Annotated in this window: 54 protein-coding genes (1 of these 54 running past the window's edge); 8 read left to right on the top strand and 46 right to left on the bottom strand. The window is 72.4% G+C overall.

Features of this window, described 5'->3' with window-relative positions; genetic code table 11:
* The 7 genes from ACQP2P_RS07435 to ACQP2P_RS07405 form a co-directional block, all read right to left on the bottom strand.
* On the bottom strand, positions 1 to 60 hold the start of the coding sequence (locus ACQP2P_RS07435) for a DUF2784 domain-containing protein (protein WP_433614165.1). The gene continues 312 nt to the left of window position 1, outside the view; 60 of the gene's 372 nt are visible here — the first part of the coding sequence; the start codon lies at positions 58 to 60; its stop codon lies beyond the left edge, outside the window.
* Position 61: 1 nt separating this feature from the next.
* Complete coding sequence (locus ACQP2P_RS07430) at positions 62 to 1,750, bottom strand: ribonuclease J (RefSeq protein ID WP_433614164.1); 1,689 nt, start codon at positions 1,748 to 1,750, stop codon at positions 62 to 64.
* Positions 1,747 to 2,700 carry a 4-hydroxy-tetrahydrodipicolinate synthase gene (dapA, locus tag ACQP2P_RS07425; RefSeq protein ID WP_433614163.1) on the bottom strand — a complete coding sequence of 318 codons (954 nt, stop codon included), beginning with the start codon at positions 2,698 to 2,700 and terminating at the stop codon, positions 1,747 to 1,749. Before dapA ends, ACQP2P_RS07430 begins: the two co-directional genes overlap by 4 nt.
* Before the next feature lie 36 nt (positions 2,701 to 2,736).
* Positions 2,737 to 3,474: an FAD-dependent thymidylate synthase gene (gene thyX, locus ACQP2P_RS07420; protein ID WP_433084413.1), complete on the bottom strand. Its 738-nt coding sequence runs from the start codon at positions 3,472 to 3,474 to the stop codon at positions 2,737 to 2,739.
* A 553-nt stretch (positions 3,475 to 4,027) separates the two neighbouring features.
* Positions 4,028 to 4,600 carry a DUF2752 domain-containing protein gene (locus ACQP2P_RS07415; protein ID WP_433614162.1) on the bottom strand — a complete coding sequence of 191 codons (573 nt, stop codon included), beginning with the start codon at positions 4,598 to 4,600 and terminating at the stop codon, positions 4,028 to 4,030.
* A gap of 170 nt (positions 4,601 to 4,770) precedes the next feature.
* Complete coding sequence (locus ACQP2P_RS07410; protein ID WP_433614161.1) at positions 4,771 to 6,006, bottom strand: winged helix-turn-helix domain-containing protein; 1,236 nt, start codon at positions 6,004 to 6,006, stop codon at positions 4,771 to 4,773.
* Between the two features lie 794 nt (positions 6,007 to 6,800).
* Entirely contained in the window at positions 6,801 to 8,156 is a 1,356-nt protein-coding gene (locus tag ACQP2P_RS07405; RefSeq protein ID WP_433614160.1) for a glycosyltransferase 87 family protein, read from the bottom strand.
* 170 nt (positions 8,157 to 8,326) lie between these two features.
* On the opposite strand from ACQP2P_RS07405, the gene ACQP2P_RS07400 reads away from it, so the two are divergent.
* Positions 8,327 to 8,938, top strand: coding sequence for an N-acetyltransferase family protein (locus tag ACQP2P_RS07400; protein WP_433614159.1), 612 nt, complete (start codon positions 8,327 to 8,329; stop codon positions 8,936 to 8,938).
* 47 nt (positions 8,939 to 8,985) lie between these two features.
* Here ACQP2P_RS07400 and dapB read toward each other — a convergent pair whose 3' ends face one another.
* The 18 genes from dapB to rimP form a co-directional block, all read right to left on the bottom strand.
* The gene (gene dapB, locus ACQP2P_RS07395) at positions 8,986 to 9,720 is read right to left on the bottom strand and encodes a 4-hydroxy-tetrahydrodipicolinate reductase (protein ID WP_433619037.1); all 735 of its coding nucleotides are present in this window, start codon (positions 9,718 to 9,720) and stop codon (positions 8,986 to 8,988) included.
* A 26-nt stretch (positions 9,721 to 9,746) separates the two neighbouring features.
* Positions 9,747 to 11,066: a M16 family metallopeptidase gene (locus ACQP2P_RS07390; RefSeq protein ID WP_433614158.1), complete on the bottom strand. Its 1,320-nt coding sequence runs from the start codon at positions 11,064 to 11,066 to the stop codon at positions 9,747 to 9,749.
* Between the two features lie 3 nt (positions 11,067 to 11,069).
* Complete coding sequence (locus tag ACQP2P_RS07385) at positions 11,070 to 13,457, bottom strand: polyribonucleotide nucleotidyltransferase (RefSeq protein WP_433614157.1); 2,388 nt, start codon at positions 13,455 to 13,457, stop codon at positions 11,070 to 11,072.
* Positions 13,458 to 13,668: 211 nt separating this feature from the next.
* A complete protein-coding gene (rpsO, locus tag ACQP2P_RS07380) occupies positions 13,669 to 13,938 on the bottom strand; it encodes a 30S ribosomal protein S15 (RefSeq protein WP_433216477.1) in 270 nt (89 codons plus the stop codon).
* A gap of 107 nt (positions 13,939 to 14,045) precedes the next feature.
* Entirely contained in the window at positions 14,046 to 14,993 is a 948-nt protein-coding gene (locus ACQP2P_RS07375) for a bifunctional riboflavin kinase/FAD synthetase (RefSeq protein ID WP_433614156.1), read from the bottom strand.
* 567 nt (positions 14,994 to 15,560) lie between these two features.
* On the bottom strand, positions 15,561 to 16,451 hold the full coding sequence (gene truB, locus ACQP2P_RS07370; protein WP_433614155.1) for a tRNA pseudouridine(55) synthase TruB: 891 nt from the start codon (positions 16,449 to 16,451) through the stop codon (positions 15,561 to 15,563).
* Between the two features lie 17 nt (positions 16,452 to 16,468).
* Positions 16,469 to 17,374, bottom strand: coding sequence for a DUF3626 domain-containing protein (locus tag ACQP2P_RS07365; RefSeq protein ID WP_433614154.1), 906 nt, complete (start codon positions 17,372 to 17,374; stop codon positions 16,469 to 16,471).
* Between the two features lie 4 nt (positions 17,375 to 17,378).
* On the bottom strand, positions 17,379 to 18,665 hold the full coding sequence (locus tag ACQP2P_RS07360) for an MATE family efflux transporter (RefSeq protein WP_433619035.1): 1,287 nt from the start codon (positions 18,663 to 18,665) through the stop codon (positions 17,379 to 17,381).
* A gap of 587 nt (positions 18,666 to 19,252) precedes the next feature.
* On the bottom strand, positions 19,253 to 19,456 hold the full coding sequence (locus ACQP2P_RS07355; protein ID WP_433089895.1) for a DUF6186 family protein: 204 nt from the start codon (positions 19,454 to 19,456) through the stop codon (positions 19,253 to 19,255).
* An 11-nt stretch (positions 19,457 to 19,467) separates the two neighbouring features.
* Positions 19,468 to 19,869, bottom strand: coding sequence for a hypothetical protein (locus ACQP2P_RS07350; protein ID WP_433614153.1), 402 nt, complete (start codon positions 19,867 to 19,869; stop codon positions 19,468 to 19,470).
* Positions 19,870 to 19,909: 40 nt separating this feature from the next.
* The gene (locus tag ACQP2P_RS07345) at positions 19,910 to 20,980 is read right to left on the bottom strand and encodes a DHH family phosphoesterase (RefSeq protein WP_433614152.1); all 1,071 of its coding nucleotides are present in this window, start codon (positions 20,978 to 20,980) and stop codon (positions 19,910 to 19,912) included.
* Positions 20,977 to 21,456, bottom strand: a complete 480-nt coding sequence (rbfA, locus tag ACQP2P_RS07340; RefSeq protein ID WP_433614151.1) for a 30S ribosome-binding factor RbfA — start codon at positions 21,454 to 21,456, stop codon at positions 20,977 to 20,979. The genes ACQP2P_RS07345 and rbfA overlap by 4 nt, the downstream gene beginning before the upstream one ends.
* Positions 21,457 to 21,583: 127 nt before the next feature.
* Positions 21,584 to 21,880 (bottom strand): DUF503 domain-containing protein, encoded by a 297-nt coding sequence (locus ACQP2P_RS07335; protein WP_433084390.1) that lies wholly within the window; start codon positions 21,878 to 21,880, stop codon positions 21,584 to 21,586.
* Positions 21,881 to 22,587: 707 nt separating this feature from the next.
* A complete protein-coding gene (locus ACQP2P_RS07330) occupies positions 22,588 to 23,010 on the bottom strand; it encodes a hypothetical protein (RefSeq protein ID WP_433614150.1) in 423 nt (140 codons plus the stop codon).
* An 83-nt stretch (positions 23,011 to 23,093) separates the two neighbouring features.
* A complete protein-coding gene (infB, locus tag ACQP2P_RS07325) occupies positions 23,094 to 26,156 on the bottom strand; it encodes a translation initiation factor IF-2 (RefSeq protein ID WP_433614149.1) in 3,063 nt (1,020 codons plus the stop codon).
* A 157-nt stretch (positions 26,157 to 26,313) separates the two neighbouring features.
* Entirely contained in the window at positions 26,314 to 26,550 is a 237-nt protein-coding gene (locus tag ACQP2P_RS07320) for a YlxR family protein (protein ID WP_433614148.1), read from the bottom strand.
* A gap of 113 nt (positions 26,551 to 26,663) precedes the next feature.
* A complete protein-coding gene (gene nusA, locus ACQP2P_RS07315; RefSeq protein ID WP_433614147.1) occupies positions 26,664 to 27,698 on the bottom strand; it encodes a transcription termination factor NusA in 1,035 nt (344 codons plus the stop codon).
* Positions 27,695 to 28,240 (bottom strand): ribosome maturation factor RimP, encoded by a 546-nt coding sequence (gene rimP / locus ACQP2P_RS07310; RefSeq protein ID WP_433614146.1) that lies wholly within the window; start codon positions 28,238 to 28,240, stop codon positions 27,695 to 27,697. The genes nusA and rimP overlap by 4 nt, the downstream gene beginning before the upstream one ends.
* Before the next feature lie 208 nt (positions 28,241 to 28,448).
* Here rimP and ACQP2P_RS07305 point away from each other — a divergent pair, with 208 nt between their 5' ends.
* Together ACQP2P_RS07305 and ACQP2P_RS07300 are read left to right on the top strand one after the other, a co-directional pair.
* Positions 28,449 to 28,940, top strand: a complete 492-nt coding sequence (locus tag ACQP2P_RS07305; RefSeq protein ID WP_433614145.1) for a hypothetical protein — start codon at positions 28,449 to 28,451, stop codon at positions 28,938 to 28,940.
* Positions 28,937 to 29,368 carry a ferritin-like domain-containing protein gene (locus ACQP2P_RS07300; RefSeq protein ID WP_433614144.1) on the top strand — a complete coding sequence of 144 codons (432 nt, stop codon included), beginning with the start codon at positions 28,937 to 28,939 and terminating at the stop codon, positions 29,366 to 29,368. The genes ACQP2P_RS07305 and ACQP2P_RS07300 overlap by 4 nt, the downstream gene beginning before the upstream one ends.
* Before the next feature lie 324 nt (positions 29,369 to 29,692).
* On the opposite strand, the gene map is transcribed toward ACQP2P_RS07300, so the two are convergent.
* Complete coding sequence (gene map / locus ACQP2P_RS07295) at positions 29,693 to 30,550, bottom strand: type I methionyl aminopeptidase (protein ID WP_433614143.1); 858 nt, start codon at positions 30,548 to 30,550, stop codon at positions 29,693 to 29,695.
* A 53-nt stretch (positions 30,551 to 30,603) separates the two neighbouring features.
* On the opposite strand from map, the gene ACQP2P_RS07290 reads away from it, so the two are divergent.
* A complete protein-coding gene (locus ACQP2P_RS07290) occupies positions 30,604 to 30,789 on the top strand; it encodes a hypothetical protein (RefSeq protein WP_433614142.1) in 186 nt (61 codons plus the stop codon).
* Here the strand turns inward: ACQP2P_RS07290 and ACQP2P_RS07285 are convergent.
* The 11 genes from ACQP2P_RS07285 to ACQP2P_RS07235 all read right to left on the bottom strand — a co-directional run bounded on the left by ACQP2P_RS07285 (position 30,786) and on the right by ACQP2P_RS07235 (position 41,845).
* Positions 30,786 to 31,313 carry a Uma2 family endonuclease gene (locus ACQP2P_RS07285; protein WP_433614141.1) on the bottom strand — a complete coding sequence of 176 codons (528 nt, stop codon included), beginning with the start codon at positions 31,311 to 31,313 and terminating at the stop codon, positions 30,786 to 30,788. The two genes, ACQP2P_RS07290 and ACQP2P_RS07285, sit on opposite strands and share 4 nt — an antisense overlap.
* Positions 31,314 to 31,332: 19 nt before the next feature.
* Positions 31,333 to 32,052, bottom strand: a complete 720-nt coding sequence (locus ACQP2P_RS07280) for a gamma-glutamyl-gamma-aminobutyrate hydrolase family protein (RefSeq protein ID WP_433614140.1) — start codon at positions 32,050 to 32,052, stop codon at positions 31,333 to 31,335.
* Positions 32,053 to 32,056: 4 nt separating this feature from the next.
* Positions 32,057 to 32,959: an LLM class flavin-dependent oxidoreductase gene (locus tag ACQP2P_RS07275; RefSeq protein ID WP_433614139.1), complete on the bottom strand. Its 903-nt coding sequence runs from the start codon at positions 32,957 to 32,959 to the stop codon at positions 32,057 to 32,059.
* A gap of 70 nt (positions 32,960 to 33,029) precedes the next feature.
* A complete protein-coding gene (locus tag ACQP2P_RS07270; RefSeq protein ID WP_433614138.1) occupies positions 33,030 to 33,716 on the bottom strand; it encodes a gamma-glutamyl-gamma-aminobutyrate hydrolase family protein in 687 nt (228 codons plus the stop codon).
* A gap of 2 nt (positions 33,717 to 33,718) precedes the next feature.
* Entirely contained in the window at positions 33,719 to 34,486 is a 768-nt protein-coding gene (locus ACQP2P_RS07265; RefSeq protein ID WP_433614137.1) for a 3-oxoacyl-ACP reductase, read from the bottom strand.
* Positions 34,487 to 35,842: an aldehyde dehydrogenase family protein gene (locus ACQP2P_RS07260; RefSeq protein WP_433614136.1), complete on the bottom strand. Its 1,356-nt coding sequence runs from the start codon at positions 35,840 to 35,842 to the stop codon at positions 34,487 to 34,489.
* A 166-nt stretch (positions 35,843 to 36,008) separates the two neighbouring features.
* A complete protein-coding gene (locus ACQP2P_RS07255) occupies positions 36,009 to 37,358 on the bottom strand; it encodes a glutamine synthetase family protein (protein ID WP_433614135.1) in 1,350 nt (449 codons plus the stop codon).
* A gap of 36 nt (positions 37,359 to 37,394) precedes the next feature.
* Entirely contained in the window at positions 37,395 to 38,159 is a 765-nt protein-coding gene (locus ACQP2P_RS07250; RefSeq protein WP_433614134.1) for a FadR/GntR family transcriptional regulator, read from the bottom strand.
* 63 nt (positions 38,160 to 38,222) lie between these two features.
* Positions 38,223 to 39,785: an amino acid permease gene (locus tag ACQP2P_RS07245; RefSeq protein WP_433614133.1), complete on the bottom strand. Its 1,563-nt coding sequence runs from the start codon at positions 39,783 to 39,785 to the stop codon at positions 38,223 to 38,225.
* Between the two features lie 12 nt (positions 39,786 to 39,797).
* Positions 39,798 to 40,805, bottom strand: a complete 1,008-nt coding sequence (locus tag ACQP2P_RS07240) for a choline/ethanolamine kinase family protein (protein ID WP_433614132.1) — start codon at positions 40,803 to 40,805, stop codon at positions 39,798 to 39,800.
* Positions 40,806 to 41,506: 701 nt separating this feature from the next.
* Entirely contained in the window at positions 41,507 to 41,845 is a 339-nt protein-coding gene (locus ACQP2P_RS07235; protein WP_433614131.1) for a YybH family protein, read from the bottom strand.
* Positions 41,846 to 41,914: 69 nt separating this feature from the next.
* On the opposite strand from ACQP2P_RS07235, the gene ACQP2P_RS07230 reads away from it, so the two are divergent.
* Positions 41,915 to 42,784 (top strand): LysR family transcriptional regulator, encoded by an 870-nt coding sequence (locus ACQP2P_RS07230; protein WP_433614130.1) that lies wholly within the window; start codon positions 41,915 to 41,917, stop codon positions 42,782 to 42,784.
* Between the two features lie 710 nt (positions 42,785 to 43,494).
* Here ACQP2P_RS07230 and ACQP2P_RS07225 read toward each other — a convergent pair.
* The gene (locus ACQP2P_RS07225) at positions 43,495 to 44,193 is read right to left on the bottom strand and encodes an SDR family NAD(P)-dependent oxidoreductase (protein ID WP_433614129.1); all 699 of its coding nucleotides are present in this window, start codon (positions 44,191 to 44,193) and stop codon (positions 43,495 to 43,497) included.
* A 369-nt stretch (positions 44,194 to 44,562) separates the two neighbouring features.
* On the opposite strand from ACQP2P_RS07225, the gene ACQP2P_RS07220 reads away from it, so the two are divergent.
* Positions 44,563 to 45,378, top strand: coding sequence for a helix-turn-helix transcriptional regulator (locus tag ACQP2P_RS07220; protein WP_433614128.1), 816 nt, complete (start codon positions 44,563 to 44,565; stop codon positions 45,376 to 45,378).
* Positions 45,379 to 45,501: 123 nt separating this feature from the next.
* Here the strand turns inward: ACQP2P_RS07220 and ACQP2P_RS07215 are convergent, their stop codons facing one another.
* From ACQP2P_RS07215 to aspS, 6 genes are all read right to left on the bottom strand, one after another.
* Positions 45,502 to 46,074 carry a hypothetical protein gene (locus tag ACQP2P_RS07215; protein WP_433614127.1) on the bottom strand — a complete coding sequence of 191 codons (573 nt, stop codon included), beginning with the start codon at positions 46,072 to 46,074 and terminating at the stop codon, positions 45,502 to 45,504.
* Between the two features lie 40 nt (positions 46,075 to 46,114).
* The gene (locus ACQP2P_RS07210; RefSeq protein WP_433614126.1) at positions 46,115 to 46,954 is read right to left on the bottom strand and encodes a GNAT family N-acetyltransferase; all 840 of its coding nucleotides are present in this window, start codon (positions 46,952 to 46,954) and stop codon (positions 46,115 to 46,117) included.
* Between the two features lie 76 nt (positions 46,955 to 47,030).
* A complete protein-coding gene (gene ispG / locus ACQP2P_RS07205; RefSeq protein WP_433614125.1) occupies positions 47,031 to 48,197 on the bottom strand; it encodes a flavodoxin-dependent (E)-4-hydroxy-3-methylbut-2-enyl-diphosphate synthase in 1,167 nt (388 codons plus the stop codon).
* A 30-nt stretch (positions 48,198 to 48,227) separates the two neighbouring features.
* Complete coding sequence (locus ACQP2P_RS07200; RefSeq protein ID WP_433614124.1) at positions 48,228 to 49,529, bottom strand: M50 family metallopeptidase; 1,302 nt, start codon at positions 49,527 to 49,529, stop codon at positions 48,228 to 48,230.
* Positions 49,526 to 50,722, bottom strand: a complete 1,197-nt coding sequence (gene dxr / locus ACQP2P_RS07195) for a 1-deoxy-D-xylulose-5-phosphate reductoisomerase (protein ID WP_433619032.1) — start codon at positions 50,720 to 50,722, stop codon at positions 49,526 to 49,528. Before dxr ends, ACQP2P_RS07200 begins: the two co-directional genes overlap by 4 nt.
* Before the next feature lie 325 nt (positions 50,723 to 51,047).
* Positions 51,048 to 52,277, bottom strand: a complete 1,230-nt coding sequence (gene aspS, locus ACQP2P_RS07190; RefSeq protein WP_433614123.1) for an aspartate--tRNA(Asn) ligase — start codon at positions 52,275 to 52,277, stop codon at positions 51,048 to 51,050.
* A 295-nt stretch (positions 52,278 to 52,572) separates the two neighbouring features.
* On the opposite strand from aspS, the gene ACQP2P_RS07185 reads away from it, so the two are divergent.
* Positions 52,573 to 53,547 carry a YihY/virulence factor BrkB family protein gene (locus ACQP2P_RS07185; protein WP_433614122.1) on the top strand — a complete coding sequence of 325 codons (975 nt, stop codon included), beginning with the start codon at positions 52,573 to 52,575 and terminating at the stop codon, positions 53,545 to 53,547.
* Here ACQP2P_RS07185 and ACQP2P_RS07180 read toward each other — a convergent pair.
* Together ACQP2P_RS07180 and ACQP2P_RS07175 are read right to left on the bottom strand one after the other, a co-directional pair.
* Complete coding sequence (locus ACQP2P_RS07180) at positions 53,531 to 54,235, bottom strand: DUF2786 domain-containing protein (RefSeq protein WP_433614121.1); 705 nt, start codon at positions 54,233 to 54,235, stop codon at positions 53,531 to 53,533. The two genes, ACQP2P_RS07185 and ACQP2P_RS07180, sit on opposite strands and share 17 nt — an antisense overlap.
* A gap of 3 nt (positions 54,236 to 54,238) precedes the next feature.
* On the bottom strand, positions 54,239 to 55,789 hold the full coding sequence (locus tag ACQP2P_RS07175; protein ID WP_433619030.1) for a Rieske 2Fe-2S domain-containing protein: 1,551 nt from the start codon (positions 55,787 to 55,789) through the stop codon (positions 54,239 to 54,241).
* 154 nt (positions 55,790 to 55,943) lie between these two features.
* Between ACQP2P_RS07175 and ACQP2P_RS07170 the strand changes: the two genes are divergently transcribed.
* Positions 55,944 to 56,162 carry a DUF2631 domain-containing protein gene (locus ACQP2P_RS07170; protein ID WP_433614120.1) on the top strand — a complete coding sequence of 73 codons (219 nt, stop codon included), beginning with the start codon at positions 55,944 to 55,946 and terminating at the stop codon, positions 56,160 to 56,162.
* Positions 56,163 to 56,216 lie beyond the last annotated feature (54 nt).

Here is a 56,216-nt window from a genome sequence, read left to right as displayed (position 1 = left end):
CACGTAGGCGAGGAAGCAGAAGTGCAGCACCAGGACCGTCGTCGCCAGCGCCGCGTACATCTCAGACCTCGACCACCGTCGGCACGATCATCGGGCGGCGCCGGTACGCCTCGTTGACCCAGCGGCCGACCGTGCGCCGCACGATCTGCTGCAGCTGGTGCGGGTCGGTGATGCCGTCGGTGGCCGCCCTGTTGAGGGCCTCGGTGACCAGCGGCAGCACGGCGTTGAAGACCGCGGGGTCGTCGGAGAATCCCTTCGCCGAGACCGTCGGACCGGCCACCACCTTGCCGGTGACGGAGTCGATCACGACCGTGGCCGCGATGAACCCGCCGTCGCCGAGGATGCGCCGCTCGGTCAGCAGCGACTCCCCCACGTCGCCGATGGCCAGGCCGTCGACGTAGACGTACCGCGACCGGATGTGGCCCACGAGACGCGCCTCGCCGTCGACGAGATCGACCACGTCGCCGTCCTCGCAGAGCACCACGCGCTCGTCGGGCACGCCGGCCTCCCGGGCCAGCTGCGCGTGCGCCCGCAGGTGCCGCCACTCGCCGTGCACCGGCATGAAGTTGCGCGGTTTCACGACGTTGAGCAGGTACAGCAGCTCGCCCGCGGGCGCGTGCCCGGAGACGTGCACCTTGGCGACGTCCTTGTGCACCACGATCGCGCCGGCTCGCGAGAGCTGGTTGATCACGCGGTACACCGCGGTCTCGTTCCCGGGGACCAGCGACGACGCGAGCACCACGGTGTCGCCCTCGCCGATGACGATGTGCCGGTGGTCGCCGTTGGCCATGCGGCCCAGCGCGCTCATCGGCTCGCCCTGCGATCCGGTCGACATGAGCACCACCCGCTCGGGCGGCAGGCTCATCGCCTCGTCGATCGCCACGACCAGCCCGTGCGGGATGCGCAGCAGGCCCAGGTCGCGGGCGATGCCCATGTTGCGCACCATCGAGCGGCCGATGAGGGCCACCTTGCGCCCGTGCGCGTGCGCGGCGTCGAAGACCTGCTGCACCCGGTGCACGTGGGAGGCGAACGAGGCGACGATGATGCGCCCGGTCGCGCGGCCGAAGATCCGCTCCAGCACCGGGCCGATCTCGCGCTCCGGGTTCACGAAGCCCGGGATCTCGGCGTTGGTCGAGTCCGACAGCAGCAGGTCGACGCCGGCGGCGCCGAGCCGCGCGAACCCGGCCAGGTCGGTGATCCGCCCGTCGAGGGGCAGCTGGTCCATCTTGAAGTCGCCGGTGTGCAGCACCGTGCCGGCCCCGGTGGTCACGGCGACCGCGAGCGCGTCCGGGATCGAGTGGTTGACCGCGAAGAACTCGCACTCGAACGGCCCCAGGCGCTCGACCTGCCCCTCGCGCACGGTCAGCGAGTAGGGCTCGATGCGCCGCTCGGCCAGCTTGGCCTCGACCAGGGCGAGCGTGAACTTCGAGCCGACGAGCGGGATGTCGGGCTTGTGGGCCAGCAGGTACGGCACCGCGCCGATGTGGTCCTCGTGCCCGTGCGTGAGCACGATCGCCTGAACCTGGTCCAGGCGGTCGAGGATCGAGGAGAAGTCGGGCAGGATGAGATCGACGCCGGGCTGCTCCACGTCGGGAAACAGCACGCCGCAGTCGATGACAAGCAGCTTGCCGTCGAACTCCAGCAGCGTCATGTTGCGGCCGATCGCGCCAAGCCCGCCCAGCGGGGTCACCCGCAGCGTGCCGGGCCCCGGAGGGGGTGGCGGATCGAGCTCGACGTGCGCCACCGTCATAGGGCCACTCCGAGGTCGTTGTGGTGCGCCATCTGTTCGGCCGAGCCGATGATGCGGCCCGCCTCGGCGCAATCTTCCCGCAACCGGCCGAGTTCCGCCGCATTCGCGCCCACGAGAGGCGGGCGGACCGGTCCGGCGGGCAGGCCGAGCAGCGTCAGGGCCACCTTGGTCAGGATGACACCCTGGGTGCGGAAGAATCCGCAGAACGCCGGCAGCAGCTGCAGGTGCAGTTCCCGCGCCCGCGCGACGTCGCCCGCCTCGTACGCCATGATCATGGCCTTGGTCTGCGGGCCGAAGATGTGCGTGGGCACGCCCACCACGCCGACCGCCCCGACCGAGAGCAGCGGCAGGGTGAGCTTGTCCTCGCCGGAGTAGTACGCCAGGTCGGTCCGCTTGATCACCCAGGCGGTCTCGCCGAGGTCGCCCTTGGCGTCCTTCACGGCGACGATGCGCTCGTGCTCGGCGAGCCGGCACATCGTCTCGGTCTCGATCGCCACACCGGAGCGACCGGGGATGTCGTACAGCATGACCGGCAGATCCGCCGCGTCCGCGACGGTCCGGAAATGGTGCTCGAGGCCGGCCTGGGGCGGCTTGTTGTAGTACGGCGTCACCACGAGCAGCCCGTCGGCGCCGGCCTTCTCGGCGGCCCGGGCGAGCTCGACGGTGTGTGCGGTGTCGTTGGTGCCGACGCCGGCGATCACGTGCGCCCGGTCCCCGACGGCCTCCACGACCGCACGGAGCACCCGGTCCTTCTCCGCGTCGCTCGTGGTGGCCGACTCGCCGGTCGTGCCGTTGACCACCAGGCCGTCGTGCTCCTGCTCGTCGACCAGGTGGGCGGCGAGCCGAGCGGCGCCGTCGACGTCGAGCGAACCGTCAGGCCCGAACGGCGTGACCATCGCGCTGAGCAACCGGCCGAACGGCCGGCCGGGGACGGAACCGGTGCGTGTCATACGCACAACCTAGCGGAAGCCCAAGCGAAGCATTTCTCAAGATTCCCAGGTGTACTGCGGCGACGCCACCTCGGTCCCGTCAGCGAGCTCGCTGATCGTGAAATCCCCGAACACGCTGGGCGCGACCCGCTGCAGTTCCCGCAGGCAGGCGACCGCCACCTCGCGGATCTCCACGTCGGCGCCCTCGCTCGCGCGCATGGTCACGAAGTGCCGCCAGGCCCGGTAGTTCCCGGTCACCACGATCCGCGTCTCGGCCGCGTTGGGCAGCACCGCCCGCGCCGCCTGCCGCGCCTGCTTGCGCCGCGAGGTCTTGTTCTCGACGTCGGCGAACTTGGCCTCGAGCCCCTCGAGCAGCTCGTTGTAGGCCTTGAGCGCCGCCTCACCCGCCTCGACGAACGTCTTGTGCAACGCCGGGTCCTCGGCGATCACGGCCGGCTCGACCATGACCTGCTCGCGCCCGGGCACGTACCGCTGGGACAGCTGCGAGTAGGAGAAGTGCCGATGCCGTACGAGCTCGTGCGTGAACGACCGCGAGACGCCGGTCAGGTAGAACGTCACGGTGCCGTGCTCGAGCACGCTCAGATGCCCGACCTCGAGGATGTGCTTGAGGTATCCGGCGTTCGTGGCGGTCGCCGGGTTCGGCTTGCTCCACGACTGGTAGCACGCGCGGCCGGCGAACTCGGCGAGCGCCTCCCCACCTTCGGCGTCGGTTTCCCAGGGCACGTCGGAGGGCGGCTCGAAGTGCGTCCAGGCGATGGCTTTGACGGAGAGCATTCGCAGAGCGTACTTGCCCTGAGGGTCCCGGCTGTCAAGCCCTGCCGGGCGGAGTCGCCGATCACACCACCGCGCCACCTCACACCACCGCGGACACGGCACCGTGCCGGCGAGCGCGCCCGGGCGGAGGCGTTCGGGGCGTCGGCGGCGCCGGCGTGAGCGGACCGCGCGGGAGCGCGGCGCGGGGCGGCGCGGGCGCGGGGCGGCGCGGGCGCGGGGCGGCGCGGGCGCGGGGCGGCGCGGGCGCGGGCGCGGGGCGGCGCGGGAGCGCGGCGCGGCGCGGGCGCGGGCGCGGGGCGGCGCGGGAGCGCGGCGCGGGGCGGCGCGGGCGCGGGCGCGGGGCGGCGCGGGAGCGCGGCGCGGGGCGGCGCGGGCGCGGGCGCGGGGCGGCGCGGGAGCGCGGCGCGGGAGCGGGGCGGCGCGGGAGCGGGGCGGCGCGGGCGCGGGAGCGGGACGGCGCGGGGGCGAGAGCCCTGTGGGAGAGCGCGGCGCGGGCGGGGTTGCTGGACCGCGCCGCGCCCGGTGGCCGGGCTGAGCATGGCGCGCGGGGTGGCTACACGAAAAAGTAGGTGAACGGGGCCCACGGGAGGTTGCGCAGGATGCTGAAGATCAGCCAGGCGACCAGGAAGCCGATCAGCGCGCCGTTCGAGATGCGCAGCATGGGCAGCTTGAAGCGCAGGTTCAGCTTGTTCACGGTCCAGGCGACGTAGAGGTACGCCAGGAACGGGGCGGCGAAGACCAGCATGGCGTGGTGGTGGGCGGCCGCGGGGATGTCGCCGTGCAGCATGTACCACGCGGCGCGGGTGCCGCCGCAGCCCGGGCAGTCGAAGCCGGTCAGCAGCTTGACCAGGCACGTCGGCGGGTCGGAGGCGCCGGCGCTCGTGGGCTTCATGAGCAGCGTGTACGCCACGCCGCCCGAGATCAGCGCACCCACCCCGGCCGGGCCGGCCCAGGCGGGCAGGCGCTCGATCAGGCGCTGGAAGCGGCCCTTGGGAGGCTGGTAGGCATAGTGGTACACCGGCGGCAGCGACACGCTCGTGGGCGTGGTGGGCGCGCCCAGCTCGGGCACGTCGGGGAGCACTCCCTCGAGTGACCCGGGCGCGGGGGCCGACATCGGTGACGTCACAAAACCAAGCTACACCGGCCCGGCCAGGCATCGACCATCCGGAAGGCCCGCGAGATCAATCCGAAGGGCGACAACCCGGCGCGGAACGAGCCTGCAGATGCTCTCCCGCACCCACCCCACGCTCGCCGCCGCCGGGCTGCTGCCCGTAGCCGAGGCCGGAGAGCTGGGGCCTAGGGCAGCGACGTGGCCGAGGACAACGCCTTGGCCAGGGGCTCGGCGAAGTCGCCGCGCTGGGGCAGGTCCACCTCCGTCAGGCCCAGCCAGCCCGCCAACCGCCACAGCTCCGCCGCCAGCGCCTCGGCGACCTCGCCCGGAGGCGGCGCGCCTCGGCCCTTGAGGGGCTCGATCCACGCCGCCGGGACCTGCAGCACGCCGGCCTTGCGGTCCGCCTTGAGGTCGACGCGGGCCACCAGGCGGTCGCCGAGGAGGAAGGGGAGGACGTAGTACCCGTACAACCGCTGCAACGGAGGCACGTAGATCTCGATGCGGTAGTTGAACCCGAACAGGCGCTCGACCCGGGCGCGCTCCCACATCAGCGGGTCGAAGGGGCTCACCAGGGTCGCGGCGGTGATGCGGCGCGGGGCCCGGGCCTCGGCGTGCAGATAGGCGCGCGGCGTCCAGCCCTCGACCTCGACGGGGACGAGCTCCCCCGCCTCCACCAGGTCGGCGATCGCCTGGCGGGCACCGGCCAGCGGGAGCCGGAAGTAGTCGCGCAGCTCCGGCTCGGCGGCCACGCCCAGGCCGCGGGCGGCGACGCGGACCAGCTCCCGGTACGACTCCTCGTCACTCGGCGTGGGTGCGTTCACGATCTCGGGCGGCAGGATGCGCTCCGGCACGTCGTAGACGCGGGCGAAGGCGGAGTTGCGGCGGGCGACGCTCACCTCGCCGGTGTAGAAGAGCCACTCGATCGCGGTCTTGGTGTCGGACCAGTTCCAGCCCCAGTGGTCCTTGCGCCGCGGCTGCACCAGGTCTCCTTCGACCTCGGCGGCGCTCATCGGCCCCTTGGCGCGGATCTTCTCGAGCACCCAGCGGACGAGCTCGGGCTGCTCACGGGCGATGCGCTGCATCCGGCCCCATGCGGCACCGGAGCGCATGCGCCAGCGCAGCATCGGCTGGAGCCGGACGGGCACGAGGGAGGCCTCGTGCGCCCAGTACTCGAACAGCTCCCGCGGCCGGCGATAGGCCAGCCGGTCCAGGAGGGCCGGGTCGTAGGGCCCGAGGCGGCTGTAGGCGGGCAGGTAGTGCGCGCGCTGGACGATGTTGACCGAGTCGATCTGCAGCAGCCCCGTGCGCTCCAGCACGCGGCGCAGGTGGCGGCGCTCGGGGACGGCCCCGGGCACCCGGTCGGCGAAGCCCGAGGCGGCCAGGGCGATCCGGCGGGCCTGGGTCAGCGTCAGGTACTCCATCGCCAAGGAGGCTAGCGCGAGGGTATGACAAAATTTGGATTCCGGCATTTCGCCTGACGGGGGATAAATCCGATAAGTCGTGGCGCGGAGCGCCCGACTTATCGGCAAGTACCGCGGAGCGCAGCGCAAGCACCCCGGGCGGCGCGCAAAACAGCGCATCACACGCAGCGCAGCACGGCCCCGCCCGGCGCAGCACGGCCCCGCCCGGCGCAACACGGCCCCGCCCGGCGCAACACGGCCCCGCCCGGCGCAACACGGCCCGGCCCAGCGCGGGCCAGCGCGGCCGAGCCCGGCCCAACCCGATCAGCCCAACCCGGCGAAGCGTGGCGCATCCCGGCGCGGCCCAGCCCGGCGCGGCCCAGCCCGGCGCGGCCCGGCACGACGCGGCCCGCCCAACCCGACCCGGGGCGGCCCCTGCGCATCCCGGGGCCCAGCCCGACGCGGCCCAGCCCGACGCGGCCCGCCCAACCCGACCCGACCCGGCGCAGCGCGGTCCAGAGCGGCGCGGAGCGGCCCGCCGCGGCCCACCCCGACCCGGCGCAGCCCGGTCCAGCCCGGCCCAGCCCTACACCGGCCAGCCCTACGCGGGCCAGCGCGGTGCCGACCAACGCGACGCCGAACGGAGCAGAGAGCACCGCGGAGTGCAGCGCGGCGCGGAGAACACCCCAGCGGGGAGAGCACCAAATGCGCGGAGCAGCCGAGCGGAGCGTCCGACCCATCGCCGAACTAGAGCGGCCCGGCGCCCCCGCAGCAGCAGGGAGTCGCCGGGCCGAGCAGAGCAGAGCAGCAAGCAGCTAAGCGCCGACCAAGGGCCGCCGCGGCGCCTCCTGGGCGTGGAACGCCTCGGTCACCTTGCGGTCGATCTCCACGAGGTCGGGGTCGGGCACGTCCTCGACGCTCGGGCCGCCCGCCTCCCCCGGCTCGCCCGAAGGCCGCTGGCTCGCCCCGGTGTCCGCGGGCTCCCGGATCGGCAGGCCGAACAGGAGGCCGATCATCAGCAGGATGTACGCGTTGCTGCCGATCAGGCCGAGCCCGTCGAACTTCGCGTGGAAGGCCCACGGCGTGCGGCTGCACAGCAGCGCGAACGAGAACCCGAAGAGGATCGCGAGGTTGCGCCGGCGCCGGGGGTCGAGTGAGCGGTCGGTCGCGTAGTCGAAGAGCACCACGATCGCGGGGATGGTCCACACGAGGTGGTGGATCCAGGTGATCGGGCTGACCATGCACCCCACGAGCCCGGTCAGGGCCAGGCCGGCGACCTCGTCACGGTGCTTGACGGCGCGGCGGGCGCGCCAGTACCACACCGCGAGCGTGATCAGCACGAGCAGCAGCCACAGCGGCTTCATCGGCTCCGGGTTGAAGATCCGCCCGACGAGGCCGGTGAGCGCCTGGTTCGACACGAACGTCGGCGAGCCCACGCGGTCGGTGTTCCACACCGCGTCGGTCCAGAAGACCCGGGAGGCGTCGGGGGCGAACGTCGCCGCGAGCCAGGTCGCGGCCGTGGCGGTCGCGGCCGAGACGGCGGCGGCGCGCCAGCGGCGGGTGATCACCAGGTAGACGATGAACACGCCCGGGGTGAGCTTGATCGCGGTGGCCAGGCCGATGCCGATGCCGCCGAGCTTGTGCCCGTTGCGCACCAGCAGCATCACATCGGCGACCACGAGGAACAGCACGAGGATGTTGACCTGGCCGAAGTTCACGGTCTCGCGCACCGGCTCGAAGGCCGCGGCGAGCGCCATGGCGATGCCCATCGCGTACCAGTACGACCAGCCCTGTCGCTTGAACACCGGGCCGAGCAGCCAGGTGAAGATCGCGAGCATGGCCACGACGTTCATGGTCACGCTGATCACGATGGCGGTGTTCCAGCTGATCAGCGACATCGGCGTCATGAGCGCGGCGGCGAACGGCGGATACGTGAAGCCGTACGGCGTGCCGGGCGTCAGGTAGTCGTAGATGTCTCCGCCGCGGTTGACCCAGTAGTCCATCGCGCCGTAGTAGACCTTGAGGTCGAAGAACCCGTTGCGTGCCGCGGCCACCAGCAGGAAGCCCCACACGACGGCCCAGACGGCCACCACGATGAGCGCCTTCCGGACGCCGGGCCGCAGCCTGGGCCGGACGGCGCTCGCTTCGGCGTCCCGTCCCCGCTCCGCCACCTGATCTGCCCTCCTACTCGCCGCTGCCGACATCCAACCTAGGCCGAGACTGCCATCAAAGCCTCAGAGTTCCGTCACAGAAGAACCAACGGTCTCGCAGGCCGAACTGTGACGTGCGGGCGCTACCCCGCCGAGTCGTGCTTCACACAAAATCCGTAGGCTGCTGCTTCATGACGCTCGGGTTCGTCCGTCCGGCGCGGCTCGACGACGTCGTCGAGATCGCGCGTGTTCAACTCTCGACCTGGCGGGTCGCGTATCGGCGACTGCTGCCCAAACACGTCCTCGACCGTCTGGACGAGGACTGGATTGCCCGCCGGTGGCGAGACGCAATCGCGGAGCCACCGAGTCCGAAGCACCGGGTGCTCGTGGCGGTGGAGCAGGTCGATTCGCCCGGCTCCCAGCCAGAGTCAGCATACGTCGTGGGCTTTGCCGCGTCAGGTCCGGCAGACGACAGCGTGCTCGCTCCGGACGAAGATCACACCGTCCTTGACAAGGCATTTGCGTCCGCCGCGGCCATCACGGACGTGCTGGTCGAGCCCCGTTGGGGGCGCCGCGGCCACGGCAGCCGTTTGCTGGCGGCAAGTGTGGATTTGTGGCGCTCTGACGGATTCACGACAGCACTTGCGTGGACGTTCGCTGACGACGGTGTTACGCGTCGATTTCTCGAGGGTGCCGGCTGGGCGCCCGACGGGGTCGGGCGATCGCTGGACATCGATGATCTGCTGGTGCCGCAGGTGCGGTGGCACACGTCACTCGAGGAAGCGCCCGTTATCGACGCGTGACGGTGTTGCGGCCCAATGGTGGCCCACCGTTCCCAGCATGTGGACAATCAGGCGAGCAGCTCACCGAGCCCGACCGTGAGGCCCGGGCGGGTGATGACGGAGCGCACTGCCAGCAGTACACCGGGCATGAACGAGACCCGATCGTAGGAGTCGTGCCGCAGGGTCAGGGTCTCCCCCGCGGTGCCGAAGAGCACCTCCTGGTGGGCGACCAGGCCGGTGGCGCGCAGCGCGTGCACGCGGACGCCCTCGACGTCGCTGCCGCGGGCGCCGGCCATCTCCTCCTTGGTCGCGTCGGGGACCGGCCCCAGGCCGGCCTCGGCGCGCGCCTCGGCGATGATCTGCGCGGTGCGCAGGGCGGTGCCGCTGGGGGCGTCGATCTTCTTGGGGTGGTGCATCTCGACGATCTCGACCGACTCGAAGTGCCGGGCGGCCTTGGCGGCGAACTCCATCAGCAGTACCGCCCCGATGGCGAAGTTCGGCGCGATCACGATCCCGAGGCCGGGCCGGGCGGCGAGCTTGTCCCGCACCAGCTCGATGCGCTCGGTGGTGAACCCGGACGTGCCGACCACCAGGTTGACGCCGTGCTCGAGGCACCAGTCGATGTTGCCGAACACCGCGTCGGGCGTGGTGAAGTCCACGACCACCTGCGCGTCCGCCATCGCGTCGAGGCTGTCGCCGGCGTCGGCGGTGGCCACGAGCACCATGTCGTCGGCCCCGCTGACGGCCTTGCACACCTCGGTGCCCATGCGGCCGCGCGCACCAAGAACCCCGACCCGGATCATCTCAGTCACGCGACCAAACTAGCGGGTCAGCTCAGGGCGTCCGCGAAGGCCCCTGGCTCGAAGTCACCGATGACGGCCAGCGACATCGGGCGCGCCAGCAGCTCCTCGGTGACCTTGCGGACCTGCTCGGGGGTGACCTCGTCGACGCGGCGCAGCACCTCGTCGACGGAGAGCAGCTCGTCGTACAGCAGCTCGCCCTTGCCCAACCGGCTCATGCGCGAGCCGGTGTCCTCGAGTCCGAGCACCACGGCGCCCTTGAGCATGCCCTTGCCCCGCTCGACCTCGGCGTCGGTGAGGCCCTCGGCCGCGATCCGGGTGAGCTCCTCGCGGGTGATGGCGAGGACCTCCTCCACCTTGCCGGGCGCGCACCCGGCGTACACGCCGAAGAGACCGGCGTCGCTGTACTGCGACGTGAAGGAGTACACCGAGTAGGCGAGGCCGCGCTGCTCCCGGATCACCTGGAACAGCCGGCTCGACATGCCGCCGCCGAGCACGTTGTTGAGCGCGCCGAGCGCCCAGCGGTCCTCGTGCTGGCGCGGGTACCCCGAGCAGCCCAGCACCAGGTGCGCCTGCTCGGTGTCCTTGTTGCGCACGACGACCTGCCCGGAGCGCGTCGGCACCTTGGCGGTGCGCGAGCGCCGGGGCGCGGGCACGGCCGCGTCGCCCCAGCCGGCCCGGTCGAACGCCGCGCGGACGGCCCGGACCACCTTGGCGTGGTCGAGGTTGCCCGCGGCGGCGATGACCATCGTCTCGGGCCGGTACCGGCGGCGGTAGAAGCCGTCGATCTGCTTACGCGTCAGCGCCGAGATGCTCGGCACGGTGCCGGAGATCTGGCGGCCGAGCGGGTGCGTGCCGTACACGGCCTCGGTGAAGACGTCGTGCACCTCGTCGCCGGGCTCGTCGTCGTGCATGGCGATCTCCTCGAGGATCACCCCGCGCTCGACCTCGACGTCCGCCTCGGTCAGCACCGAGTCGGTCACGAGGTCACAGACGACGTCGATGGCCAGCGGCAGATCCGCGTCGAGCACCCGCGCGTAGTAGCACGTGTACTCCTTCGCGGTGAACGCGTTCGTCTCCCCGCCGACCGCCTCGATCTGCGCGGAGATGTCCAGCGCGGTGCGCCGCTTGGTGCCCTTGAACAGCAGGTGCTCGAGGAAGTGCGAGACGCCCGACAGCGTGGGCGTCTCGTCCCGCGAGCCGATGCCGACCCAGACCCCGAACGAGACGCTGCGCATCGCGGGGATCGACTCGGTCAGGATCCGCAGCCCGTTGGGCAGCACGGTACGGCGTACCGTGCCGCCCAGCGGGTCGTCGGACAACGTCTGGGTCGTTGCTCGACTCGCCATAGGTCAGTCGCGCCGGCTGCGCCGACGACGGAACTCGCCGCCCTCGCCACCCTCTTCGCCGGCCGGGGCACCGCCCTCGCCACCCTCGGCGGACTGACGAGGAGCGCGGTCGCCACGGTCGCGCCGCGGGCCACGGTCACCGCGGTCACCACGGTCGCCGCCGCTGCGGGCCGGACGCTCGCCACCCTCGGCCGGCGCCGGCGGCTGCTCGCCCTCGGCCAGCACCTTGTCGAGGTAGATCTTGCCGCGGTTGTCGATGTCCGCGATCTGCACCTCGACCTTGTCGCCGACGTTGAGGAAGTCCTCGACCTTGTCGACGCGCTTGCCGTTGCCCACCTTGGAGATGTGCAGCAGGCCGTCACGGCCCGGCAGCAGCGAGATGAAGGCGCCGAACGCGGCCGTCTTCACCACGGTGCCGAGGAACTTGTCGCCGACCTTCGGCATGGTCGGGTTGGCGATCGCGTTGATCCGCTCGACCGCGGCCTCGGCCGACGGGCCGTCGGTCGCGCCGACGTAGATCGTGCCGTCGTCCTCGATGCTGATCTCGGCGCCGGTCTCGTCCTGGATCGCGTTGATGGTCTGGCCCTTGGGGCCGATCACCATGCCGATCTTGTCGACCGGGATGCGCACCGTGGTGACCCGCGGCGCGTACTGGCTCATGCCCGCCGGCGACTCGATCGCCTCGGCCATCACGTCGAGGATGACGTGCCGCGCGTCGTGGGCCTGCTGCAGGGCACCGGCCAGCACGTCCGACGGGATGCCGTCGAGCTTGGTGTCCAGCTGCAGCGCGGTGACGAATTCACGGGTGCCGGCGACCTTGAAGTCCATGTCGCCGAACGCGTCCTCGGCGCCGAGGATGTCGGTCAGCGTGACGTACGACGTCTTGCCGTCGACCTCGTCGGAGATCAGGCCCATCGCGATGCCCGCGACCGGCGCCTTGAGCGGCACGCCGGCCGACAGCAGCGCCATGGTGGAGGCGCAGACCGAGCCCATGCTGGTCGAGCCGTTGGAGCCCAGCGCCTCGGAGACCTGCCGGATCGCGTACGGGAACTCCTCGCGCGTCGGCAGGACCGGGATCAGGGCCCGCTCGGCGAGCGCGCCGTGGCCGATCTCGCGACGCTTCGGGGCGCCCACGCGGCCGGTCTCACCGGTGCTGTACGGCGGGAAGTTGTAGTTGTGCATGTAGCGCTTGGACTTCTCCGGCGCCAGGGTGTCCAGCGTCTGCTCCATGCGCAGCATGTTCAGCGTGGTGACGCCCAGGATCTGGGTCTCGCCGCGCTCGAACAGCGCCGAGCCGTGCACGCGGGGCAGGACCTGCACCTCGGCGGTCAGCGGCCGGATGTCGCGCGGGCCGCGGCCGTCGATGCGGACCTGCTCACGCAGCACGCGGGCGCGGACCTCGTTCTTGGTCAGCGACCGCAGCGCGGCGCCGATCTCCTTCTCGCGCCCCTCGAGCTGGCCGGCGACGCGCTCGAAGGCGGCCTCCTTGACCCGGTCGAGGGCCTCCTCGCGCTCCGCCTTGCCGGCGATGCGCAGGGCCTCGGCGACCTCGTCCCTCACCGCGCCGGCGACGGCCTCGTAGGCGTCGGGCTGGTAGTCGAGGAAGGTCGGGAACTCCTGCACCGGCTTCGCGGCCACGTCGGCCAGCTCGGCCTGGGCCCGGCACAGCTCGCGGATCGCGGGCTTGGACGCCTCGAGACCACCGGCGACGACCTCCTCGGTCGGCGCGGGCGCGCCGCCGGCGACGAGGGCGACGGTGTGCTCGGTGGCCTCGGCCTCGACCATCATGATCGCGACGTCACCGTCGGGCAGGACCCGGCCGGCGACGACCATGTCGAACGTGGCGCGGGCGAGCTCCTCGACGGTCGGGAAGGCCACCCACTGCCCGTCGATGTGGGCCATGCGGGTCGCGCCGATCGGGCCGGAGAACGGCAGGCCCGACAGCTTGGTCGACAGCGAGGCGGCGTTGATGGCCACGACGTCGTACGGGTGGGCCGGGTCGAGCGCGAGCACCGTCTCGACGACCTGGACCTCGTTGCGCAGGCCCTTGACGAAGGACGGGCGCAGCGGGCGGTCGATGAGGCGGCAGGTGAGGATCGCGTCCTCGCTGGGCCGGCCCTCGCGGCGGAAGAACGAGCCGGGGATGCGCCCGGCCGCGTACATGCGCTCCTCGACGTCCACCGTGAGCGGGAAGAAGTCGAACTGGTCCTTGGGCTGCTTGCCGGCGGTCGTCGCGGACATCACGACGGTCTCGCCGAGCTGGGCCAGGGCCGAGCCGGCCGCCTGACGGGCGAGGCGCCCGGTGGAGAAGGTGATCTCCCGGGTGCCGAACGAGCCGTTGTCGATGACGGCCTTGCTGCTGTGGGTACCGAGAGTGCTTTGCTCGGTCATCTGTGGTGTAGCTCCCTTTGGGTCGTTGGTTCGCCCTCGGCGGAGCTGTCTGCGGCCGGTCTTCGATCGAAGCTCACGGGGTGAGTCGTTCACCCGGAAGCCACTACCGAGGACCGGTGCGCCGACCCGCTCGGCGGGGCGCTGCCATTTCAGTGTGTCACTACTCGACGGGGGAGCGGCGGATCTCCGCCACTCCCCCGTTTGCGAGTCGTTATCGCCGCAGGCCGAGCCGCTCGATGAGCGAGCGGTAGCGGGCGATGTCGCTGCGCTGCAGGTAGTTCAGCAGGCGGCGGCGCCGGCCGACCAGCAGGAGCAGGCCGCGGCGGCTGTGGTGGTCGTGCTTGTGCTGCTTGAGGTGCTCAGTGAGGTCCGCGATCCGCTTGGTCAGCATCGCCACCTGGACCTCGGGCGAACCGGTGTCGCCCTCGACCGTGGCGTACTTGCCCATGATCTCGGTCTTCTGCGCAGAGTCGAGCGCCATAATCTCCCTTTGCCGTGGATTCGTCGGCCGGCTCCCGCGGCGTCGTGCAGGCAGCCTGACCCCCGCCGGTCACCCGGCGTCAATCCAAGGCTAACAGACCGACCGGTTCACGCCTGCACCGGACCGTTGCGCAGCACCTCGCGGGTCTGCTCGACATCCTCCGCGATCTGCGCGATGAGCGGCTCGACGCCCTGGTAGACGCGCTGCTCGCGCAGACGGTCGGCGAAGTCGAGGCTCACCCGCTCCCCGTACAGGTCACCCTCGAAGTCCAGCACGAACGCCTCGACGCGCCGCTCCTTGCCGGAGAAGGTCGGGTTGGTGCCGATCGACACCGCCGCCGGCAGCCGGGCGCCGTCGCGGTCCCGGTTGAGCCAGGCCGCGTAGATGCCGTCCGCGGGCACCGCCGAGCGGGCCGGGACGAGCAGGTTCGCGGTGGGAAAACCCAGCTCGCGACCCCGCTGGTCACCCCGGACCACGACACCCTCGAGCCGGTGCGGCCGGCCGAGCGCGCGCGCCGCCGCCACGACGTCACCCGCGTCGACGCAGCTTCGGATGTACGTCGAGGAGAACACCGTCCCCTCGTCCGCGACGAGCGGCGCTCCCTCGACCGCGAACCCGAACGTGCGCCCGAGCCGCGTGAGCAGTTCGACGTCGCCGGCCTGCCGGTGGCCGAACCGGAAGTTCTCGCCGACCACGACCAGGGCCGTGTGCAGGTGCTCGACCAGCGCGTCGTGGACGAACTCCTCCGGCTCCAGCCGCGAGTACTCCGCCGTGAACGGGATCACGCACAGCACGTCGACGGCGAGCGCCTCGATGAGCTCCGCCTTGCGCGCGGGCTCGGTGAGCACGGCCGGGTGCGAGCCGGGGCGCACGACCTCGGCCGGGTGCGGGTCGAACGTGACGACGACCGAGCGCACGCCGAGCTCGCCGGCCCGCTTCACGGCGTGGCCGACGATCTGCTGGTGGCCGCGGTGGACGCCGTCGAAGACCCCGATCGTCGTGACCGCGCGACCCCATCCCCCGGGCGCCGCCTGCGTTCCCCGCCACCGTTGCATGCCGCTGAGCCTACTTGGCCGCCCCGCCGCCCTTCCCGGCGGCGCGGCAGCACCCGTCCCGGCGGCGCGGCAGCGTCCTTCCCGCGACGCCTTTCCCGGCGCGGCCGCGTCCTTCCCGCGACGCCTTTCCCGGCGGCGTGGCAGCATCCTCCCGGAGGCGCCTTTCCCGACGGCGCCCTTCCCCACAGCACCTTTCCCGGCGGTGCCCTTCCCCACCGCGCCTTTCCCGACGGCGCCCTTCCCCACCGCGCCTTTCCCGGCGGCGCGACGGCGTCCTACCCCCGCGGCGCGGCAGCGCCCTCCACCGCGTGCCGTCCCCGGCGGCGCGACGGCGTCCTCCACACAACACGGCACCCCCGCCCCCGCAGCACGGCACGGCCTCCCCGCAGCACGGCACCCCCTCCCCGCAGCACGGCACGGCCTCCCCCCGCGGCGCGGCCTCCCCCCGCGGCGCGGCCGCGTCCTTCCCGCAGCGCGTCGGATCGCGCCCAATAGGACTTATGGCCCGTCGGGGTATAAATACGAAATGTCGCGGCGCGGCAGCGCCCGACATCTCGCGCTCACCCGCTAAGGCACGAGCACGATCTCCGGGCGGGCCTTGCCGTCGCGCTCCTGGACGATCGCGAGCACGGTGCCGTCCGGGGCGAAGACCGCGTACGGCTCCGCGATCCCGATCGGCGCGAGCGGCCCGCCGTGCGACAGCACGCGAGCCTCGTCCGGCGAGGCGTCCCGGCGCGGGAAGCAGCGGTCCGCGGCGGCCGGCAGCGGCATGGTCACGGGGTCCTCGAGCGCGGCGAGCTCGTCCAGGGTCGCGGCCTCGGCCAGCGTGAAGGCGCCCACCGCGGTGCGCCGCAGCGCCGTCAGGTGCCCGCCCACGCCCAGGGCCGCGCCCAGGTCGCGCGCGAGGGCGCGGATGTACGTGCCCGAGGAGCAGGCCACGTCCACATCGACGTCCACGTGCGCGCCCGCGCGGCGCACGGCGAGCACGTCGAGGCGGGAGACGGTCACGGGCCGGGCGGCGAGCGCGACCTCCTCGCCGGAGCGGACGCGGTGGTAGGAGCGGACGCCGCCGACCTTGATGGCCGACACGGCGCTCGGGACCTGCAGGATCTCGCCGCGCAGCGGGGCCAGGGCGGTGTCGAGGTCCGCGTCGGTGACCGTCGAGGCGTCCGTGCGCGCGACGACCTCGCCCTCGGCGTCGTCGGTGACCGTGGACTCGCCGAGGCGGATCGTGGCCGTGTACTCCTTCGTGCTCCCGATCACGTACGTCAGCAGCCGCGTCGCCTTCTCCACGCCGACGATGAGCACGCCGGTGGCCATCGGGTCGAGGGTGCCGCCGTGCCCGACCCGCCGCGTCCGCGCGATCCGGCGCATGCGCGACACGACGTCGTGCGAGGTCATGCCGCCGGGCTTGTCTACGACGACAAGGCCGCCCGGGGTCGCCGCCTTCTGAGCCATGCGCGACACCCTAACGGTCAGCCGAACCGCACGAGGCAGTGCCACAAGTACTTGAGCGACTGCAGCACCTCGGGCGGGGAGCCCCAGGGCCCGGGGTCGCGGGCGGCCGCCCCGATGAGCGCCGGGTCCACGATCGCCACCCCGTAGTGCGCGCACAGCGAGCGGGCGAGCACCGGGACCTCGGGTCCGCGGAACTCGGCCGGGATGTCGGCGGGGGCGAGGCGGAAGCCGGGGCGCCACTCGACCCGCAGGCCGTAGCGCGCGGTGAGCTCGGCCGCGGCTTCGGCGGTACCGCATCCGGAGTCCTTGAAACAACTGTCCAGCACCAGCGCCTCGACGTCGTCGGCCAGGCGCACGGGGCCGTGGATCTGGGCCTCGACGTAGTGGTCCAGCGCGCGCCCGGGCCCGCCCGGCCGCGGCCGGCTCAGCGCGTCCGCGCCGTGGTGGGCGTGCAGCGCGGCGAGCACGGCGCCGAACGCGTCCGCGGTCCCGGCCTCAGTCGGGTGCCGGGCGCTGTCGCCGAAGGTGAACGTCGCCCACTGCCGCACGTGCGGGCGCAGCCGCAGGTGGGCCGAGCCGAAGCGGGGTGCGGCGCCGTCGTCGTGGTGCAGGAGGTTGAGCGCGCCGTACTTCGGGCGGTCGGGCGGGCGGACGCCGGGCCGCTGGTAGGCGCCGCCGAACATCCGCTGCTCCCAGCCGTCGCGGTCGCCGCCCGGGAACGCGGTCAGGCCGCCGTTGGAGATGCCGGTCTCGAACTGGCTGCGGAAGCGCCCGTCGGCGAGGAGGCCGCCGATGACGGTACGGCCGCCGGCGCTGCGGTCCGGGTGGAAGTTGATCGTGATGGGCGCGTCGACGCCGAGGGCCGGGCCCCCGCCGCGCCCGCGCACGTAGGCGACGGCCTCGACCTGCGCCTCGGTCAGCACCGCGTCATCGTACGGCGCCGGCCACCGCCCAGCGGTCCCCCGCGAGCCGCCACAGCAGCCCGGCGAGGCGCAGCGCGATGAACAGCGTGAGCGCCGCCCACACGCCGCGCAGGCCGGCGCCGAGCAGGTACGCCAGCCAGATCCCCGGCAGGAACCCGCCCAGCGCGCTGACGAGCGTGAGGTTGCGCAGGTAGCCGACGTCCCCGGCGCCGAGGAAGACCCCGTCGAGAGCGAACACGACGCCCGCGGCCGGCATCATCGCCACGAAGAACCACCAGGCGTGGCGGGCCTGGGCGTACACCTCCGGGTCGGCCCCGAACCACGGCCGCACGGCGAGCAGCGCGGCCGCGACGAGCACCGCGAACCCGGCGCCGGCGATGAGCCCGGCGACCGTGATCCGCCGGGCGAGGTGGCGCGCCTCGGCCACGCGCTCGCCCCCGAGCGCGGCCCCGACGAGCGACTGGGCCGCGATGGCCAGCGCGTCGAGGGCGAGCGCGGTGAAGAAGAACAGTTGGATGGCGATCTGGTGGGCGGCGAGCGCGGCGTCGCCGAAGCGGGCCGCGACCGCGGACGCGGACAGGAAGCAGGCCTGGAACGCGGCGCCGCGCAGCAGCAGGTCGCGCCCGAGCGCGAGCTGGCGGCCGATGACCGCGAGGTGGGGGCGCAGCGCGACGCGCTCGGAGACGAGCGCCCGCACGAACAGCAGCCCGACGACGGTCTGGGCGGTGACGTTGGCGACGGCGGAGCCGGTGAGGCCGAGGCCGGCCGGGTACACCAGCAGCGGGCACAGCGCGGCGGAGAGCGCGTTGGCGGCGAGCACGTAGTAGAGCGGGCGGCGGGTGTCCTGCACGCCGCGCATCCAGCCGTTGCCGGCGGTGCCGAGCATGAGCCCGGGCGCGCCGAGCGCGGCGATGCGCAGCCAGCCCTCGGCGGTGGACGCGACCTCGCCCGCCCCGCCCGCGAGGGCGCGGGTGAGCGGGCCGGCCGCGGCCTCGAGCACGAGCAGGATGACGACGCCGCCGCCGAGCGCGAGCCAGGAGGCCTGGACGCCCTCCTCCACCGCCGCCGTGCGCTGCCCGGCCCCGAAGCGGCGGGCGGCGCGGCCGGTGGTGCCGTAGGCCAGCACGGTGCCGAGCCACACGGCGAACGACATGACGGCGCCGCCGATGGCCAGCCCGGCGAGCTGGGTGCGCCCGAGGTGGCCGACGACGGCGGTGTCGACGAGGACGTAGAGGGGTTCGGCGGCGAGTACCACGAGCGCCGGGATGGCCAGCGCGGCCACCCGGCGCATCGTGGGAGCCTGATCGACCGTCACCCGGTCATCGTAAGGTCTGGTATTGCTCCCGGCAGTTACCGGACGGCACAACCTCCGGGAAACCTTGACGTCGCACAGGGCGTCCCGGCTTCCCGGAGCTTGCGTCGGATCGGGCGCTCAGCCGCGGCGGTCCATGGACATCTGCAGCGCGGCGCGGGCGCGCTCCCGGGTGTCGGCGGCCGGCTCCTGCGGCTTCGGCTGGGGCTTCTGCTGGTCAGGCATGACGCTGGTCTCCTCTGGAGCATGGTGCTGATGGTCGGTGCGCAGTCGGTCGCGCCGGGGTCGCCGGTGGACACGCGCCGCACACGCCAAGGAGACCGACGTGGGTGGTGTCGGCCTGCTGACAGTGGTGGCTGCGCACGCATTTCCTCGCTTCCGGCAGCGTTGATCGGGCCGTGTCACCCGCCGCCGGTTCCGCCGCCTAGGAGCGGCGCGCCCGGGGCGGGCAGCGAAGAATTCGTACTGTGCGCATATCCCTAAGTTATCGTTCAGGTCCAGTATGTGCGACGTTATCCCGCGATCTGGAACGGCGTGTCGCGGTCGCGGAAGATCGATTTCCCAGCTCAGCGGGCCAGGAAGTGCCAGCCGAGCCACCACCAGAAGCCGAACATGGCGATGCGGCCGACGGGGAGCGGGCCCACCCGGTAGCGCATGACGATCCCGCACACGTCGCCGATGCCGGGCACCCGGGAGCCCTCGCGCCGGGAGGCGATCTCGACCGCCGCGAAGAGCCCGAGCGCCACGGTGAACAGCACGGCGACGAGCACCTGCCCGGCGCTCACCGGCGCACCATCGCCCAGAACGCCCACAGCCAGCCGAAGTAGGCGGCGGCGCGGGCCCAGTAGTGCTCGAGCACCGGGTCGGCGAGGCGGGAGAGGGTCGGGTACGCCTGCGACCCGTTGAGGAACGTCGCGCCCTCGACGATGCCGAAGAGCAGTAGCGGCACCAGCCACCAGGCCGCCGCGCGGGGCAGCCGGGCCGGCGACGCCCGGCGCGTCACCGCGGCCGACATGCCGAGCCAGAACAGCGCTCCGCCGGTGGCGAGGACGAGCAGGTTGGCCCGCAGCCCGAACGACGGCGATGCGCCCCCGACGAGCGAGATGAGGGCGAAGACGGGCGTCAGCACAACCGGCCGGGCCCAGGCCCGGTCGACCTCCGCGGCAAGCTCGGGTCGGTCCATGTATCGATTGTCACCGCAATGGATGCGTCCGGGCCAGCCGTTATGTCCCGGAGATTCTCCCGGAGTTCACCCTGATCCCGGCCGGGGCCGGCAGCAGCCCGCGGATGGCGTCGAGGACGTCCTCGACGCGCCCGGACGCGCTGAACCCCGCGGCGAAGCGATGCCCGCCGCCGCCCAGGGCCACAGCCACCGCGCTGACGTCGACGCCGCCCTTGCTGCGCAGCGAGACCGACCACTCCTGCGGGCGCACCGGCTTGACCACGCAGGCGACGTCGGCCTCGGCGACCGTGCGCACGGTGTCGATGAGCGCCTCGACGGCCGGTGGCGGCTGGTCGTGGGCGGCGAGGTCGTCGACGGTGAGGTACGTCCACGCGAGCCCCAGCCCGCCCGCCGCCTCCGGCTCGAGGACCGTGCGGGCGAGAGCGACGCCGAAGAGCCGCAGCGCGCCGATCGGGCGCGTGTCGAACAACCGCCGCGAGATCTCCCCGACGTCGATGCCGGTCGCGATGAGCCGCGCCGCGAGCTCGTGCACGGCCGGGGTGGTGGAGGCGAACTTGAACGACCCGGTGTCGCTGGCCAGGGCCACGTAGAGGCACTCGGCGACGGCGGGGTCCAGCGCTACGCCCAGACGGCGGAGCAGCCCGTCGGAGAGCATCGCCGTGGCGGCCGCCGCGGGGTCCACGAGATTGATCCGCCCGAAGCCCGGGTTGGAGGCGTGGTGGTCGAGCACGATGCCGACGGGCGCGGCGCGCAGCCGGTCGGCCAGGCCGCCGAGCCGCTCGATGCTCGCCACGTCGAACACGAGCATCGCGTCCGGGGCCGGGTCGGCGTCCTCCTCGGCGACGAGCAGGTCGGTGCCGGGCAGCGTGTCGAACGGTGCGGGGAGGCGCGGCGGCCCGGGGAACGTGGCCGCGAGGTGCCCGATGCCCAGCTCCCCCGCGACCGAGCGCAGCCCGAGCGCGACGCCGAGCATGCTGCCGAGCGCGTCACCGTCGGGGTTCACGTGGCAGGCGAGCAGCACCCGCGCGCCGGGCGGCAGCCCGCGCAACGCCGCGACGGCCGCCGCCCACGCATCCTGCGACGGGTGCACGGCGGCCGTCGCGGCGTTCACCGCCGGTCCTGGCCCACGACGACCTCGTCGTCGGCGTCCACGTCGTCCGCGTCGGCCTCGTCGTCGAGCTTGTAGGGTTGCGGGTCGCCCGCGTAGCGCGCGCCGGCCGCGAGGCGCTGCACCTCGGCGTCGGCGGTGCGAGCGCTGGCCAGCAGCTCGTCGATGTGCTTGACCTGGTCGGACACGTCGTCGTGCACGAACGCCAGGCTCGGCGAGTGCCGCAGCCCGAGCGCCTTGCCGACGGTCGAGCGCAGCAGACCCTTCGCGCTCTCCAGGGCGGCCGCGGTGCCCGCCTGGGCAGCCGTGTCGCCGAGCACGGTGTAGAACACGGTCGCCTCGCGCAGATCGGCAGTGATCCGCGCGTCGGTGATCGTGATCATGCCCAGCCGCGGGTCCTTGATCTGCGTCCGCACCACCGATGCGACCAGTTCTCGCACGCGCTCGGCGTGCCGCCGCACCTTCGCCGGATCCGTCATCTCGAACACCTCCGCAGCCAAACGGCCCGCCGGCCGGCCCCAAGGCCGGCCCGCCGGACCTGAAGATCTGACCAACGCCTTGACAGTACCCGCGCCCCGCCCGTGCAGCCGCGTCCGGAAGCCAGGTTTACTCGTCGTCGTCACCGTGCAACCGACGGCGCACGGAGAGCAGTTCGAACTCGGGCCGCCCGGCGACGGCCCGCTCGCACGTGTCGAGCACTTCCCGCACGTGCCCCGCCTCGGCGGCCACGACGGCGATGCCGATCTCGGCCCGCCCGGTGAGATCGAGCGCGCCGACCTCGGCTACGGAGACCTCGAACTTGCGCAGGTGAGCGATCAGGGGCCGCACGTAGGAGCGCTTGGCCTTGAGCGAACGCGAGTCACCGGGCAGGAGAAGGTCGAAGACCGCGGTTCCGGTATACACGGCGCAAGATCCTAACCGCCGCGGCGGGATTCCGCGCCGGGTTAAAAACTTCCCTGCTCGGGCCCGCGTCACCTGCGGACCGTCGCTCCCGCCAGGGACCCCGCTGGGGCCCAGCATTCGCCGGCCCGAGCGGGGCGACGTCCGCGGTGCCAAGGACTGACCGAGCAGCACTCGTCGCCACCCGCTTGGCGCTCGCGCTCCCGCCCCGCCGAGGCACCCGTCCCACGTTCCAGCAGGTCACCGCCAGATCGTCTTGGTGCCCCACGAGTCAGTCCGGTCTTGGGAGGCCAATGCTCCGCCTCGTTCTCCACGCACTGTTCGGCGGACCGACGTATCGCTGTCTGCACGCTGGCGTTGTTCACGCCGCGACTCACTCCGGCGCCCTCCACACACCACCTCCACGAACCACCACGCCGCCCTCACGCGGCGACCACGCGGCTCACTCCAGCGCCTCGCACGCAACCCGCGACTCACCGACGCCCTCACACGGCACGCCCGCGAACCACCGAGATGCCCTCACACGGCCACCTGGCACATCACTCCAGCGTCTCGCACGCAACGCCAACGCCCGCGACCGACTCCGACGCCGTCACACGCCATGCCGGCAGCTCACCCTGGCGCCTTCACGGAGCCACCTCTGCCCCCGCCGAGCGACTCCGCACCGCCGCCCCAAGCCGGACATTTCCGATATGTCACCTATGCGGCAATCACGCCACCATCAGCGGGTCCTCACCCGCGGGCGTCATCGGCGACTCGAACGGCGGCCGAGCCAGGATCGGCGGCTCCGGCTCGATCGGCAACCCGGCCGCCCCCGCCGCCGGCACGGGCCCCGGCCGCCGCGGCTGCACCGCCCCGGCGCTGCCTCCCCGCCCGCGATAGACGTAGAGCGAGTCGGGCGCCACGGCATCCAGCGCCGCCACGACCGCCGGCAGCTGCCGGAACCGCTGCCAGTCGGACGCGTCGGCGAAGCCGACCTCGAAGACGACCCCGAAGTCCTCGGATCGCCAGGCCCAGTCCTTGGCCCCGTGCGTCACCGCGGCCTCGATGAGGGCCGCGCTGTGGGTGTCACGCCACTGCCGCGCCGGGAACTCCCCGTCGCGGACCTCGATCGACCACCACGACAGATCCATGATGTGACCGAGATTACTCCTCCATCCGCAGATGCCGAAGGGGGCCGCGGCGAACCGCGGCCCCCTTCAGGTCGTGCCGTCGATCAGGTGCGGGGCTTCTCGCGAAGCTCCCACGTCTCGATGACGTCGCCGATCTGGATGTCGTTGAACGTCCCGAGCGTGATACCGCACTCGAAGCCCTCGCGGACCTCGGTCGCGTCGTCCTTGAAGCGGCGCAGGCCGGCGATCGTGAGGTTGTCGTTGACCACCGCACCGTCGCGGACCAGGCGCGCCTTGCTGTTGCGCCGGATCAGGCCGGTGCGGACGATGCAACCCGCGATGTTGCCGAAGCGCGACGAGCGGAAGACCTCGCGGATCTCCGCCGAGCCGAGCTCGACCTCCTCGTAGACCGGCTTGAGCAGGCCCTTGAGGGAGGACTCGATGTCCTCGATCGCCTGGTAGATGACGGTGTAGTACCGGATCTCCACGCCCTCGCGGTCGGCCAGGTCGCGCGTGCGGCCCTCGGCCCGCACGTTGAACCCGATGATGATCGCGTCCGAGGCGCTGGCCAGGTTGACGTCGTCCTGCGTGACCGCACCGACACCGCGGTGGATGATCCGCAGCTGGACCTCGTCCGAGACGACGATCTTGACCAGCGCGTCCTCGAGCGCCTCGACCGAGCCCGAGCCATCACCCTTGAGGATGAGGTTGAGCGTGGTCTTCTCGCCCTGCTTGAGCTGGTCGAACAGCGTCTCGAGGGTGACCCGGCCGGTGCGTGCGGCCATCTCGGCCGCGCGGCGGCGAGCCTGCCGCTGCTCGGCGATCTGACGCGCGGTGCGGTCGTCGTCGGCGGCGAGGAACGTGTCGCCGGCGCCGGGCACCGAGGTCAGGCCGAGCACGAGGACCGGACGGGCCGGACCCGCGTGCGGCACGGGCTTGCCGTTCTCGTCGAGCATCGCGCGGACGCGTCCGTAGGCGCGGCCGGCGACGATCGAGTCACCGACGTTGAGCGTGCCCTTCTCCACCAGGACGGTGGCGACCGGGCCACGGCCGCGGTCGAGGTGCGACTCGATCGCGATGCCCTGGGCCGGGCCGTCGATGGGCGCGCGCAGGTCGAGCGCGGCGTCGGCGGTCAGCAGGACGGCCTCGAGGAGCCCGTCGATGTTGATCCGGCTCTTCGCCGAGATGTCGACGAACATCGTCTCGCCGCCGTACTCCTCGGCGACCAGCCCGTACTGCGTGAGCTCCTGCCGCACCTTGGCCGGGTTGGCCTCGGGCTTGTCGATCTTGTTCACCGCGACCACGATCGGCACCTCGGCCGCCTGGGCGTGGTTGAGCGCCTCGATGGTCTGCGGCATCACGCCGTCGTCGGCCGCGACCACCAGGACCACGATGTCCGTGGCCTGGGCACCACGGGCACGCATGGCGGTGAACGCCTCGTGACCCGGGGTGTCGATGAAGGTGATCGCGCGGTCCTCGTCCTCGTGCTCGACGTGGACCTGGTAGGCACCGATGTGCTGGGTGATGCCGCCCGCCTCGCCCGCCGCGACGTTCGTCTGGCGGATCGCGTCGAGCAGCTTCGTCTTACCGTGGTCGACGTGGCCCATGACGGTCACGACCGGCGGCCGGACGACCAGGCGCTCCTCGTCGACGTCGGCGTCGAGGTCGATGTCGAAGCGGGCCAGCAGCTCGCGGTCCTCGTCCTCGGGGCTGACGATCTGCACGTCGAAGCCGAGGTGCTCGCCGAGCAGCTGCAGCGTCTCGTTGGTGCACGACTGGGTCGCCGTCACCATCTCGCCCAGGTTGAACATCTCCTGCACGAGCGAGCCCGGGTTCGCGTTGATCCGGTCGGCGAAGTCCGACAGCGACGCACCCTGCGGGAGGCGGATCGTCTGACCCTGACCCCGCGGGGCACCCGAGCCCATGGTGGGCGCGGAGAGGTTGTCGAACTCCTGTCTGCGCTGCTTCTTCGACTTCCGGCCACGGGTCGGACGGCCGCCGGGACGCCCGAAGGCACCCGCCGCACCGCCGCCACGGCCACGACCGCCGGCGCCACCACCGGGGCGACCGGCACCGCCGGCACCCGCGGGCGCGCCGCCGCCACCGCCGGGGCCGCCGCGGTAGCCACCGCCACCGCCGCCCCCACCGGGACCGCCACGGAAGCCACCGCCACCGCCGCCCCCACCGGGACCGCCACGGAAGCCGCCACCGCCGCCGCCCGGACCGCCGGGACGACCGGCACCGCCGCCGCCGGGGCCGCCGCGGAAGCCGCCGCCGCCACCGCCGCCGGGGCGACCGGGACGGTCACCGCCGGGGCCGCCGGGGCGACCGGGCCGCTGGCTCGGCATCTGCGACGGGTTCGGCCGGGGGCCGCCCATCGAGGCCGGGTTGGGCCGCGGGGGCATGGACGAGGGGTTGGGCCGCGGGATGTTGCCGGGTGTCGGCGGGCGCGGCGAGGCGCCACCCGACACGCCGAACGGGTTGTTGCCCGGGGACCGGGCCGGCGGGCGGTTGCCCTGACCGGGACGCGGACCCTGACCGGGACGCGGGCCGCCCGGGGCCGGCGCGCCGCCGCCGGACGAGCCGGGGGCGGGGCCGGGACGCGGGCCGGGCGTGGGCGCACCGGAGCCACCGCTGGGCGGCGCCGGGGTGTCCCGCCGGGTGTTCTCCCGCTGACGGGCCTGCTGAGCGGCCTTCATGGTCGCTTCCTGCTCAGCCTTCAGCGCGGCCGCACGCTGCTCCGCGGCCTGGACCTCGATGTCGTGCGCACTCGTCGGCTTGACGGCCGGCGGGGCGGGACGCGGCGGACCGGGCACGGGGCCACGGCCGCCCCCGCCTCCCGAGCCGCTCGATCCGCCACCCGCGGGCGGCTGCGGCCGCTTCGGGGGCGCAAAGGGCTTCGCCGCCGGAGACGGCGTCGGACGGGGAGCCGTCGGAACTGGCGTCGACGATGGGGCCGACGCAGACGGCGCAGGGGGCGCGGAGGGCGCCGGAGCGGACCCTCCACCATTCTCGAAGCTCGCTCGCAGCCGGCGCGCCACGGGCGCCTCAACCGTGCTGGATGCGGACTTCACGTATTCGCCAAGCTCCTGCAGCTTCGCGAGCACGGTCTTGCTTTCGACCCCGAGCTCTTTCGCCAGCTCGTGTACGCGGGCCTTGCCTGCCACTACACTCCTCACCTCGAGGCCGGGCGGCAAGTCCGCTCCGACCTCACTCGTGCACTTGAAGCCTGGTCATCTCAGGGACTTCATCGTGTGCTCATGTCCGTCGTCCTACCTTGCGTGTCCGGGTGGGGCGTCGCGCTCCCACCACCGGCGGTTCCGGTCACTGCGTATGCTCCGGCTCCGTCACCGCCGCCGAGGCGACGGCTTCGGCCAGCGGACCGGTGTCCAGGACACCGGCGATGCGCAGGGCCCGCCCGAAGGCGCGCCGACGCTCCGCTAGCGCGAGGCAAGCCGGATCGGGATGCAGGTGCGCGCCCCGGCCCGGCCGTCTGCGAGCCGGATCGGGGACGGCCCTGAACTGGTCAGGGCCGATCTCGATCGCGACAAATCGCAGCAACTCGGAGGATGACGCACGCTTCCGGCATCCGATACATGTGCGAACCGGCCGCCCAATGAGCAGGGGGTTCGCGGGCATGCCAGCCGGGGGCGTGCGACGTACCGTCAAGAAGTCTACCCTGCACTTTCGGCGCGTGCCGCGCCCGGTCCGGTGACGTGATCGACGTTGCCGTCCGCGGCGTTGTCCGGTCTGATATCGATCCGCCATCCGGTGAGCCGCGCGGCGAGCCGTGCGTTCTGGCCCTCTCTGCCGATGGCCAGGGAAAGCTGGAAGTCGGGAACGGTCACCCGGGCGGCCCGGTTGGCCGCGTCGACGACCTCCACGTTGAGCGCTTTCGCGGGAGAAAGGGCATTTCCGACGAACTGCGCAGGGTCCTCGGACCAGTCGATAATGTCAATCTTCTCACCGTGCAGCTCGCTCATGACCGCGCGGACCCGCTGGCCCATCGGGCCGATGCAGGCCCCCTTCGCGTTCACCCCCGCGACTGTCGAGCGTACCGCGATCTTGGTGCGGTGCCCCGCCTCCCGGGCGATGGCGGCGATCTCCACGGTACCGTCGGCGATCTCCGGCACTTCCAGCGCGAACAGGCGCTTCACGAGATTCGGGTGGGATCGCGACAGGGTGACCTGGGGACCGCGGAAGCCCTTGGCCACGTGCACCACGATGGCCTTGATCCGCTGCCCGTGCTCGTAGCGCTCCCCCGGCACCTGCTCGGCGGCCGGCAGCATCCCCTCGATCTTGCCGAGGTCGATGGTGACGATGCCCTTCTCGGCCCGCGCCTCGTGCGCCTGGATCACGCCGGTGACCAGGTCGCCGTCGCGCCCGACGTACTCGCCGAAGTGCACCTCGTCCGTGGCCTCGCGCAGCCGCTGCAGAATCACCTGCTTGGCGGTCATCGCCGCGATGCGCCCGAAGTCGTGAGGGGTGTCGTCGTACTCGCGCACGATCGTCCCGTCCTCGTCGACATCCTGCGCGAGCACGGAGGCCGCGCCGCTGCGCCGGTCGATCTCGACCCGGGCGTGCGGGTTGGCCCCGTCGGTGTGCCGGTAGGCGGTCAGCAGCGCCGTCTCGATCGCCGCGAGGATGGTCTCGAACGGGATCTCGCGCTCGCGCTCCAGTGCGCGGAGGGCCGCAAGGTCGATGTTCACGCCCCGTCCTCCCCTTCCTCATCGTCGTCGTCTTCGTCTTCGTCGATCTCTTCGTCCTCGGGGTCCGGCAGCTCGGCGAGCCGTTTGAGCTCCACCTGGACGCGGCCGGGGCCGAGGTCCGCATACGGATGCGTGCTCTTGGCCCCGTCGACGTCGAGGGTCACCCCGTCGTCGTCGGCGGCCAGCACGCGGCCGGTCACCTCGCGCCCGGCGACCTTCACCTTCACCAGCCGGCTGCGGTTGCGCCGCCAGTGCCGGGGCAGGGTCAGCGGCCGTTCGACGCCGGGCGAGCCGACCTCCAGCTCGTACTCCCCCGCGACCAGCTCGTCGCCCTCGGCCTCGGCCTTGTCCAGCGCCGCGGAGATGCCCCGGGAGAGCTCGGCGACCGCGTCGAGGTCGACGCCGTGGTCGCTGTCGACCGCGATGCGCACCAGGTGCCGCCGCCCGACCCGGGTGACGGTGAGGTCCTCGAGGTCGAAACCACCGGCCGTGACGACCGGTTCGACCACGTCCAGGAGACGCTGTCGATGCTGCTGCGCCATAGATCGACACCCCTCCTGTGGGCGCCCGCACGGGCGCACGGCTCATCGCCGCCTGCGCCGAAACGCGCGGGCGGCTCGTGCAGAGCGTAACGCGACGTGACTCGGGACGTCCCGGCGGCGCTCCGAACGCCACCCGCCGGCGGCACCCACCAGCGCCTTCAGAGGGCGGGTACACGGCGAGGGGCGCCGATGGTGTTCACTAATGCGCGTGCATCTCCGCCGACGCGCCCTGCTCGCCGCCGCCGCGGCGGCCACGACCGCGGCGCTGACGGGCTGTGATCTCGGCGACGATCCGAAGGACCCGCCGTTCGACCCGACGGGCGACGCGCTCATGCCGCTGCTGACGCGCACGGTCGCGCTCCGCGACCGATACGGCGAGGCGCTGACCGCCTTCCCGGCGCTGCAGGACCGGCTCGGCCCGCTCAAGGACGACCACGAGCAGCACGTCGTCGCGCTTGCCCGGGAGATCGGCCTGCCGGAGCGGGGCCCGTTCCCGGCGGCGAGCGGCTCCGCGGCCGCGCCACCCTCGGCCGGCCCGCTGCCGGGCGACCAGGCGGCGGCCCTGGCCGAGCTCGCGAAGCTGGAGAAGGACGGCCGCCAGGACGCGGAGACGGCGTGCCTGGCCGCGCCCTCCTACCGGGCGGCCCTGCTGGGCTCGATCGCCGCCTGCCGGGCGGGCCACGCGGAGGTGCTCGCATGACGGCGGCGGACGAGCGGCTCGTCGCCGCGCTGCAGGCCGAGCACGCGGCCATCTACGGGTACGGCGTGCTGGGCCCCAAGCTCGACGCGAACACGATCGCTCTCGCCCGCGCCGCCGACAGCGCCCACCGCACGCGCCGCGACGCGCTGCTGGTGCGGCTCACCAGCGCCGGGGTGACCCCGCCGCCGACCGCGGCCTCCTATCAGCTGCCGTTCGCGGTGACCGACCGCGCGACGGCGCTCAAGCTCGCCGTCCAGCTGGAGGACCGCACCGCGGCGCAATGGCGCCTGGCCCTGCCGGCCACCGACGGCGACGTGCGCAAGATCGTCCTCGACGCGCTGATCGACTGCACGACGCGCGCGGTCGGGTTCCGCAAGGCGGGCAGCCTGACGCCGCTAGTGGCCGCGTTCCCGGGCAAGACCGCCTGACCCCTGTCCCTGACCCCTGTCCCTGCCGGGCATGCCGGCCTGCGCCGGGCCCGGATTCCGTCTGCGCGCACCCCGCGAAGGCCGGTCACAACACCGCGCCGATACTCCCGAACTTGTGCCACAGCAACGCCGCGGCCCTCCACCGCGCTGTCCGCTCCGCGACGATTGCTGCATCACGCCACGAGCGTCTAGACGAGAGGAGGGCCAGACATGCGCCGCACCGCGTGGGCCGGTCCGACGATGCAGCCGCGTCGTTAACGAGTACGCCGTCTCGTGAGCCTGCCGTCTCGGGGCAACACCGCCCCCGAGACGGCCCAGGCCGATCTACGGCAGCGTCAGAATTTCGTACCCGTCCTCGGTGACGACGATCGTGTGCTCGAACTGGGCCGTCCACTTGCGGTCCTTCGTGACGACCGTCCAGCCGTCCTTCCAGATGTCGTACTCGTGGGTCCCCAGCGTGATCATGGGCTCGATGGTGAACGTCATGCCCGGCTCCATGATCGTGGTGAGCCGCGGGTTGTCGTAGTGGGGCACGTAGAGCCCGGTGTGGAAGACCTCGTTGATGCCGTGCCCGGTGAAGTCGCGCACGACGCCGTAGTGGAAGCGCTTGGCGTACGCCTCGATCACCCGGCCGATCGCGTTGAGGGGGCGCCCGGGCGCCACGGCGCGGATGCCGCGCATCATCGCCTCGTGCGTGCGCTCGACCAGCAGCCGCGCCTCCTCGTCGACGTCGCCGACGCAGAAGGTCTGGTTGGTGTCGCCGTGCACGCCGCCGATGAACGCGGTCACGTCGACATTGAGGATGTCGCCGTCCTCGATCACCGTCGAGTCGGGGATGCCGTGGCAGATGACCTCGTTCAGCGAGGTGCAGCACGACTTCGGGAAGCTCTTGTACCCCAGCGTCGAGGGGTAGGCGCCGTTGTCGCACAGGAACTCGTGCACGACCCGGTCGATCTCGTCCGTGGTGACGCCCGGCTGCGCGTGCTTCCCGGCGAGCTCGGTCGCCTGCGCGGCCAGCCTGGACGCGACCCGCATCCGCTCGATGATCTCGGGCGTCTGCACGTCGGAGCCGCGGTGCTTGGCGGGCGCCCGCTTGCCGACGTATTCGGGGCGCGCGATGCCGGCGGGGACCTGACGCCACGGAGTCTGCGTGCCGGGGGCGAGCGGAGCGCGAACCTTCATGGCCAGAAGCGTAACGCGCATCAACTCGGGCCCGTCCGGGTAACCACCCAGGCATGATCGATGACGAACGCATCCGCGACCGGGCCGAGCTGCTGCCGGAGGAGCTGGCGGCGGGCAGCGACGACCCGAAGGCCCAGGCCGAGGCCGTGCTGCAGGACTCCGACGACCGCGAGTCCTACCGCGAGACGGCGCCCGACCTGCGCATCGAGCACCGCACCTCGGACGAGGCCGCCTCCTAGCCCTCCGCGAGCAACTCCTCGATCGGCACGACGCGGGTCTGCACGTAGCGGCCGCCCTCGAGCCGGTGCATGTAGACGACGTAGCCGTCCGCCTCCGGCTCGACGCGCCAGTACTCGGGGATGCCCGCCTGCGCGTAGACCTTCGGCTTGATGATGCGGTCCTCGTCCCGTGTCGTCCGCGACACGATCTCGACGAAGAGGTCGAAGAAGAGCGGCGGCACCAGGCCTTCGCCGGGCGGTTCCGCGTCCGGCCGCAGCCGCAGCACATCGGGGTTGCGGAAGTTGTGGTTGTCGAAGATGACACTGAGCTCATGGACCGCCTCGCGGCCCTGAGCCTCGAAGTGTTTCATCAATCGCCGGGCGATTCTTTGATGGCTGAAGCCCGGCGACGGCGACACTCGAAGCGCTCCCTCGTGCAGCTCGTAGCGGTAACCCTCGATGTGGTCGATGTCCCAGATGGCCTCGTGGACCGTCATGCCTTCCACACGGGACTCGTCTTTGTCGAGCACGGCGACCTTTCTCATGAGCCGAGGGTAACAGGGGTTATGGCCTTGTGGCCACTTGGTCCCGGCGGGCTCCGGCGGCCGCGACGAAGGCCTCGAACAGGCGGAAGTCCGTGGTGTCCTCCGGGTGCCACTGCACCCCGACCGCGAACGTCTTCGACGGGTCCTCGACCACCTCGATGAGGTCGTCCTCGGGGCACCAGCCGGTCGGCACGAGCCGCCCCGGGTCCGCGCAGCCCTGGTGGTGGAACGAGTTGACGATCACCGCCTCGCCGAGGATCCCCGCCGCCCGCGACCCGCTCGCCAGCCGGACCGGGTGCTCGCCGAACTTCGGGCCGCTCACGGGCCGGTGGTTGTGGTGGCCGAGCACGTCGGGCAGGTGCTGGTGGAGCCGCCCGCCGTAGGCGACGCACATGAGCTGCATGCCGCGGCAGATGCCGAACAGCGGCAGGTCGGCCTCGAGCGCGGCCCGCATCAGCAGCAGCTCGGCGGCGTCCCGCTCGGGCTTGACCTTGGTGGTGGCGTGCGGGGCCTCGCCGTAGAGGTCCGGGTTCACGTCCGAGCCGCCGGTGAACATGATGCCGTGCAGCCCGTCGAGCACGTCGGCGTCCGGGTCGTCGGGGGTGACCAGGACCGCCCGGCCGCCCGAGGCGTGCACCGCGTGCACGTACGAGAGCGGCAGGACCGCGGAGAAGGTGTCGTTGAGGCCGAAGCGGGTTTCCTCGGCGTACGTGGTCAGGCCGATGACCGGTCGCGACATGACCTCAACTTAGCCCCCGCGGGTCGAGGTTGTGCAGGATGTCCAGGGCCCGCTCCTCCGCCGCGTCCGGGTCGACGTCCGGCCCCGCGATCGTGGGGTCGAAGTTGAGGTCGTAGAAGACCTCGGTGACCCCCTGCGTGCCCAGCCAGGCGACGTCCTCGCGGATCTTCTCCCACGAGCCGGTCAGCATCTCGCCCCCGGGCCGGAACAGCACGCCGCGGCACACGATGCGCAGCGCGTCCGGATCGCGCCCGGCCGCCTCCGCGCCCGCGCGCACCAGCTCGACGTCCCGGCCGATCCGCGTGAGGTCGTGCGCGGAGCGCGACACCCACCCGTCGGCGATCTCCCCGGCCCGGCGCAGCGCGGCCGGCACGGATCCGCCGAGCAGGATCGGCACCCCGCCCTCCTGCGCCGGCCTGGGCGCCATGCGCCCGGGCGGGAGCGTGTACAGCTCCCCGTCGAACGCGCTGACCTCGTCGCGCCACAGCGTGCGCAGGACCGCCACGAACTCCCGCGTCCGCGCGGCCCGCCGCTGCCCGCTCGCCCCGGTGGCGACGAACTCCGCCTCCGACCACCCGGTCCCGAGCCCCAGGTCGACGCGCCCGCCGCTGAGCACGTCCAGGGAGCCGACCTGCTTGGCGAGGTACGCCGGGCTGACGAACGGCAGATTGACGACGGCCACCCCGAGCCTGATCCGCTCGGTGCGCGCCGCGGCGAACGCGAGGGCCACCAGCGGGTCCAGCACGCTGCGGTAGACGGGGTCGACGTCCTGTTCGGCGCCGACGAAGAGCCGCTGGAAGGACCAGAGGGAGTCGTACTGCCGCTGCTCCGCCGCCTCCGCGATGCGCGCCACCCGCTCCGGTGTGGCCCACGTGCCCGACACTGGCAGCCCAAACCCGATTCGCATGCCCCTCACCTACCCAGAACACGCGGCCCTGACCCGCCCAAGCTCGGATCAGGCCGCGCCCGAGCGCCCGTCAGACCGCGGCGACCAGTGCCGCGAAGGGCCGGACGTCGCCGGCCTCCTCGGGATGCCACTGCACCCCCAGCACGAAGCGCCGGGCCGGGTCCTCGAGCGCCTCGATCACGCCGTCGTCGGCCCACCCGGTCACGGTGAGCGTGCCCGGGGAGTCGACGGCCTGGTGGTGGTACGAGTTGACCTCCCCGGCCTCCCCGAATACCCGCGCCGCGCACGACCCCGGCGCGAAGCGGGCCGGATGCGCGCCGTAGACCCCCGGGGCGGGCTGGTGCCGCGAGTTGCCGAGCAGGTCCGGCAGGTGCTGGTGCAGCGACCCGCCGTAGGCGACGGCCAGCAGCTCCATCCCGCGGCAGATGCCCAGCACGGGCCGGTCGGCCTCGAGCGCCGCCGTCAGCACGGCCAGCTCGCCCGCGTCGCGCTCCGGGCGCGTGCGCGTCGTCGGGTGCGGCGCGGCGCCGTAGTGCGCGGGCTCGATGTCCGCGCCGCCGGCCAGCACCAGGGCGTCGAGGCGGCCGACCAGGTCCTTGGCGTCGTCGGCGTCGTCCGGCGGGAGCACGACCGCGCGCGCCCCCGCCTGCCGCACCATCCGCACGTACGCCTCGGGCACCAGCACGGCCCGGGTGTCCCAGACGCCCCACCGCGCGACCTCGGCGTACGCGGTGATGCCGATGAGCGGTCGTGACATCGCTACAGCGGCGTGACGTAGGCGCCGGTGATGCCGCCGTCGACCAGGAACGTCGACGCGGTGATGAACGAGGCGTCGTCGCTGGCCAGGAAGGCCACGGCGCCCGCGATCTCCTCGGGCGTGCCGAACCGGCCCATCGGCACGTGCACGAGGCGCCGCTGCGCGCGCTCCGGGTCCTTCGCGAAGAGCTCCATGAGCAGCGGCGTCGCGATCGGGCCGGGGCAGAGCGCGTTGACGCGGATCCCCTGGCGGGCGAACTGCACGCCGAGCTCGCGGGTCATCGACAGCACGGCGCCCTTCGAGGCGGTGTAGGCGATCTGCGACGTCGCCGCGCCGAGCAGGGCCACGAAGCTGGCCGTGTTGATGATCGAGCCCTTGCCCTGGGCCAGCATGTGCGGGATGGCGTACTTGCAGCAGAAGTACACGCTGGTGGTGTTCACCTGCAGCACGCGCTCCCACGCCTCGATGCCGGTGTCGAGGATGGAGTCGTCGTCGGGCGGGGAGATTCCGGCGTTGTTGAAGGCGATGTCCAGGCGCCCGTGGCGCTCGACGACACCGTCGAAGAGGGCCTTGACCGCGGCCTCGTCGGCGACGTCGACGGCCACGAACTCGCCGCCGACCTCCTCCGCGGCCGCTCGGCCGGCGTCGGCGTTCAGGTCGGCCGCGATCACCTTCGCGCCCTCGGACGCGAACCGGCGCGCGGTCGCCAGGCCGATGCCGCTGCCGGCACCGGTGATGACCGCGACGCGGTCCTGCAGACGTGGCTGCACCTATACCTCCGTGCTGAAGAAGACGTTCTTGACTTCGCAGAACGCGGCGACCGCGTCCGGGCCGAGCTCGCGGCCGAGGCCGCTCTGCTTGACCCCGCCGAACGGGGTCCAGTAGCGCACCGACGAGTGCGAGTTGACGCTGAGGGCACCGGTCTCCACGCCCCGGGCGACGCGGATGCCGCGGCCGAGGTCGCGGGTCCAGATCGAGCCGGACAGGCCGTACTCGGTGTCGTTGGCCAGCCGGATCGCCTCGTCCTCGTCGGAGAAGCGCAGCACGGACAGCACGGGGCCGAAGATCTCCTCGCGCCAGTGCCGGTCCTGGCTGGACTCGGCGGTGAGCACGGTCGGCGCCATCCAGTAGCCGGGGCCGTCCGGGGCGCTGCCGCGGAAGGCGACGGCGGCGTCGTCCACGTAGGAGCGCACGCTCGCCAGCTGCCCGGCGGAGATGAGCGGGCCCATCTGCGCCGACTCCAGGGCCGGGTCCTCGCAGCGGAAGGCCCGCACGGACGTCTCGAGCCGGGCCATGAACTCGTCGTACACGCTGTCCTGCACCAGCAGCCGCGACCGCGCGCAGCAGTCCTGGCCGGCGTTGTCGAACACGGAGCCGGGCGCGGACGCGGCGGCCTTGTCCAGGTCGGCGTCGGCGAACACGATGTTGGCGCTCTTGCCGCCCAGCTCCAGCGTCACCCGCTTCACCTGCTCGGCGCAGCCGGCCATGATGCGCTTGCCGACCTCCGTGGAGCCGGTGAAGCACACCTTGCGCACGAGCGGATGGGTGACGAAGCGCTGACCGACGATGGAGCCCTTGCCGGGCAGTACCGTGAAGACTCCCTCGGGCAGGCCCGCCTCCAGGGCCAGCTCGCCCAGGCGGATCGCGGTGAGCGGGGTGAGCTCGGCGGGCTTGAGCACCACGGTGTTGCCGGCGGCCAGCGCGGGCGCGAAGCCCCAGCCGGCGATCGGCATCGGGAAGTTCCAGGGCACGATGACGCCGACGACGCCCAGCGGCTCGTAGAAGGTGACGTCCAGCCCGCCCGCGACCGGGATCTGGCGGCCGCTGAGGCGCTCGGGCGCGCCCGCGTAGTAGTCGAGGACGTCGCGGACGTTGCCGGCCTCCCAGCGGGCGTTGCCGATGGTGTGCCCGGCGTTGCGCACCTCGAGCTGCGCGAGCTCCTCGTTGTGCGCGTCGACCACGGCGGCGAAGCGGCGCAGCAGCCGCGCCCGGTCGCCCGGCGAGACCGCGCGCCAGCCGGCGAAGGCCGCGTGGGCGCGCTCGATGGCGGCATCGGTCTCCGCCTCGCTCAGCGACGGGACCGTCGCCACGACCTGCTCGTCGACCGGCGAGATGACGTCGTGCATACAGACCTCTCAGTTGTACCCATGTGCTCCGACAGGCCGCGAAAGCATCCGCGACCGGAGGCCGTCCCCACGGCCCCGCGCCCGCGCGGAGGCCTCCGCGCGCTCTCAGGTCCCGGGAGGCGCCCCGTAGAGGCCTCCCGCACGCCCCCGCGTCCGCGCGGTGGCCCTACAGGCGCTCGAAGCCCCGCACGAGCTCCCAGTCCGTGACCGCCGCGTCGAACGCTGCCAGCTCGACGCGCGCCATGTTGGCGTAATGCGCGACAACGTCGTCGCCGAACGCCTCCCGCGCGAGCGCGCTGCCCTCCCACAGGTGCAGGGCCTCCCGCAGCGTGGCCGGGACGCGCGGCGCGTCCGCGTCCTCGTAGGCGTTGCCGGTGTAGACGTCCTCGAGCTCGAGGGAGTTGCGGATGCCGTGCAGCGCGCCCGCGCACAGGGCGGCGATGGCGAGGTAGGGGTTCACGTCGGCGCCCGGCACCCGGTTCTCCACGCGCATCGACGCGCCGTGCCCGACCAGGCGCAGCGCGCACGTGCGGTTGTCCAGGCCCCAGCGCACCGCGGTCGGCGCGAACGAACCGGCCTGGAAGCGCTTGTACGAGTTGATGTTCGGCGCGTAGAAGAGCGTGAACTCGCGCAGCGTCGCGAGGATGCCCGCCATGGCGCTCGCGAACATGGGCGACACCCCGTGCTCGCCGTCGCCCGCGACCGCGGGGCGCCCGTCGGCCGAGCGCAGCGAGAAGTGGATGTGGCAGGAGTTGCCCTCCCGCGCGTTCGGCTTGGCCATGAACGTGATGGAGACGCCCTCCTGCGCGGCGATCTCCTTGGCGCCGTTCTTGTACAGCACGTGCCCGTCGGCATTGGGCAGCGCGGCGTCGTAGCGGAACGCGATCTCGAGCTGGCCGAGGTTGCACTCGCCCTTCGCGCTCTCAGGGGTCAGCCCGGCGCCGGCCATCTCGTTGCGGATGCGGCGCAGCAGCGGCTCCACGCGGGCGGTCTGCAGCAGCGAGTAGTCGGAGTTGAAGAGGGTCACCGGCGTCAGCTCGCGGTACGACCGCCGGAACGCGTCCTCATAGGACTCCCGGAACGCGATGAACTCGAGCTCCGTGCCGGTGTAGGCGGAGTATCCGGCTTCGTGCAGGGCGCCGAGCTGGGCCTGCAGCACCTGGCGCGGCGACGCGGTGACCGGGGCGCCGTCCAGCAGCTTGAGGTCGGCGAGCACCAGCACGGTGCCGGGGTGCCACGGGATGCGCCGCATCGTGGTGAAGTCCGGGATCATCGCGAAGTCGCCGTAGCCGCCGGCCCACGAAGACATCGCGTAGCCGTCGACCGTGTTCATGTCGACGTCGACGGCGAGCAGGTAGTTGCAGCCCTCGGTGCCGTGCGCGACGACGTCGTCCAGGAAGTGCGCGGCGTGGAAGCGCTTGCCCTGGAGCCGCCCCTGCATGTCCGTGATGGCCACGATGACGGTGTCGATCTCGCCCTCGGTCACGGCGACGCGCAGCTGCTCGACGGTCAACATCGGCTTCCCCTAAAGGTCTAGAACCAAACCATAAACTCAACCCAGCAGCCCGCGCAACAACGCCGCGGTGGCGTCGCAGTGCTCCTCCATCTCGCCGCGGGCCACCCCCGGGTCGCCCGCCAGGATCGCCTCGACCACCCGCTCGTGCTGGGCGTCGGAGTGGTCGAGGTTGCGCCGCAGCACCGGGATCGCGGCCAGCAGCCGGTCCAGGCGCAGCTGCACGTCGGCGATCGACGCCGCCACCGAGGTCGAGCCGCTGGCCGCCGCGATCGCCAGGTGCAGCCGCGAGTCGTTGACCCGCCGGGTGAGCGGGTCGCGCGTCCGCGCGGCGGCCAGGCACGCCACCAGGTGCGCGCGGTCGGGCGCGGACAGCGCCCGGGTGGCGGCCAGCGCGGCCGCGCCCGGCTCCAGCACCCGGCGGAAGTCCAGCGCGTCGTGCAGCGCGTCGCCCATCTCCCGGGCCAGCGTCGCGGCGTCCTGCACCTGGCCCGCGTCGCCGGGATCGCCGGTGGCGCGGACCACGAACGTGCCGCCGGAGCGGCCCCGGCGCGACTCGAGGAACCCCGCCTCGCGCAGCGCCGCGATCGCCTCCCGCAGCGTGACCCGGCTGACCTGGAGCCGCTCGGCGAGCTCCCGCTCGGGCGGGAGCCGTTCGCCGACCGGCACGAGGCCGAGCCGGATCGCCTGGGCCAGCCGGGCGACGGTGATCTCGAATGCGTTGCCGCCCCGCACCGGGCGCCACATCGGCACCCCCGACAGCGGCTCCGTCGCCACGCCACCGCGTCCGACTTGGGACGGCATCCGACCTCCCGGCTAGGTCTCCGGGCCGGCCATCGCGGCGACCGGCCCGGAGACCATCATCCCCTACTCCTGCGCGGCGGCCGTGTCCTCGGCCATGGCCTGATCGATGGTCCGGATCGGGCCGTGGAACCAGGTGCGGGCCGAGAGCACCCACCACAGTGCCGCCCCGCCGATCACGATGACCATCGCGATCGGGGCATAGTTGACCGCGGTCCAGGTGAAGCCCTCGTGGCCCGGGATCGCGGTCGGCGTGAACGGCATGATGAAGTAGATCGACACGATCACGATCTCCACCACCGCGATCCAGCCGAGCACCTTGTACTTGCCGCCCAGCGTCCACGGCCCGGGGACGAACCGGTCGCCCATCCGCAGCCGCAGGTAGATCGGGATGAGGAACGCGACGTAGAGGCCGATGACGGCGACGGAGACGACGGCGTAGAACGCGGTCGGCGCGCCGGTCGGGCTCTTCCACAGCGCGGGCAGCGTCAGCACCAGCCCGGCGACGGCCGCGCCGAGGATCGCGTTGACCGGCGTGCCGTTGCGGTCCACTTTGGACCACAGCCGCCAGCCCGGCACCGCGCGGTCGCGACTGAACGCGTACGTCATCCGGGACATGCTCGTCACGCAGCTCATGCCGCAGAAGAACTGCCCGATGGTGGAGATGAGGATGACGGCCTTGTAGAAGCCGGCACTCAGCGCGGTCTCGAACACGGTCTTCGAGAGCCCACCGGAGGCGGTGATCTCGTCCACGTGGGTCGCCGCGAACAGGAACGCCAGCAGCAGGATCCAGCCGCCGATCGCCGAGTAGAAGATGGACTGCCACAGCCCGCGCGCGGCCGCCTTGGACGCGCCCTTCGTCTCCTCCGACACGTGGGCACAAGCATCGAAGCCCGTGATCGTGTACTGCGTGAGCAGGAACCCGAACGGCAGCACCAGGAACCAGTAGGTGGCGTCGGAGTACCCGGAGTTGTTGAAGCGCTCGGTGAACACGAACGACAGGCTCTGGTGCTTCGTCGGCACGAACGCGAGGATCAGGATGACCACGGCCGAGCCCGCCACGTGCCACCACACCGAGACGTTCTGCAGCACGTCGATGATGTTGTGACCCCAGACGTTGATGGCCACGTGCGCGGCCAGGATCACGACGAACAGCAGGAACGTCAGGGTGAGGTTGGCGCTGTCCCAGCCGGTGTACGCCTCCAGGACGTAGCTGGTGAACGTGGCGCAGCCGTAGTCGACCGACGCGGTGACCGCGACGAGCCCGACCAGGTTGAGCCAGCCGGTGAACCAGCCGTGCACGGGCTTGCCCATCCGGGCCGCCCACCAGTAGATGCCGCCGGCCGTCGGGTACGCCGAGACCAGCTCCGACATGCAGAAGCCGATGATGAGGATGAAGATCGAGATCAGCGGCCAGCCCCACGAGATGGCGATCGGGCCGCCGTTCATCCAGGCCTGGCCGAACGTGGTGAAACAGCCCGCGAGGATGGAGATGATGGAGAACGAGATGGCGAAGTTGGAGAACCCGCTCCACTTGCGCTTGAGCTCCTGCTTGTAGCCCAGTTCGGCGAGCCGCTTCTCGTCGTCGTCTTCGATCGGTAGGCCGGCCTGGGTCGGCGATGCCGACATGGCACCTCCTTGTTAGGGGTTGGGGGTGAGGGGATTCCTTCCGGTCACCGTGCCCAGCAGGCGGCCGAACCCGGGGTCGTCGAGCGCGCGCAGCGCCTGCCCCCACTTGTCGGCCGCCTCCGCCCCGTAGTCGAAGACCACCGTCTCCTCACCGCGGGCGGCGGCGTTTCCGTCGGCCCGGGAGGCCGCGTCATCGTCGGCCGGGGAGGCCGCGAGGAGTCCATGGTGGACGGTGAACCACAGGGCCCAGGTCACGTTGGACGCGATGTGGAACAGCCGGACCCGGGCCAGCAGCACCGGGCTGAGCTCGGCACCGAAGTAGGCTTCGGCCAGCCGGCCGGTCAGGTCCGGGTCGTAGTCCGCCTCGGCGGCGATGTCGCCGAGCTCGAACGCCGGGTCGTTGTTGCCGGAGAGTTGATAGTCGATGATCCGCACGCCGCTGGACGTCGCGATGAAGTTCTCCGCGAGCAGATCGTTGTGGCACGGTACCGTCTTGCCGGGCCGCTGCCGCAGAGCGTCCCGCAGCACGTCCACTGTGGACGCCCGGTCCAGGTAGCCCTCGGGCAGCGGCAGGTCGTTGCGCCGGCAGATCTCGAGCAGTTCCCGCCGCTTCTCGAAGATGTCGAAGTCGTTGGCGAACCGCGGCCCCGCGTGCAGCTTCCGGCAGGCCAGGGCCAGCGCCGGGATGACCTCGGGCCGCCGCACGTCGGCCGCCCCGAGCGTGCGCCCGGGCAGGAACTCGAGCACGATCGCGGGGACGTCGGGGAGCGTGGCGTAGACCTGCGCCCCGACCGACGCGGCGGCCGCCTCGGTGTTGGCGATCTCCAGCGCGGGGGCGATGCCCAGGCCCGCGTCGGAGACCCTCGGCTCCAGCACCCGCAGCACGTAGGGCACCCGGTCCACGTCGATGCGGTACACGTGATGGGAGAGCCCACCCGCGAGCCGCTGCCACTCGACCGCGCGGCCCATCCACGACGGGACCCGCTCCAGCAGGTCCGCGACCGACGGCACCGCACTCATGGCATCCGGCTCCTTCGCCGCGATCCGCCGATCGAATTCGAGCGAAGCCAGGCCTTTAACCCGGCCGCACCGAAGTGATCGACGTCATGGTAAGGCGAGTTAACGCCCCCTTCAGCCGCTCGTCAAGAGCACTCCCTTCGTTTACAACCCAGAAACAGTAGGCACACGTTCAGACCATTTCTCTGCGGCTTCGCCGCGGCGGGGGGTTCCCACCCCGCACCCCCCCATGGCCGCTTCGCGACCACCGGCTGCGCTTCGCTGCCGGATCAGCGTTGTGCTCGGGCTCGAATCGGCGCTCGAATCCAGGGCCGGACGCGGCGTTCGGCTCGGTCTGCATCCGTCGGGGTTGCCGCACTCCCCCGCTCGCCGCGGCGGAGCCTTCGCATCCGCGCGCTGATTCCGTCCTCGCGTGCCGCGGTCCTCGGCTCCTCGGGTCCGCGGCCCATGCTTTGCGCGGGTCCTGCCTCCCCGCTTGACGCGAAGCCCGCGCCCGCACTTGCGCCTCCGAGCGCGGTGTCTCATCGGGGGACCGCTCGGACGCGGACGCGGGCACGAACGCGCGCTCGGACGCGGGCACGGACGCGGGCACGGACGCGCGCTCGGACGCGGGCACGGACGCGGGCACGGACGCGCGCTCGGACGCGGGCACGAACGCGGGCACGGACGCGCGCTCGGACGCGGGCACGGACGCGGGCTCGGTGTTACTGCTCCGGGCGGTCGATCACGCGGAGCCAGGTGCCGTCGGGCTGGCGGCGGACGACCTGGACGCGGCCGCCCGTGCCGTCCTTCGGCTTCGTGGAGGTCAGGGCCAGATCGCCGTGGTGGATCGTGGGCAGCGCCTCCTCGATCTCGAAGCGCGGCACATGCTTGAGCATCGCCTCGCACACCGCCCGGATGGCCTCGCGGCCGACGGTGGTGCTGCCGGGCGGGTAGGCGAGGACGGCGTCGGGCTCGTACAACGCGGCGATCCCCGCGGCGTCGCCGGCGTTGGCGCGCTCCACGAACAGGCGGGACAGGTCTTCCGGAGTCTTCGCAGTCATGTCTCCACCGTCACGCGCTCGATCCAGAAGACCAAGACGCATGTTCGACGCGATTTAGCATGATTGCTTATGGAGCTGCACCAGCTGGAGTACTTCCTGGCCGTTGTCGACGAGGGCGGCTTCACGCGCGCGGCCGCGCGGCTGCGGGTCGCCCAGCCCGGCGTCAGCGCGCAGGTCCGCAAGCTCGAACGCGAGCTCGGGCTGCCGCTGCTCGAGCGGACCACGCGCTCGGTGCGGGTCACCGCCGCAGGCGAGGCCGTCCTGCCCTACGCCCGGGCGGCACTCGCGGCCGTGGACGGCGCGCGCCATGCGGTGGACGAGCTGGCCGGCCTGACGCGCGGACGCGTGGCCGTCGGCACCGTCACCTCGCACACCGTCGACCTGGCCACGATCCTCGCCGACTTCCACACGAGATGGCCGGACGTGGAGATCACCCTGGTCGAGGACGTGAACGAACGGTTGACCGACGCCGTGCGGGAGGGCCGCCTCGACGCGGCGATCGTTGCCTACTCCCGCCTGCCCGAGGGTCTCGACGTCCACCCGGTCACCGACGAGGCGATCGACGCGGCCGTGTGGGACGGCCACGAACTGGCCGGCCGGGAGACGATCCCCCTGGCGGAACTCCGCGACCGCCCGCTCGTGTGCCTCCCGCGCGGAGGCGGCATCCGAGCGGTTCTCGACGCCGCGTGCGCGGAGGCGGGCTTCACCCCGCGGGTCGCGTTCGAGGCGGGGTCGCCGCAGGTGGTGGAACAGCTGGCGGTGCGCCGGCTGGGCATCGCGATCCTGCCCGAGTCGATCGCCCGCCACCGCGACCACCTCCACCCCCTGCGCATCGTGGCCCCCGAACTGCGCGGCCGCCTCGGGCTCGCCTGGCGCCGAAGCGGCCCCGCCAGCCCGGCGGCGGCGGCCTGGCTCCGCCACGCACGGTCCTACCTCTGACGGCCCGACGCGTCCGCACGGACGCGCCGCGAACCGCGCACGACCTGCACCACCCCGCACAGCGAGCACCGCCCGCGCGGACGCCCCCGCGAACCGCGCACGACCTGCACCACCCCACACGGCGAGCACCGCCCGCGCGGACGCGCTGCACAGCACCACGCAGCGAACAGCCGCCTTGCGCAGACGCGACGGGCGGGCACCGCCTCCGCGCGGACGCGCCGCAAAACGCACACGACCTGCGCTACCTCACTCAGCGAGCACCGCCCGCGCGGACGCGTCTCGAACCGCGCCCGACCTGCACAACCTGACACAGCAAGTACCGCCCGCGCGGACGCGCCGCAGACCGCGCACGTTCTGCGCAACCCCAAACAGCGAGCACCGCCCGCGCGGACGCGCCGCAAAACGCGTGCGATCTGGGCGAATGCCCCGCATGCCCGTGACGCGCGCGGGTGCGGCACGGGGCGGTGTGGACGGGCCGGGCGCCTCCCGCAGACCGGGCGCGTCCCGCAGACCGGGCGCGTCCCGCAGACCGGGCGCGTCACAAACGCCGGGCGCGTCCCACACGCCGGGTGCGTCACAAACGCCGGGCGCGTCCCACACGCCGGGTGCGTCACAAACGCCGGGTGCGTTCGGGCAGGCTGGCCGCGTTCAGACACAGGCCGGGCGCCGGGGGCCGCCGAGCGGGCGCCCGGGGTGTCGGGCGCGGCTGGTTACCACGGCACGGGGCCGTTCTCGTCGAAGAAGGCGCCTGTCGGGCCGTCCGCGGGCAGCGTCGCCAGTCGTACCGCCGCCGTGGCGCCCTGGCTCGCCGTGCGCGGGCCCGAGTGGAAGTTCAGGTCCGTCGCGCAGTAGCCGGGGTCGGCGATGTTGACCTTGATCGGAGTGTCGCGCAGTTCGTTGGCGTAGGACAGGGTTACCGCGGTCAGGGCCGACTTCGAGGAGTTGTAGGCCAGCAGGGGGTTCTGGGCGTACACGTGGGACGGGTCGGCGGTGAAGTGCAGCGAGCCCAGGCCGCTGCCCAGGTTCACGATCCGCCCCGCCTCCGCGCGGCGCAGGGCCGGCAGGAAGGCGTTGGTCACGGCGATCACACCGAAGACGTTGACCTCGTAGGTGTCTCGCACCAGCTGCAGCGGGGTCGCGCTCGGAAGGGCGCCGCGCTCCAGGAGTACGCCGGCGTTGTTGACCAGGACGTCCAGGACCTCGACCTGGGCGGCGGCCGCCTCGATCGAGGCCGGGTCGGTCACGTCCAGCGGCAGGAAGTCGGCGTCCAGGGCCGCGGCCGCCTCCTTGCCGCGTTCCGGGTCGCGGGCGGCCACCAGCACGTGCATTCCCAGGGCGCGCAGTTCCCGGGCGATCTCCCGGCCGATGCCTTTGTTGGCCCCAGTGACCAGGGCCGTCTTCGTCGTCATGACGTCCACCGTGGACGCCCGGAAGCGGCCGTGGGAGAGACGCGATGAACCGCGGACCGGCAGACCCCGGATCAGCCGGGGAGGCACGGCAAACCACGGACCGGCAGACCGCGGATCAGCTGAAGAGTCGCGGTGAAGCGCGGACCCGCGATCTCGGATCAGGTGGAGAGTCGCGGTGAAGCGCGGACCGGCGATCTCGGATCAGGTGGAGAGACGCGGTGAAGCGCGATCTGGCGATCTTGGGAACCAGCGGGAGATGCGCGGCGAACCGGCGGTCCACGCAGCCGGCGGGAGCAGCGGCCTCGCTCAACATCGGATCGGCGATCCCTGGTTACGCGGCCGGCCGTCGCGCAGGATGAGCACGTGGGCGTGAACCGGGTACAGCTGGCCGAGTTCCTCAAGGACCGTCGCGCGCGCGTGAGCCCGGCCGACGCCGGGCTGCCCGCGGGAACCCGCCGGCGCACGCCAGGGCTGCGGCGGGAGGAGGTCGCGCGCCTCGCCGGGATCTCCGTGGACTACTACGCGCGGCTCGAGCAAGGCAGGGGGCCGAACCCGTCGCGCCAGGTGCTCGCGGCGCTCGGGCGGGCGCTGCGCCTGTTCGAGGACGAGCGGGGACACCTCTTCCGGCTCGCCGGAGAGCAGCCCGGGCCGCCCGCGGGGCCGTCGCAGTCGGTGCCGCCGGGCATCCTGCACCTGCTGGAGCGGCTCGATGACACGCCGGCGTTCGTGATCGATGCGAAGTACGACCTCCTGGCCTGGAATCGCATGGCGGTCCGGCTCATGGGCGATCCTCCGCCCGAGCGAAACATGATCTGGAACGCGTTCTGCGGGCCGATGCCGGTGGCGATGGAGTCGTCCGCGGAGTTCCAGTCGTTCGCCGACGAGTCGGTGGCCGACCTGCGGGCCGCGTCCGTGCGGTACCCGGACGACGAGAGCATCCGCGCGCTGATCGAGCGCCTGCACGCGGGCAGCGCCGAGTTCACCCGCCGCTGGAACCAGCACCGCGTCTGTGTGCGCCGCACCACCCGCAAGACGGTGACCCATCCGGTGTACGGCGAGCTCGACCTCGAGTGCCAGGTCCTCCACGCCGACGACAGCGGCCAGCGCGTGGTCTTCTACACCGCGGCCCCGGGCTCACGAACCGCGGACGTCCTCAGCGGCCTCCGCGAGCAGACCGGCGTGTGACAGCGTCCCATCACCGCATGGCCAAAGGCCCCGGGCTCACGAACCGCGGACGTCCTCAGCGGCCTCCGCGAGCAGACCGGCGTGTGACAGCGTCCCATCACCGCGTGGCCAAAGGCCCCGGGCTCACGAACCGCGGACGTCCTCAGTGGCCTCCGCGAGCGGTCCGGGGTGTGACAGCGTCTCGTCCGTCACGTCGATGCGCCGCGTGGCCGAGGCGCCCACGAACTCCGTCACCTTGCTCGACTCGTGACTGAGCCGCCCCGCCATCAGGGCCGCCTGCCAGGCCAGCCCGAACGCGACGCCGGGCGCGAGGGGCAGCAGCCAGTCCGCGAACACCCCGGTCGCCGGCAGGTGCTCGATGATCAGGGCGGCGAACGCGATGACCGCGCCCTGCGCGAACCCCCGCCAGGCGGCCCGGCCCGCGGCGGAGGTGGCCTCGCGGCGCGGGGTACGAGCGTCGAGCCCGTCGGCCGCGGCCAGGTCCCGCCGCCCGAAGTTGAAGCCGGCGACCCCGGACGCGACGGAGAGCCCGAGCACGGTGGAGGTGAGCCAGCTGCGGGTGAGGAAGTACGACAACCCCAGCACGGCCCCGCCCGAGCCCACGGCGACGAGGGCACGCAGCCACTCTTTCTTGTCGCCTGGGTACCAGTAGTAGCGGGTCGTGTTCGGCCCGACCTGCCGGATCACCTGACCCATGCGAGCGCTCCAAAAGCCGGGAAGCGGACGAACCCGATAGTCAGAACAATACCGTTGCAAACGTCCCGACCTGCTCAAAACCGCAACGCTCGTAGACGCGCCGGGCCGGCAGGTTGTAGTCGTTCACATACAGGCTGACCGATGGCGCCACGCGGCGCAACGCATCACGCACGACTGCGGCGATGCCGGCCGTCGCCAGGCCTTGCCCCCGCAGCTCCGGATCGGTCCAGACGCCCTGGATCTGGGCGGTGTGCCGGGTGACCACGGCGAGCTCGGCCTTGAACACGACCTTGCCGTTGTGGAAGCGCGCGTACGCCCGCCGCGCCCGCACCAGCTCGCCGATCCGCTCGCGGTAGGAGCGCTCGCCGCCGTCGGCGGTCGGCGAGACCCCGACTTCCTCGGTATACATGGCCACGGCCGCGGGGAAGAGCAGGTCGATCTCGTCGGGGCGCACGAGCCGGACGTTCGGGTCGGGCGCGATCGGCGACGGGTTGCTGATCGCCATGAGCGGCTGATTCGGCCGTACGTCCCGGGAGGGCCCCCAGGTCGGCGCGAGATGCGACCAGAGCCCGAGGACCGCGTCCGCCGAGCCGACGATCGACGAGCAGCCCCGTGGCTCCCCGGCGACCATCTCGGCGAAGGCGGCGACGGCGGCGGCCGAGGCGTGCACGGGGATCAGGTTGGCCCCGACCCAGCACAGCGACTCCAGGTTGCGGCGGGAGCCGTACCCGAAGATCCGCGCGTCCTGCCGCCACCAGGCCAGGCCCGCCATCGAAACCCGCTCGGCCACCTGGGCGCCTCCGAACGGGTCCCGATCGAGCAGGCGTTCGACCGATCCCCGCTCGGCGTCACCGAGCAGCCGCGCAGCCACCGTCAGCATGCCTACCAGCCTGCCAGATCATGCCGAAGATGGCTGCACATACCCTCGCCCCGGTGAGCCCCGGTGAAGACGACCGTCAGTGGACGGTGACCGTGGGGCCGAGGCCGCGCAGCTCCTCGGGGAGCTCCACGCCCTGCTCCTCGGCCAGCCGCAGCGCCTCCTCGACCAGGGTCTCCACGATCTGCGACTCGGGCACGGTCTTGATGACCTGGCCCTTGACGAAGATCTGGCCCTTGCCGTTGCCGGAGGCGACGCCGAGGTCGGCCTCGCGGGCCTCGCCGGGGCCGTTGACGACGCAGCCCATGACCGCGACCCGCAGCGGCGCCGGGAACCCGTCCAGCGCGGCGGTGACCTGGTCGGCGAGCGAGTAGACGTCGACCTGGGCGCGGCCGCAGGAGGGGCACGAGACGATCTCCAGGCCGCGCTCGCGCAGCCCGAGCGACTCGAGGATCGCCTGGCCGACCTTGATCTCCTCGACCGGCGGGGCCGAGAGGGAGACCCGGATGGTGTCGCCGATGCCCTGGGCGAGCAGAGCCCCGAAGGCGACCGACGACTTGATCGTGCCCTGGAAGGCCGGGCCGGCCTCGGTCACGCCGAGGTGCAGCGGGTACTCGCACTGCTCGGCCAGCTGCCGGTACGCCCGGATCATCACGACCGGGTCGTTGTGCTTCACGGAGATCTTGATGTCGCGGAAGCCGTGCTCCTCGAACAGCGAGCACTCCCAGAGCGCGGACTCGACCAGCGCCTCGGCGGTGGCCTTGCCGTACTTCTCCAGCAGCCGCTTGTCCAGGGAGCCCGCGTTCACGCCGATGCGGATCGGCACCCCGGCGTCGGAGGCCGCCTTCGCGATCTCCTTCACCTTGTCGTCGAACTGCCGGATGTTGCCTGGGTTCACCCGGACCGCGGCGCAGCCGGCGTCGATGGCGGCGAAGACGTACTTCGGCTGGAAGTGGATGTCGGCGATGACCGGGATCTGCGACTTCTTCGCGATCGCGGGCAGCGCCTCGACGTCGTCCTGGCTCGGCACGGCGACCCGGACGATCTGACAGCCGGACGCGGTCAGCTCGGCGATCTGCTGCAGCGTCTTGTTGACGTCGGCGGTGAGCGTGGTGCACATGGACTGCACCGACACCGGGGCTCCGCCGCCGACGGGGACCGGGCCGACCATGATCTGACGGGACTTGCGCCGGGGCGCCAGCGCGGGTGGCGGCACGGCGGGCAGGCCGAGGCTGACTGCGGTCATGAATGGACCCTTACCTTCGCGAAAGAGTGCTTACTTCAGCGTGATCGGGTTGACGAAGTCGGCCGTCACCGTCAGCAGGACGAAGACGCCGAGGACGCCGATCACCCCGAGGGTGAGCGGCGCCAGCTTGTAGTAGTCGACGCGACCCGGGTCGGGCTTGCCGAGCCTGGCCGCGATCCACGAGCGGACGCGCTCGAACCAGGCGATCGCGATGTGCCCGCCGTCCATGGGCAGCAACGGGAACAGGTTGAAGATGCCGAAGAACAGGTTCAGGGTGGCGAACAGCGACAGCAGCGACGCCCAGTCCCCGAGCTCGAACAGCTCCCCGCCGATGCGGCTCGCGCCGACGACGCTGACCGGGGTGTTCGGGTCGCGCTTCTCGCCCAAGATGGCCTTGAACAGGTTCGGGATGCGCTGCGGGATCTGCTTGAACGAGGCGAACGTGCGCTCGACGAGCGTGGCGGTGGCCGACCCCGTCTGGCTGACGCCGTCGACCGGGCCGTAGCGCAGGACCGGCAGGTCGCTGCTGCGGATGTCCACCGTGATGCCCAGCATGCCGCCGCGCTCGAGGTCGTCCGCGGTGATCTGGTCGGCGGTCTTGCCCGGGTCGATGGTGGACTTGATCCGCTGGGCCTCCGGGATCGCGGCGGTCCCGCTGAGCGTCTGCTCACCCCGCTTGTACTGCACCGTCACGGACTTGCCGACGTCGGCCTTGAGCTCGTCGCGCAGCGCCTGATTGCCGGCGATGGACCGGCCGTCGATGGCCAGGATGATGTCCCCGGGCTGCAGGCCGAGCTGGGCGGCCGGGCTGCGCGGGTCCTTGGCCGGGTCGCAGGCCTTCTGGCTCTTCGTCGCCGGATCGTACTGGTAGGTCGGGCTCACGCACTGGCTGATCGTGCCCACGCGGACGGGCACCTCGTTGACCTTGCTCGCGTCCGGGATGCCGACGAATGAGAACAGCACCCACAGCGTGATCAGGGCGAGCGCGAAGTGGGTGATGGAGCCCGCCGCCATGACGATCGTGCGTTTCCACACCGGGAACCGCCACATGGCCTTCGGGTCGTCGGCGCCGGACCTGCCGGTCTCGGGGTCGACGTCCTCCTCCTGCGGCGTCATCCCGACGATCTTCACGAATGCGCCGAAGGGCAGGGCCTTGAGCCCGTACTCCACCCCGTTGCGCTTGAACGCGAAGATCGTCGGCCCGAAGCCGATGAAGTAGCGGGTCGCCTTCATGCCGAACCAGCGGGCGGACCAGAAGTGTCCGGCCTCGTGGATCGCGACGGCGATCAGGATGCCCAGCGCGAACAGGACAATCCCCAGCACGAAGGTCATTCGGCCCCTCTCCGGTCGGCGCCCGCGGCGATGAGCGCACGGGCGTGGGCCCGCGCCCAGGACTCGGCGGCGAGCACGTCATCGACGGTACCTGGTTCCGCGAAATCCGGGGCCTCGGCCAGGGTCCGCTCGAGCGTCTCCACGATGCCGAGGAACGGCAGATCACCCGCGGTGAACGCCGCGACACACTCCTCGTTCGCGGCGTTGTAGATCGCGGGGCGGCACCGCCCGGCCTCGCCGGCCGCCTTGGCCAGGGAGACCGCCGGGAACGCCTCCTCGTCCAGCGGCCGCAGCTCCCACGTGTGCGCGCTGGTCCAGTCGACCGCGGGCGCGGCGCCGGCGACCCGGTCGGGCCAGCCGAGCGCGAGGGCGATCGGGATGCGCATGTCGGGCGGGCTGCACTGGGCGAGGGTGGAGCCGTCGTCGAACTCGACCATGGAGTGGATCACCGACTGCGGGTGAACCATGACCTTGATGTCGGCATACGGCACCGCGAACAGCTCGTGCGCCTCGATCACCTCCAGCCCCTTGTTCACCAGGGTGGCGGTGTTGATGGTCACCACGGGGCCCATGTCCCAGGTCGGGTGGGCCAGCGCGTCGGCCACGGTCACGTCGCGCAGCTGGTCGCGGGTCCGGCCGCGGAAGGCGCCGCCGGAGGCGGTGAGCACCAGCCGGCGCACCTCGCCGCGGGCGCCGCCGCGCAGGCACTGGGCGAGCGCGGAGTGCTCGGAGTCGACCGGGACGATCTGGCCGGGCTTCGCGGCCGCGCGCACCAGGGGGCCGCCGGCGACCAGCGACTCCTTGTTGGCCAGGGCGAGGGTGCGCCCGGCCCGGAGGGCGGCGAGGGTGGGGGCGAGCCCGAGGGAGCCCACGACGCCGTTGAGCACCGTGTCGCACGGCCACTGCGCGAGCTCGGTCATCGCGTCCGGGCCGGCGAGGATCTTGGGCAGCTTGAAGTCACCGGTGGCCCAGCCGCGCCGCTGCGCCTCGGCGTAGAAGGCGAGCTGGAGGTCCTGGGCGGCACTGGCCCGGGCCACTCCGACGGCCTCGACGCCGAGCTCGAGGGCCTGGTCGGCGAGCAGGGCGACGTTGCCGCCGCCGGCGCCGATCGCCACGACCCGGAAGCGGTCCGGGTTGCGCCGGACGATATCGATGGCCTGCGTGCCGATGGATCCGGTGGATCCCAGGAGCACGATCTCGCGAGGGCTCACTCCCCCATTGTGTCAGGTTGCCTCAGGCCGGGGCCGGGCGCGGCGGAGGGCCGCGCCCGGCCGACTGTCCTATGTGGATCAGAGCCGGAGTGCGGCCGGCAGCTCCCCCCGCCGGCCGCCCTCCGTCAGGGCCTCGACTGCTCCCGCCGGATCTCCATCAACAGCGGTCTGAGCTGGGCCGATACGACGCACGACGAGCGTGCCCCCATGAGTCAGCGCGGTGAATCCCAGATCCCGTCCCCGTTCGTACGCATGTATTAATTATAGATCATCATTTGGTACCGGGCAATCGATTTACGGGCCGGCGCTAGGGCGCGAGGCGGTGCAGATCCCGCGGAAACAGCGTCGTCTCGCGCACGTTCGCGGCCCCCGACAGCCGGGCCAGGAACCGCTCCAGCCCGATCGCGAACCCGCCGTGCGGCGGCATCCCGTGCCGGAACGCCTCGAGGTAGCCCTCCAGCCCCGCGGCCTGCTCCCCGAGCACGGCGGCGTAGTCGGCGTACCGATGCAGCCGCTGCCCGCCCGTGACCAGCTCCAGGCCCCGGAACAGCAGGTCGAAGGAGTTGGACCAGCGCGGCTCGGACGGCTGCGGGTGCGTGTAGAAGGGCCGCTTGGCCATGGGGTAGCCCTCGACGTAGACGAAGTCCGAGCCGTGCTCGGCCAGCGCCCACGCCCCGAGCGCCCGCTCGTGCTCCGGGGCGAGGTCGGGCTCCTGCGGGTCGGCCCCGGCGAGTTGCAGGGCCTCGCGGAAGTGCACGACCGGGATCGTTTCCGGCAGCCGTACCGAGCCGAGGCCGGCCGCCTCCGTCATGGCGCGCACGACCCGGGTGAGGACCGCCATCACGTCACGGTGGTCGCGGATGAACCCGAGCTCGGCGTCGAGCGACGTGTACGTGGCGAGGTGGCGCGAGGTGTCGTGCGGCTCGGCCCGGAACACCGGCCCGACCTCGTAGACGCGCTCGAACACCCCGACCATCGTCTGCTTGTAGAGCTGCGGGGACTGGGCGAGGTACGCCTGCCGCCCGAAGTAGTCGAGGGCGAAGACGTTCGCGCCGCTCTCGGTGGCGCCGCCGACGATCTTCGGGGTGAAGACCTCCGTGAAGCCGAGCCCGTCGAGCGTGGCCCGGAACGCCCCGACCGCGGCCGCGCCCGCGGAGAACACGGCCCGCCGGGCGGGGTGGCGCAGGCTGACGGCGGCGTGGTCGAGCAGCGCCGGCAGGCCCGCCTCGAGTTCCGGGCGGAACAGCTCGACCGGCGGCGGCTCGGCCTCGGACAGCACCTCGATCGCCTCGTGGGCGACCTCGAAGCCGCCGGGCGCGGCCGCGTTGGCCACGACGGTGCCGACGACCTCGACCACGGACTCCTCCGGGGGCACGGGGACGCCGGCGGGGACCACGACCTGGGCCAGGCCCGCGCGGTCGCGCACGATCAGGAACGTGACGCGGGCGAGGACGCGGCGGCGATGGACCCACCCGGCGAGCCGGATGGACTCCCCCGCGTGCTCGGCGAGGTCGGCGGACATCATGCGGCTGGACATGCAACACCTCCTGGGAAGGGACGCTCCCCGCAGGTGTGGGCGATGGGGCCGGTCGCGGTGCCACCACACCTTCACCGCGGCGGGCTTGCCGCGGCCTCTCGCCCGTGTGCGCCGGGCCACGCGGCGGGGCGTCCACGGCGGTCGTCAGGCGCCCGCCCCGCCCCCTCAGCATGGCGGGTGACCCGCGGCGACGCGACGGATTTCCACCCGGATCCCCGCCCGCGCGCCGGCACCCGGAGTGCGGGTGGCGTCACGGGTGCGTTTCCCGCGCGGGCGCGCTGGGAACGCCGTCGTCGTGAGCAGTACGAGGCAGGTGCCGGAGACCCGGTCGATGTCGCGGGACGAGCTCTCGGCCGACGACGCGTGGCAGGCGCTGCGTCACCACGGGGGCTGGGCGCTGCTGCAGGAGGTGTTCCTGCGCTTCCGCTACGGCGACGGGTTCAGCCACGCGCGGGCGCTCGGCCTGCAGCTGTGCCTGGCCATCGTGCCCTTCCTCATCGCGCTGTCCGGCCTGGCCGGCAAGCTCGGCGTCAAGGAGGGCGGCGACGTGGTGGCCGACACCGTGCTCGCGCTCACCCCCGGCGCCAGCGAGCAGGTCGTCCACGACCTGCTCGCGCCCGGGCAGTCCGAGCGGGCGGGCGAGGTCGCGCTGCTGCTCGGCCTGGTCACCGGGCTGGTCGCGCTCACCACCGCGATGGCGCAGATCGAGCGCGGCGCCAACCGGATCTACGGGGTGGAGCGGGACCGGCCGGCGCACCTCAAGTACGCCCGCGCCGCGGTCCTGGCCGCGGTCGCCGGGCTGCCCGCGCTCACCGGGTTCCTGATGCTCGTGGCCGGGGACGCCCTCGGGGCCTCGGTGCGGGTGCGGTACCCCGGCTGGGGCGCCCCGGTCGCGCAAGTGTGGCAGGTGGTCCGCTGGCCCGCGAGCGTCCTGCTGGTCGTGACCGCCGTCGCCGCGATCTTCCGGTTCGCGCCCCGGCGCCGCCAGCCGGCCTTCTCCTGGCTGCTGTTCGGCGCCGCGCTGTCCACGGCGCTGTGGTGGGGCATCAGCGCGCTGCTGGCCCTCTACGTGCAGGGCAGCGGCGCGTTCGGCGCGACCTACGGGGCGCTGACCGGGATCATGGCCCTGCTGCTGTGGGCGAACGCGACCGGCATCGTGCTCTTCCTCGGCATCGCCTTCAGCGCGCAGCTCGAGGCGATGCGCGTCGGCGTGCCCGGACCGGTGATGCCCGACAAGTGGGCGCCGCCGGGGGTCAGGTCCGCGTCGTGACCTCGGGGCGGGCGTTGGTCTCGACGCGTACGGCGCCCAGGTCCGCCCGCCGCCCCGCCGCGCTGCCGGCCTCGAATCCCCCGCCGCTGAGCCGGCGCCGGCGGCCCGCCCGCACGTTGGGGTACTCCGCCTCCACGGCCAGGTCCACGGCGCGCTCGCGGTCGGCGAGGACCAGCGCGGTGCCCGGCGCCGGGGGCTCCTGCGCCCGCGCGGACGCGGCCGCGAAGCGCTGCTGCACCGCGGAGCCGAACCCGATCAGCCACGAGCGCCGCCAGGCCGCGGCCTGCTGCCCGTCCGGCACCGGCTCCCGCAGCAGGCCGCGCGCCGCCTGCACGAGCAGCGAGGCGAACAGCAGCTCGACGCCGGCGACGTCGGAGGCGAAGCCGAACAGGTGCACCGACACCCGCAGCCCGTCGGCGGTGCGCCGCTCGAGCCGGATCGACCGGCAGCGCAGCGCGGCCGCCACGACGTGCAGCAGGTAGGCCTTCTCGCGCAGGTAGGGCGCGGACAGCTCGACGAGCCGGTTGCCGACCGTCTGCCGGCGCGCCTCACGGGCGTCGAGCAGCGCCTGGTCGATGCCGTACTTCGCGATGAGCGCCGCCGCCTTGGCCGTGAGCGCGTCGGCCTCCTGCGGCGTGCAGGCCGGGTCCTCGGCCTTGGCCAGGAGCTTGCGTACCTTGTCGAGCAACCTTCACTCGCCCGGCGCGGGGGTGCCGGCCGGGCGCGACCGCAGCTCGTGGCCGACGCTCGTGAGGCAGCGGCCGCTCTCCAGGTCGAACTTCCAGCCGTGCAGCTGGCAGGTCAGGGTCTTGCCGTCGACGATGCCGAAGCGCGTCAGGTCGGCCTTGAGGTGCGGGCAGCGGCGCTGGACGATCCAGTCGCCGAGCTTGATGTCCTCGGCGTCGGGCTTCTGCTCGGCGTACCAGCCCTCGGCGTACTGCAGCCGCTCCTCGGACAGGCACTTGAAGAACGCGTAGACGAACTCGTTGTACTGCCCGATCCGCGCGGCCGAGAACCGGCAGGACAGGAACAGCGAGTTGACCCAGTCGACCTCCCCGATGAACAGCAGGTGCTCGACCAGCGCGCGATCGGTGCGGAAGCGGTACCGCACCTTCTCGTCGGCGTAGGCGCGCACCTGCTTCTCGGGGAAGTCCACCACGATCGACTCGACCGACTCGCCGTCGTAGCCGACGAGGTCGAAGCGCACCGGCCCGCCGACGCCCTTGGCCAGGTAGACCGACTCGTCCAGCAGCGGCTCGATGCGCGCCTTCATCTCCTTGAGCACGTCGACCTCGGGGTGGCGCCAGGTCGCCTTGGCCGCCTCGATCACCGGCTTCTTGCGCGCGCGCATCTCCTCGAGGTGCTCGCGCTTGTGCGCGAAGAACTCCTCGACGTCGGTCGGGTGGGTGGTGACGGCCGAGTCCGCGGTGAGCTCCATCACCGACCCGGGCAGCAGCACGGTCGAGTTCGTTCCGCCGGCCTTGGCGTATTCCTGCTGGAACACCCACTGGTCGGGGAAGATGTTGCCCTCGTCACCGAAGATGTCGTTGAACTGCCACAGCTCGTCGTCGAGGAAGCAGGGCGGCCCGGCGATCGGCACGACGTTGGAGGCCTTCAGGTCGTCGATGTAGCGGAAGGTCCGGTCGAACTGCCGGTCGCGCTTCTGCTTGCCGAACGCGCGCTTGGCCGCCTCGGGCAGCTCGTAGACCATCGGATACCAGATCGCGCCCGAGAACTGCAGCAGGTGCGCGTGGACGTGCCCGAGCGCGTTGAAGGTGGTCAGGTCCGTCGGGCGCGCGTCGTTCTGGTTCAGCACGCGCACGCCGTCGTACTCCACCCACAGCGACGAGTCCCCGATCGGCCCGTCGGTCGGCGAGGTCAGCGCCTGGATCATGATCTTGAGTCCGCCGTCGAGCTCGTGGACCTGCTCCGACCTGGTCTCCAGGAACCGCGTGAAGCCCAGCGCCTCCAACTCGTCGCGCATCTCGCTGGTCGGGAACTCCGGCAGCAGCACGGTCGCCTTCTTCGACACGAACCGCTTGAGGTGCTCGGCGTCGAAGTGGTCGCGGTGCAGGTGCGACACGTAGAGGTAGTCGCAGTCGCCCAGCGCCTCCCAGTCCAGCAGCGAGTTGTCCGGGAACGGGAACCAGGAGGCGAAGTAGGCGGGGTTCACCCACGGGTCGCACAGAATGCTCCCGGCCGGCGTGTCGATGCGCAGGCTGGCGTGGCCGGTCCCGGTGATCCGCACCGCTGTCCTCCTCGATCGGTACCGCAGATTGCGCGAACGACGCTACCCGACCGACCCGCAACCGTCCGGGCCGGTGCCGCATGCCAGACTCTTGTGCGGAAGCCTTTGCGGCCGCGGCCGCTATTTCGTTCGCCGAAGGGACCGAACCGTGTCCGAGCACGAGCCAGTGACCTCCCCCGACCAGCACAAGCCGGGTCACCCGCGCGCGGCGCGCTTCGGCGCGGCCGTGTCGGTGCTGGTCCTGCTCACCATGCTCGTGGGCAACCACCGGGGGCGGGTGGAGGACATCTTCCTCATCGTGTGCGCGGGCCTGCTCGTGCTCGCCCTCGTCGGCGACTGGGTGCTGCGCCGCAACGGCCTGCGCTGAGCCTCCGGGCCGCCCGCCGCCCGGAGCTTCCGCTACCGGGCACTGCTCGCTCGG

It is taken from the genome of Dactylosporangium sp. CA-139114, assembly GCF_050955725.1.
Classification (GTDB): Bacteria; Actinomycetota; Actinomycetes; order Mycobacteriales; family Micromonosporaceae; genus Dactylosporangium.
Note: the sequence above shows the minus strand (reverse complement) of the source record. Positions and strands in the feature narration are given on the sequence as shown.

Bases quoted from the DNA above. Each gene is read 5' to 3' on its own strand.
- dapB (WP_433619037.1), bottom strand. From the start codon at position 9,720: ATGATCCGGGTCGGGGTTCTTGGTGCGCGCGGCCGCATGGGCACCGAG.
- ACQP2P_RS07285 (WP_433614141.1), bottom strand. From the start codon at position 31,313: ATGAGAAAGGTCGCCGTGCTCGACAAAGACGAGTCCCGTGTGGAAGGC.
- ACQP2P_RS07215 (WP_433614127.1), bottom strand. From the start codon at position 46,074: ATGGGTCAGGTGATCCGGCAGGTCGGGCCGAACACGACCCGCTACTAC.
- ACQP2P_RS07360 (WP_433619035.1), bottom strand. From the start codon at position 18,665: ATGCGCCGGGTGGCCGCGCTGGCCATCCCGGCGCTCGTGGTACTCGCC.
- ACQP2P_RS07270 (WP_433614138.1), bottom strand. From the start codon at position 33,716: ATGTCACGACCGCTCATCGGCATCACCGCGTACGCCGAGGTCGCGCGG.
- thyX (WP_433084413.1), bottom strand. From the start codon at position 3,474: ATGCTCTCCGTCAAAGCCATCGCCTGGACGCACTTCGAGCCGCCCTCC.
- ACQP2P_RS07200 (WP_433614124.1), bottom strand. From the start codon at position 49,529: ATGACCTTCGTGCTGGGGATTGTCCTGTTCGCGCTGGGCATCCTGATC.
- ACQP2P_RS07385 (WP_433614157.1), bottom strand. From the start codon at position 13,457: ATGACCGAGCAAAGCACTCTCGGTACCCACAGCAGCAAGGCCGTCATC.
- rbfA (WP_433614151.1), bottom strand. From the start codon at position 21,456: ATGACGGATCCGGCGAAGGTGCGGCGGCACGCCGAGCGCGTGCGAGAA.
- ACQP2P_RS07410 (WP_433614161.1), bottom strand. From the start codon at position 6,006: ATGGAGTACCTGACGCTGACCCAGGCCCGCCGGATCGCCCTGGCCGCC.
- ACQP2P_RS07280 (WP_433614140.1), bottom strand. From the start codon at position 32,052: ATGTCGCGACCGGTCATCGGCCTGACCACGTACGCCGAGGAAACCCGC.
- ACQP2P_RS07260 (WP_433614136.1), bottom strand. From the start codon at position 35,842: ATGCACGACGTCATCTCGCCGGTCGACGAGCAGGTCGTGGCGACGGTC.
- ACQP2P_RS07245 (WP_433614133.1), bottom strand. From the start codon at position 39,785: ATGTCGGCATCGCCGACCCAGGCCGGCCTACCGATCGAAGACGACGAC.
- ACQP2P_RS07400 (WP_433614159.1), top strand. From the start codon at position 8,327: ATGACGCTCGGGTTCGTCCGTCCGGCGCGGCTCGACGACGTCGTCGAG.
- ACQP2P_RS07350 (WP_433614153.1), bottom strand. From the start codon at position 19,869: ATGGACCGACCCGAGCTTGCCGCGGAGGTCGACCGGGCCTGGGCCCGG.
- map (WP_433614143.1), bottom strand. From the start codon at position 30,550: ATGAAGGTTCGCGCTCCGCTCGCCCCCGGCACGCAGACTCCGTGGCGT.
- ACQP2P_RS07225 (WP_433614129.1), bottom strand. From the start codon at position 44,193: ATGACGACGAAGACGGCCCTGGTCACTGGGGCCAACAAAGGCATCGGC.
- ACQP2P_RS07290 (WP_433614142.1), top strand. From the start codon at position 30,604: ATGATCGATGACGAACGCATCCGCGACCGGGCCGAGCTGCTGCCGGAG.
- ispG (WP_433614125.1), bottom strand. From the start codon at position 48,197: ATGACCGCAGTCAGCCTCGGCCTGCCCGCCGTGCCGCCACCCGCGCTG.
- aspS (WP_433614123.1), bottom strand. From the start codon at position 52,277: ATGTCCAGCCGCATGATGTCCGCCGACCTCGCCGAGCACGCGGGGGAG.
- truB (WP_433614155.1), bottom strand. From the start codon at position 16,451: ATGGCTCAGAAGGCGGCGACCCCGGGCGGCCTTGTCGTCGTAGACAAG.
- ACQP2P_RS07330 (WP_433614150.1), bottom strand. From the start codon at position 23,010: ATGGATCTGTCGTGGTGGTCGATCGAGGTCCGCGACGGGGAGTTCCCG.
- ACQP2P_RS07390 (WP_433614158.1), bottom strand. From the start codon at position 11,066: ATGGCGAGTCGAGCAACGACCCAGACGTTGTCCGACGACCCGCTGGGC.
- ACQP2P_RS07235 (WP_433614131.1), bottom strand. From the start codon at position 41,845: ATGACTGCGAAGACTCCGGAAGACCTGTCCCGCCTGTTCGTGGAGCGC.
- ACQP2P_RS07210 (WP_433614126.1), bottom strand. From the start codon at position 46,954: ATGCTGACGGTGGCTGCGCGGCTGCTCGGTGACGCCGAGCGGGGATCG.
- ACQP2P_RS07430 (WP_433614164.1), bottom strand. From the start codon at position 1,750: ATGACGGTGGCGCACGTCGAGCTCGATCCGCCACCCCCTCCGGGGCCC.
- ACQP2P_RS07240 (WP_433614132.1), bottom strand. From the start codon at position 40,805: ATGAGTGCGGTGCCGTCGGTCGCGGACCTGCTGGAGCGGGTCCCGTCG.
- ACQP2P_RS07230 (WP_433614130.1), top strand. From the start codon at position 41,915: ATGGAGCTGCACCAGCTGGAGTACTTCCTGGCCGTTGTCGACGAGGGC.
- ACQP2P_RS07375 (WP_433614156.1), bottom strand. From the start codon at position 14,993: ATGCAACGGTGGCGGGGAACGCAGGCGGCGCCCGGGGGATGGGGTCGC.
- rpsO (WP_433216477.1), bottom strand. From the start codon at position 13,938: ATGGCGCTCGACTCTGCGCAGAAGACCGAGATCATGGGCAAGTACGCC.
- ACQP2P_RS07255 (WP_433614135.1), bottom strand. From the start codon at position 37,358: ATGTTGACCGTCGAGCAGCTGCGCGTCGCCGTGACCGAGGGCGAGATC.
- rimP (WP_433614146.1), bottom strand. From the start codon at position 28,240: ATGGCGCAGCAGCATCGACAGCGTCTCCTGGACGTGGTCGAACCGGTC.
- ACQP2P_RS07300 (WP_433614144.1), top strand. From the start codon at position 28,937: ATGACGGCGGCGGACGAGCGGCTCGTCGCCGCGCTGCAGGCCGAGCAC.
- dapA (WP_433614163.1), bottom strand. From the start codon at position 2,700: ATGACACGCACCGGTTCCGTCCCCGGCCGGCCGTTCGGCCGGTTGCTC.
- ACQP2P_RS07275 (WP_433614139.1), bottom strand. From the start codon at position 32,959: ATGCGAATCGGGTTTGGGCTGCCAGTGTCGGGCACGTGGGCCACACCG.
- ACQP2P_RS07250 (WP_433614134.1), bottom strand. From the start codon at position 38,159: ATGCCGTCCCAAGTCGGACGCGGTGGCGTGGCGACGGAGCCGCTGTCG.